The sequence below is a fragment of the Shewanella sp. HL-SH4 genome (assembly GCF_051164845.1).
GTDB classification, from domain to species: domain Bacteria; phylum Pseudomonadota; class Gammaproteobacteria; order Enterobacterales; family Shewanellaceae; genus Shewanella; species Shewanella glacialimarina.
On sequence record NZ_CP195037.1, the window covers coordinates 519,044 to 576,714 of the forward strand.

Below are 57,671 nucleotides of genomic sequence, written 5' to 3' on the forward strand. Positions count from 1 at the left end.
CAACCGCTTTAGCAAAATGGCTTCTTGCTTCACCAATTTCAATGATATTACGGCCATTCATGCGATTACCACCGGCAAAATCATCATAGCTAACATCACCTTCACAGATTAAAATGCGATCTTTTTCAAGTAAATGACCGAATTTTTCAAATGGTTCAGTGAATAACATCACCTCTAAGCGAGCACTTTTATCATCTAATGTCACCAAGCCCATCTTTGAGCCGCGCTTGGTGATCATCACGCGGGTGGCGACCACTAAACCCGCCACTTTGACCGTTTTACCACGCTCAGTCGGGTGAATGTCTTTTAAGCGAGCTGAAGTATATTGTTTCAACTCAGCTAAATACTGATTAATCGGATGGCCGGTCAAGTACAACCCAAGGGTATCGCGCTCCCCTTCTAACCATATCTTGTCTGGCCAGGGAGTACATTCAACAAAATTTTGCTTATTATCGTCTGGCTCGTCATTAAGCAAACCAAACATATCATGTTGACCGATTTCTTGCGCTTTCGCGTGTTGCGCTGCTGCGCGAATGGCTTCAGGTAATGTGGCCATCATTGAGGCACGATGCGGGCCAAGTTCATCTAATGCACCGGCACAAATCAGTTTTTCGATAACCCGTTTATTGAGTTTTTTTAGATCGATACGGGCACAAAAATCAAATAAATCGATAAAAGGTCCATCTTTGCGCGCTTCAAGAATGGAATCGACTGGGCCTTCACCCACGCCTTTAATCGCACCTATGCCATACACAATATTTAAGTCATCATCAACGGTGAACTTGAATTGACCTTTGTTCACATCGGGCGGAATAAGCGGTAATCCCATGCGCTCGCATTCATCGACCAAGGTAACAATTTTATCTGTGTTATCCATATCAGCCGACATTACCGCGGCCATAAATTGCGCTGGATAATGGGTTTTAAGCCACAATGTTTGGTAAGAAACTAATGCGTAAGCAGCAGAATGCGATTTGTTAAAACCATAACCGGCGAACTTTTCAACCAAGTCGAAAATCTTCATCGACAAGTCGCCGTCAACGCCGTTATTAATCGCACCTTCTTTGAACGTGCCACGCTGCTTAGCCATTTCTTCGGGCTTTTTCTTACCCATAGCACGGCGAAGCATATCCGCGCCGCCTAGGGTGTAACCCGACAACACCTGGGCAATCTGCATTACCTGCTCTTGATACAAGATAATGCCGTAGGTCGGTGACAGTAATTCTCTTAACGATTCATGCTGATATTCAGCATCGGGATAAGATACGGCTTCACGACCATGTTTACGCTCGATAAAGTTATCTACCATGCCTGATTGCAAAGGCCCTGGGCGGAAAAGGGCTACCAGTGCAATCATGTCTTCAAAACAATCGGGCTGTAGACGTTTAATCAGATCTTTCATGCCGCGGGATTCTAACTGGAATACTGCGGTGGTTTCATAACGTTGTAGTAATTTAAAGCAAGCGGGATCGGCCAGCGGAATCGCTTCGATGCGAACCGGTTCTTTACCTTGTTTGGCTAGGCGCGGATTGATCATCTGCAATGCCCAGTCAATAATGGTTAAAGTACGTAAGCCCAAGAAGTCGAACTTAACTAAACCGGCAGTTTCTACGTCATTTTTATCAAACTGAGTGACCGGGTTTAGACCTTCGGCATCACAATATAGTGGCGCAAAGTCCGTTATACGAGTCGGCGCAATAACCACACCACCGGCATGCTTACCCGCATTTCGAGTTACGCCCTCTAAGCGGCGACACATGTCGATAAGCTCTTTGACATCTTCATCAGCGGCGTAGGCTTCAGGCAGCGCGGGTTCCACCTCAAACGCTTTAGCCAGTGTCATGCCCGGTTCTGCGGGGATCATCTTAGTTAGACGTTCAACAAACCCATATGGATGACCTAATACACGGCCAACATCGCGTACAACCGCTTTAGCCGCCATGGTACCAAAGGTAATAATTTGCGATACCGCTTCACGGCCATACAGCTCGGCTACATGGTCGATAACCTCATCGCGGCGATCCATACAAAAATCGACGTCGAAATCGGGCATGGATACACGTTCAGGGTTTAAGAAACGCTCGAACAGTAAATCATATTCAAGGGGATCTAAATCAGTAATTTTAAGTGCATAAGCGACTAATGATCCCGCACCTGAACCACGACCAGGGCCTACGGGAATGCCTTGATCTTTACCCCACTGAATAAACTCCATCACAATTAAGAAGTAACCTGGGAATCCCATTTGGTTGATAACTTTCAGCTCGATTTCTAGGCGCTCATCGTACTCAGGCCTTCTTTGGGCTCTCACGGTTGGATCGGGGAATAAAAATTCAAGCCGCTCTTCTAACCCTTTAACTGACGCGGCAACCAAGAAGTCTTCTATTGATAGGTCGCCCGTTGGAAAGTTCGGCAGAAAGTATTCATATAATCTAATGGTAACGTTACAGCGTTTGGCTATTTCGACACTATTGCTAATCGCTGAAGGAATATCTTTAAAAAGCTCCCACATTTCATCTTCACTGCGAAGATACTGTGCGTTACTGTAGGTTTTAGGGCGTCGAGGGTCTACTAGGGTATAGCCATCGTGAATAGCGACGCGAATTTCATGCGCTTCAAAATCATCAGCTTTTAAAAACACCACCTGATTTGTAGCCACAACAGGTATGCCCGTTTTGGCGGCAAGCTCAACTGCCATATGTAAATAGCGTTCCTCATCCGGGCGGTCGGTTCGAATGAGTTCAAGAAAATAGCGATCACAAAAATGATTTTGATAAAAGTTTACAAGATCGTCAACTTGGCCTTGGTTGCCTTTTAATAAAGCTTTACCTATATCGCCCTCTTTAGCACCCGATAAAAGCAAAATCCCTTTGTTGTAGGTCACAAGCCAGTCTTGATCGATAACGACTCGACCATCAACTTGACCGCGAAGATAGGCTTCACTGATTAACTGGGTGAGGTTTTGGTAACCGTCGTTATCCATTGCAATAATGGTAAGTGCACATAATTCTTTTTCAAAACCAGGCACACGCATCCAAAAGTCAGCACCGACAATAGGTTTAATGCCCACTGCATGTGCGCCACCATAAAACTTCACTAAACCACAAAAGTTGTTTTGATCTGTCAATGCGATCGCGGCCATCCCCTGCGCTTCTGCTGCCGCTAAGATAGGTTTCACCTTAGCGACACCATCTGTCATGGAATAGTCACTGTGGACACGCAAATGCACAAAACGAGGATCGGACATAAATAAAATTCTTATTTTTCGAAGGAAAAAAGATACAAACAATGCAGTTGAAATTATTAATCACACTAGCAAACATTCACATTACAGCCAATGTTTATTCAAACGTGGAACTATCGAAATTAACACCTAGAAATAAAGACGGCTAAGATTTAAATGACTTCATACCAGTATGATTTAAAACATTAGCATCTAGGTGATTACTTTGCCTTGTTAGCTAAACATTCTGCAACCGGTTTAAAGCTTTTTCGATGTTCATCTATGGTACCAAACTGTGTAAGTGCTTCAAAATGTGCTTTTGTAGGATAGCCCTTATGCTTAGCAAACCCGTATTGAGGATACTTAGCATCAAGCTCATCCATCTCTTTATCTCGGGTCACTTTAGCAATAATGGATGCAGCACTGATTGCAGCAACTAAGCCATCGCCTTTAATAATCGCATGGGCAGCAATGCCAAAATCAGGTACGCGATTACCATCGACTAATACCCGTTCAGGTACAATAGCCAAGCCAGCAACAGCACGTTGCATGGCTAACATGGTCGCCTGCAAAATATTAATTTGATCAATTTCGGTAGGGGTTGCCCGGCCAATGCTGACCGCTAACGCATTAGCGATAATATCTTGATAAAGTGAATTACGACGTTTTTCAGTCAATTTTTTAGAATCGTTTAAACCAATTATGGGTTTAGTGGGGTCTAAAATAACCGCGGCGGTGACCACATCTCCTACTAAAGGACCACGGCCAACCTCATCAACACCAGCGACAATACCCTCTGAAATTATGGCCACTTGCTCTGGGGTGATCTGTTTTATCACTTGCGGGAATGTCGACATATTAGTTTGTCCTTGGCTTCAGCAAATTAATGCGCTGGCAATAATGCCACTACAGCATCGGCAACCCGTTCGCTAGCGTTACATTTAAGTAATTGATGTAACTGCTCAAATTTTGCATTGAGTGGCGCAAAATCTTGATTAAGTTGTTTAATCACCGCATCAGCAATTAACTGCGGCTGGCAATTGGCTTGCATCAGTTCAGGCACGATTGTTTCGTTAGCCAATAAGTTAGGCAGCGAATAGTTTTTGATTTTCATCATGCGAATAGCAATGGCATAAGTAATAGGGCTAACGCGGTAAGACACCACCATAGGGCGCTTGACCAACATAGCTTCTAATGTAGCGGTACCTGATGCTAATAAAATGCAATCAGCCGCAGCCATCACTTCCCTTGAATGCCCCTCAATAAGTTCAACCTCTAAATCTGGCGCATGTTCAGCCAATGCGGCTAAAAACTGTTGCCGACGCGCTTCATTAACTAATGGCGTGACAAACTTTATATCGGGAAAATGCTGCTTAACTAACATTGCCGCTTTAACGAATGGCTCAGCGAGTTGCTTTAACTCCCCTCCACGAGATCCGGGTAAAACCGCCAAATACTCTGCATCAGGATCTAAATTAAGTAACTTACGTGCTGACGCTTTATCACTTTTGAGCGGAATATCATCAGCTAAAGTATGGCCAACAAAGGTACAGGGTACGTTATGTTCATCATAAAAGGCTTTTTCAAATGGCAGTAAAGAGAGCACCATATTGGTGGCTTTGGCGATTTTAAAAATCCGCTTAGGACGCCATGCCCACACCGAAGGGCTAACATAGTGAACCGTTTTGATACCTTTATTCTTAAGCTTGAGCTCAAGGCCAATATTAAAATCAGGTGCATCAATACCAATAAAGCAATCAGGCTTAATGGAAGTGATTTTATCTATCAAAGTGGCACGTACTTTCAATAGCCGTGGCAAGCGCGATAGCACTTCAACAATGCCCATCACCGCTAATTCCTCTATCGAAAACCAAGACTGGAAGCCTAATTTTTCCATACGAGGCCCACCAATACCTACAAACTGTGCATCTGGGTAGCGTTGCTGTAGTGATTTTATTAAACCAGCACCTAAAATATCGCCGGAGATTTCTCCGGCGACCATGGCAAATATACGGGGTTTTGAATCGTTCATTAGATCACTTAACGAATAATGCCGCGGGAAGAGTTAGTAATAAAATCAACCATGGCTTGAACATGGGGGTCATTGTCAGCATCAGGTTTTATTTCAGCTAATGCTTCTTCAAGGGTTAAATTTTTACGATATAAGGCTTTATAAGTACGACGTATGGCATGTTGGGTTTCTTTGCTAAAGCCACGACGTTTTAAGCCTTCAACATTTAATCCACGTGGTATAGCTGGGCTACCTGCGGCCATTACAAAAGGCGGCACATCTTGGAAAATAGTTGATGAACCAGCAGTAAATGCATGGGCTCCAATATGCACAAATTGATGCACACCTGTCATTCCACCTAAAATAACATGATCATGTACATGGACATGGCCTGCTATAGAGGCGTTATTAGCCATAATGACATGGTTACCGACCACACAGTCATGTGCGACATGCACATAAGCCATTAACAAGTTATTTGACCCTATGCGAGTCTCGCTATTATCTTGTACTGTACCACGATGGATGGTGACAGATTCACGGATAATATTGTTATCACCCACGATTAGACGAGTCGGTTCGCCTGCATATTTTTTATCTTGGCATTCTTCACCTACAGAGGCGAATTGAAAGATACGGTTGCCTTTACCGATAACCGAGGGGCCTTTGATAACAACATGCGAACTAATCCAAGTATCGTCGCCGATTTCTACATCTGCGCCAATATAACTCCAAGGTCCAATGGTGACATTGTTACCAATTTTGGCGTCTGGATGAACGAAAGCTAATTTATCTATCACGTTTGAATCTCTCTTCGGGCACACATAATTTCAGCAGAACACACCACGACTCCATCAACGCGTGCTTCGCCTTCAAACACACCAATTCCGCGGCGCTCTTTAATCATTTTCACATGAAAATGGATTTGGTCACCTGGCTCAACAACACGTTTAAAACGCGCTTTGTCGATACCTGCAAAGTAATACAACACATTCGGTGATGGCTCTGTACTCATGGTTTTAAATGCTAATAGGCCTGTGGCCTGCGCCATAGCCTCTAAAATCAATACACCTGGCATAACAGGTGCTACAGGAAAATGACCTTGAAAAAATGGTTCATTTATTGTCACGTTTTTCATCGCGTGTAAATAGTCACCAACGGCGTAATCTAACACCCGGTCAATCAATAAAAATGGATATCTATGGGGAAGATATTTAAGGATTTCTTTAATATCCATTGTGTTTAATTCGTTCGACACTCTTGTTTCCTTAACAGGTTCAATGAGAGGTTTAGTATGACAGTTAATCTTATTTTTGCGTATTCTCAAGTTGTTTAACTCGAGCAAACAATTCATCTAGTTGGCGGAAGCGCACGGTATTGCGTCGCCATAACTTATTTTCCATTGCTATAGTAGCAGAAGAATATATGCCTTTTTCACGGATAACACTGGTCACATTAGTACCACCCGAGATATGCACTCCATCAGCGATACTGATATGGCCAGAAACACCACAACCACCACCAATAATACAATACTTACCAATTGTCGAACTACCGGCAACAATGGTTCCGCCAGCAATAGCCGTGTTTTGACCAATCACCACGTTATGGGCAATTTGAACTTGGTTGTCAATAATAACACCGTCATGAATCTCAGTGTGCGATAACGCACCTCTGTCAACACTGGTTGATGCACCTATCTCGACGCGATTACCAATTCTAACCCCCCTGTTTGAGGGATTTTAATCCAATTACCATTCTCGTTGGCATAACCAAAGCCATCAGAGCCAATAACCGATGCGGAATGAATAGTACAGTCGGTACCAATATGGACATTATGGTATAGAGTCACATTAGCCCATAGGCAGCTATTTTGACCAATAATGCTAGACTCGCCAACCACAGAGCCTGCGCCTATTTTTACATTATCACTTAAAATAACATTGGCACCAATCACTGCATTTGCACCAATTGACACATTTTCACCGAGTTTAGCACTCGCATCTATTTGAGCACTTGGATGAATACCAACAGCCGCTTTAGGCGACATATCAAGTAATTGCGCCACACGCGCAAAACCAACATAGGGGTCAGCAACAATAATTGCTGTCCCTTTGTAATCTGCTGCATCTTTTTCAGTAAGCAATACCGCACTCGCTTGAGTTGCCTCAAGTTGAGCACGGTACTTACTATTGGCTAAAAAAGATAATTGGCCTTCTATTGCATCTTCTAAAGTGGCTACACTCATCACAATTTGGGTATCATCACCGCGAACTGTGGCATTTAGCAGTTGGCCAATATCTTTTAAAGTCACTTGTTGCATAGTGTTTCTCGCCTTAAATTCGGGCTTATTTACCTTTACTTAACGCTTCAACCACTTTACCGCTAATATCAGCGTCTGGCTTAACAAAAATAACTGCACCGCGTTGTAAAACCATGTCATATTTTTCTTTCTCAGCAATGGTATTAATCGCTTTTTGAACTTGTACTAACAGTTTATTTTGCTCTTCACCCTGACGACGACGCATGTCTTCGTCAAGCGCTTTACCTTTTAATTGAAACTCAGACTTTAGCGATTCCATTTTACGAACCATGTCAGTTTTTTGAGTTTCACTCATTAACGCACCATCACGTTGCTGCTTTTCAACCAATGAACGCATTTCTTCCTGCATTTTTTGGACTTGAGCAACACGATCACCAAATTCAGCTTTTAATGATTTTGAGATTTGTTCACGTTGTGGCAATTGCTCAAATACTTCGCCCATATCCACTACAGCAATGTTTTCAGCATGCGCCATGATTGGTGCAGCTAAAAAAGCTAATGTCACTAATGCGCGATTTACCATCTTTTTCAAAGTAGACTCCTTGTTAATAAATACTTGTTCAGCAAAGCCTGCTGAGTTTATTTGTTTTAGAACGTTTTGCCAATATTGAACGAGAAAATCTCTGTTTCATCATCTTCGTATTCTTTCAGCGGCCAGGCCAAACTAAAGACCATTGGTCCCATAGGAGACAACCATTGCACACTCATACCCCAAGAGGCACGAATACGCGCTGGATCACTATAGTCTTCAAGTTTACTAAATTCTTCCGATGGAAGAGTTCGATAAGATTCATAGTCAAACTCGGTATCCCACACGTTACCGGCATCAACAAAGAAACTGGTACGAACAGAATTGGTATAAGCTTCGTCAAGGAATGGAGTAGGAACAATTAACTCCATACTGGCTGTTGCGATGGCATTACCACCGATAGAGCGGCCCTGACTAACCTGAATTTGATTAGGCTCTCCAGGTAAACTACAACCATCACCTGAAGCATCAGGAGCACATGACTCACTGCCTCGCACTAAATAGAAAGATCTAGGACCAACAGAGTTGGATTTAAAACCACGCAATGAACTACTGCCACCTGAGTAATAGTTTTCCCAAAACGGTAAAATTTGATCGTTATCATTAAACTGACCAAAGCCATTGGCGTAGCCTAAACGTGCGCGAGTCAAAAATACAAAACTGTGGGTACGCGTCAATGGAAAGTAGAAGTTAGTATCGAAGTCAGTTTTAAAATATTGTAGATCAGACCCAGGTACCGTCATTTTACCATTCAAACGCTGTGACGAACCATCCGTTGGGAAGGTGCCGCGGTTTAAGGTACTTCTAGACCAACCACCATTAAAGTCGAAGTTATCAAATGCTAAATCGGCATTTGGATCTTCTTTATCACGATACACATTATAAAAACGTAATGCCTGCTCGTAAGCAGAAATTTCAGAAATGGCATTATGGCGATACCCAACACCACCGTTTAAACGGTTATATTCATTAATCGGAAAACCAGAATTTAATGCCACACCATAAGAGTTATTCTTATAGCGTTCTAAGTTCGCTTCATTTGCATCAAACTCGCTCCAGTAAACACTGCCACCTAAACTCACAGCATCTTTAGTAAAATAAGGGTCAGTAAAAGAGAGGTTTGCACTCTTAGAATACTTGTTGGTGTTAATGCTAATACCAGCCTGGTTACCTGTGCCTAAGAAGTTGTTTTGCTCAACACCAAACTGCAAACTAACACCAGATTCAGTACCATAACCCACACCTGCATTAAACGAGCCTGATGGCTGCTCTTTCACCGACACAGCCACATCGACTAAATCATCACTGCCAGGGACTTGTATTGTCTCAGTATCAACTGTCTCGAAATAACCTAAACGGTTTAAACGAGCTTTGGACTGCTCAATTTGAGCAGAATTCAACCAAGCACCTTCCATTTGGCGTAATTCACGGCGCATAACTTCATCTTTAGTAACAGCATTACCAGTAAAATTAATACTGCGAACATATACACGTTTACCCGGATCAATATTAACGTTTAAGACGACTTCTTTATTTTCATCGTCAATTTCTGGGTATATTTTCACTTCAGGATAAGCATAACCAAAACGGCCAAGGTACTTGCTATACATTTCTTCGGTGAATGTGACATCCGCACCGTTATACATACTGCCAGCTTTAAGCGGCAATATTGCATTCATTAGCTCTTCTCGACCCATTAAATCGCCGGTGAGATTAACCTCTTTAATTTTATATTTTTCGCCTTCATCGACGTTGATCGTAATGTAGAGTCCTTTACGGTCAGGAGTCATAGCAACTTGCGTTGAAGTCACATCAAAACGAATATAACCTTGATTGTGGTAATAAGTTTTAATGGTTTCTAAGTCAGCTTGTAACTTTTGTTTTTGATAGCGACGTTCACCAAACACATCCCACCATGCAACAAAGTCTTTCAACTCAAGCATGCTAATCAATTCAGAGTCAGTGAAAACCGTGTTACCAACCACGTTAATTTGACGAATTTCAGCCGCTAAACCTTCGGTAAAGTTAAACTGCAACTCCACTCGATTCCGCGGTAAGTTAACAATTTGAGCTTCAACTTTCGCGCCGTACTTACCGACACCATAGTAGAAATCTTGTAAGCCCTTTTCGATGCCTGATAACATTGTGCGGTCTAAAGACTCACCAATTTTGACACCAGAACCATCAAGACTCTCTTGAAGCTGCTCATCTTTAATATCTTTGTTACCTTCAAACGTCACCGCACTAATCGTTGGGCGCTCTTTAACGGTAACGTACAACACGCCATTTTCATGACTGACATTAATGGTTTCGAAATTAGTCGAACCATATAAGCTTTTTATCGCCTGTTGTATTTTAACTTGATCAACTGTATCACCGACTTTAACCGGTAAGTTTAATAATGCGGCTCCTAATGCTACACGCTGTAGACCTTCAACTTGAATGTCTGTGACTTCAAATGGTTGGAATGTATTTGCCCAACCGCTTCCCGCATAAGACGCACCGACGAATAACATCGAGGCAAAAATTTTATTCAATCTCATAGAGCACTTCTAATTATTTGTCTGTCCTGCTCAGAGTCGGGCAAAATCGTTGAAAAGCGCTACACTCATCAACATTAGCAGCAAAGCTGCGCCGAACCTGAATCCAATTTCCTGTACCTTTTCAGGTACAGGCCTACCCGTAATCACTTCAATAAAGTAATACAGCAAGTGTCCACCATCTAGCACAGGTAAAGGCATTAAGTTAATAATGCCTAAGTTAACGCTAATTAGTGCAATAAACCCAAGAAAGTACACCAATCCGTAATTTGCACTGGCTCCTGCACCTTGCGCAATCGAAATGGGACCACTTAAGTTTTTCACCGACACATCGCCGGTAAATAATTTGCCGATCATTTTGAAACTAACCACCACTAGCTGCCACGTTTTATCAGCTGCGGCGGAGACGGAATCTATCATGCCATATTGTAACTCAAAGCGCATATTTTCAGGCCACTGCGCCGCGGTAGGACTAACGCCTATAATACCAATGACGTTACCGCTATCATTTTTTTGAGCTTGAGGAACAACTTCAACTAAACGCTGCTCACCTGCCCGCTCAATTAACATCGCTATTGGTTTATTGGCTGACGTTTGTATCACATCAACAAACGCATTCCAATCTTTGTAATCTTGTTGATTAATACTTAATATACGATCGCCAAGCATTAAACCAGAAATTTGTGCTGCGCTGCCATCACTTATGGCCGCTATAACGGGCTCAATACCAGGTCTAAATATACCTAATCCTATAGCGGTTATAGGTGACTCTTTCTCTGGATCAAATTGCCATTGACTAATATCTAATTCGTAAGTAGTTCCAGCGACCTCGCCCCCTTCCAATCGAGATAATGGTGCAAGCGTAATATCGACTTGCTTATTACCTATGTGGCCCACCAAAGCTAAGTTCACTTCTTCCCAATTGCGCACCTTTTGCCCAGAAACGGCAATTATTTGTTGCGGTTCTGACAGTTGAATAATCGCAGCAGGAGAATTTACTTTAGTGCTATCAATGACGGGTTTAACTGACGGCACACCGATTAAGTACATGCCATAAAGTGCAATTATTGCAAAAATAAAATTAGCCATAGGACCGGCTGCCACAATCGCAATGCGTTGCCATACATTTTTACGGTTAAATGTTTGGTCAAGCATTTCCTCTGGCACAGTATCAACCCGTTCATCGAGCATTTTGACATATCCACCTAATGGGATCATTGCCACCACATACTCGGTGCCATCTTTACCGACTTTACGCCAAATAGCTTTACCAAAACCAATAGAGAATTTTTCAACTTTCACGCCACACTTACGTGCAAGCCAAAAGTGGCCATATTCATGAACGGTAATTAAAATGCCTAAAGCGACAATAAACGAACCTAAATTCCAAAAAAAATCGAACATCTTGCTCCTGATTACGCCAAGGTTTTTATCGCTAACATCGCTTGTGTTCTTGCTTCGCCGTCGAGGCGAATAATATCTTCAATTGAATTCAATGCCGCGGGACTGACTGAAACAAGGCACTGTTCATTTATTATTGCGATATCTGTAAATTTAATTCTACCTTGTAAAAAAGCTTCAACCGCAATTTCATTAGCGGCGTTTAACACTGTTGTCGACTCTTGGCCTTGTTTACATGCATCAATCGCTAACTTTAAACAAGGGAAACGATTAAAATCAGCTTCAAAGAAACTTAACTGTCCGACTTTGAAAAAATCTAAAGGTTCAACTCCAGCCGAAATTCTTTGCGGATAGCTCATACAATGAGCAATCGGCGTTCGCATATCAGGATTACCCATCTGCGCGATAACGGAACCATCTTTATATTGCACCATTGAATGAATAACGCTTTGGGGATGAATAACTACTTTTAACTGTTCTGGACGAGTGTTAAACAGCCAGCGCGCTTCGATATACTCTAACCCTTTGTTCATCATTGAAGCTGAATCAACGGAGATTTTTCGTCCCATTGACCAATTAGGGTGGTTACAAGCTTGCTCTGGGCTCATGTGCGGGAATGATGCTAAATCTGCAGTTAAAAACGGACCGCCTGAGCCTGTTAATAAAATATGTGAAATCCCTTCTGCAGCAATATCGCAATAACCTAAATTAGCTTGCACAGCTTCAGGCATACACTGAAAAATAGCATTATGTTCGCTGTCTACGGGTAGTATTGTCGCCCCTGATGTCTTTGCGGTGTGCATAAAGAGTTCACCAGACATGACTAGCGCTTCTTTATTCGCTAGTAGCACCCGTTTGCCCGCTTTTACTGCTGCAAAGGTTGATACAAGCCCAGCTGCGCCGACAATCGCAGCCATCACAGTATGCACTTCTTGGCTGGTCACCAATCCAATCAAATCTTGCTCTGATGTGGTGACAATGGTTTTGCACCAAGCAGGTAAAGATGTTTTGAGTTTTAGAGCGGCCTGCTGATTAACCATGTGAGCATAAACAGGTTGATGAGTCACACATAAAGCATGCATTTTCTCAACACTAGAATTGGCAACTAAGGCGTAAACACAAAACTTGTCAGGATTTGTTGCTATTACACTTAAGGTACTTGCGCCAATAGAGCCCGTTGCGCCAAGGATAACCATATTTTGCATCAAAATTACATCCACATCGCAATGTAAATGAGCGTGAATACAGGCAATGCAGCAGTTAGGCTATCAATTCTATCCAAAATACCACCGTGACCAGGCAAGATACTGCCTGAATCTTTAATTTCTGCCACACGTTTAAACATACTTTCTGATAAATCACCAAATGCAGAGGCTAATGCGGTAATAAGGGTCACCACAACTAACAGTCCGACCTCTTGTTCAGGAGAAACATACATCACAGCAGCAACGATTAACATAGTGGTTAATAATCCACCGGCCAAACCCTCTAAGGTTTTTGCTGGACTGACACTTGGCATCAACTTATGTTTACCTAAAGTGCGCCCAGCGAAATAAGCGCCGGTATCGGTTGCCCACACAACTAGCATGACAATAAACACTAACCAACCACCAAAATAAGGCTCAGCATGACTGCTTAATGACTTGAGAGCGATTAAGGAAACGAAGCAAGGGATCAACGTCAATTGGCCAAACATGGATTTAAACATGTGGCTATCGCGCCAAAATTTAGCACTTTTAGGAAAACTAACCACCAAGATAGTGCTGAATACCCACCAGACAACACCAATACTGATAATCGCTAAAAACATTGGATTAATATGACCTTTAAACCAAAGACTGTCGGCAGGAAACATTACATTAATGACGACCAGTAAAATGGTAACAGTGACGGTAAATGACCACTGGGTAACATTACACTCCTTATCAATAAATCGGCCCCATTCTTTTGCAGCAATCGCAAAGATGGGAACTAAACACCACGCAAAATAAACCGTAGGTACCCAGAAAATACCGGCTAATACTAGTGGGATTAAACAAAGTGCTGTTATTATTCGTTGTTTTAGCAAAAAAATAATCCTTTTAAAAATTATAGCGTGCGTATCTCTTCGATTTGACTTCCGGTCAGACCAAAACGACGCTGGCGGCTGGCAAACATTGCCAGTGCATGATGAAAAGCTTTCTCATCAAAATCAGGCCACAGTGTTTCAGTGAACACGAGTTCAGCATAGGCGGCCTGCCATAAAATAAAATTACTGATGCGGTAATCACCGCCCGTTCTTATCATTAAATCAACTTCGCTTTGATTTTGCATGCACAAATGTTGATTTAATGCCTCTTCGGTCATCTGACTGCTGCTGATTTCGCCACTTTCGACTTTTTCGGCTAACTTTTGAGCTGCCTGCATGATATCCCAGCGCCCGCCATAGTTTGCAGCAACATTTAAAACAAGACCTTTGTTGTGTTTAGTTTTGTCTTGAGCTTGTCCAATTTGAGTTTGTAATCTAGCAGAGAATCGACTGATGTCGCCAATAATATTAAGTCGAACTTGGTTTTTATCCAGACGTTTAATTTCACGTTGTAATACGCTAAAAAAAAGTTCCATCAACAAACTGACTTCTTTATCGGGTCTACGCCAATTTTCACTCGAAAAGGCAAATAAAGTGAGTGATTCTATGCCTAATTGACTCGCAGCGCTTACAATACGTCTTACCGCTTTAACGCCGGCTTTATGACCCACCACTCTTGGCATGCCTTTGTTTTGTGCCCAGCGGCCATTACCATCCATGATAATAGCAACGTGCTTAGGCAAAGACTGCCTAACGATGTCAGATAATTGTCCAGGTAAACATTCTGATGAAGTTAAGTCAGAAGGCGAAGCAATACCGGATCCATAATCATTTGTAGATGACATTAACAACAACCCTATAAAAAACAAACGCCGTGTAGTATACACTTACACGGCGTATTAACTCTAGCGTTGAACGCTGAAGTTTAAACTTCCATTAGCTCTTTTTCTTTCGCGGCTAAAAGTTGGTCAACCTGCTTGATAGCAGTATCGGTGTACTTTTGCACACTGTCTTCACTGCGACGCACATCGTCTTCAGTGCAGTCTTTGGCTTTTTCAAGTTTTTTCACTTCTGTAATTGCATCACGACGAACGTTACGAATAGCAATACGACCATTTTCAGCTTCGTTGCGTACCACTTTGATAAAGTCTTTACGACGCTCTTCAGTTAGCGCAGGAAGCGGTATACGCATTGATGTACCTGCTGTCATAGGGTTTAAACCCAGATCAGAAGACATGATGGCTTTCTCTACTGCTTGAACTAATGTTTGGTCAAACACTGTCACGTTAAGCGTACGAGAGTCTTCAATACCAATGTTCGCCACTTGCTTAAGAGGGGTCATCGAACCGTAGTAAGAAACTTGAATAGAATCTAAAAGGCTAGGATGTGCACGACCAGTTCGCACTTTAGCCATTTGATTTTTACTTGCATCAACACATTTTCCCATGCGCTCTTGCGCATCTAACATAATTGTTTCAATCACAATAATTTCCTTTTTTCACAAATATTTTTTGAGCTGATAGATAAAGAATGACACAGACATTAGATCAGCTCAAATAAGGATTGCACTCTATTTAATGCAATAATGAAGTTATTTTGGGCTACTATTTTTTTGACTACTAATAATAGTGCCTTCACCTTCGCCCATAATCACGCGTCGAAGTGCGCCAGGCTTGTTCATGTTAAACACTAAAATAGGTATATCGTGATCACGTGCCATTGTAAATGCTGCAAGGTCCATTATCTTAAATTCGGACTCTAACACTTCAGCATAAGTGAGCGAATCATACTTAACCGCTTCAGGGTTTTTCATTGGGTCCGCAGAGTAAACACCGTCAACTTTGGTCCCTTTTAAGACCACTTCTGCTTCAATTTCAATACCGCGTAAGCAGGCAGCAGAATCGGTAGTACAAAATGGGTTACCTGTACCCGCGGCGAAAATCACTACTCGGCCAGACTTAAGTAAACTAATCGCCTCAGCCCAGTTGTAATCATCACAAACACCCTTTAACGGAATGGCTGACATGAGACGCGCATTGACATAAGCACGGTGAAGCGCATCACGCATCGCTAAACCATTCATGACTGTTGCTAACATTCCCATGTGATCACCCACTACACGGTTCATGCCTGCTTGCGCAAGACCTTCACCCCGGAATAGATTACCACCACCAATAACCACACCAACTTGAATACCTAACTCAACCAGCTCTTTTACTTCTTGAGCCATACGATCAAGTACTTTAGGGTCGATGCCGAAGCCTTCTTCGCCCATTAATGCTTCACCGCTTAATTTAAGCAGAATACGTCTAAATGCAGGTTTTGGATTGGTGCTCATAATTTTGATCCTGATCATAACAAGACCGCAGCGATTGCTGCGGTCTTAGGGTCTTTTAAAGAAAAAGCGATTACGCCTTTTTAGTGGCAGCGATTTGTGCAGCTACTTCAGCAGCAAAATCTTCTTGTTTCTTTTCAATACCTTCACCAACTTCTAAACGAATGAAGTTAGTTACTGTCGCTTTTTTCTCTTTAAGAACTTCGCCAACAGTTTTCTTTGGTTCCATGATGTAAGCTTGACCAGTAAGAGAGATCTCACCAGTAAACTTCTTCATACGACCAACAACCATCTTCTCAGCGATTTCTTGTGGCTTGCCTTCGTTCATGGCGATTTCTACTTGTAGAGCTTGCTCTCTTTCAACAAGTTCTGCAGGTACATCTTCAGGGTTAACGAATTCAGGCTTAGAAGCAGCAACGTGCATTGCGATATGCTTTAATGTTTCTTCATCAGCTTCACCAGTAACCACAACACCGATACGGTCGCCGTGACGGTAAGAAGCTAAGTTAGCACCATCGATGTACTCAACGCGACGAATGTTGATGTTTTCACCAATTTTAGTCACTAGTGCAACACGTGTTTCTTCAAACTGTGCTTTTAAGTCTTCGATGGTCACTTTTGATGCAGCAGCAACATCTAGTACTGCGTTAGCAAATCCTAGGAAGTTTGAGTCTTTTGCAACGAAGTCAGTTTGACAGTTAACTTCTAATAGCGCAGCGAAACCTTCGCCATTCTTAATTAGAATTGCACCGTCAGCAGCGATGTTACCCGCTTTTTTAGCAGCTTTAGCAGCGCCACTTTTACGCATGTTATCAATCGCTAGCTCGATGTCACCGTCAGTTTCAGTCAGTGCATTCTTACAGTCCATCATGCCAGCGCCAGTGCGGTCACGAAGTTCTTTAACTTGGGCAGCAGTAATCGCCATTGTTAAATCCTCTAATTTAGTTGGTCTAATTTTACATTATAAAACAGGGGCCATTAGGCCCCTGCTCACCAATTTTTTATTGGCAAATAAGGGGGATGGTTAACCATCTCGCCTTATTAAACAGCTTCTACGAAACCGTCTTGTTCAGCTTGAACAGCGATATCTTGACCACGGCCTGAGTTAGCGGCTGCAGCAACAGATGAAGTGTACAAACGAATTGCACGCATCGCATCATCGTTACCAGGAACGATATAGTTAACGCCATCTGGTGCAGAGTTAGTATCAACAACTGCAACAACTGGGATACCTAGGTTGTTTGCTTCTTTAATAGCGATATGCTCATGGTCAGCACCGATAACGAATAATACGTCAGGTAAGCCGCCCATGTTTTTGATTCCGCCTAAAGATTTTTCTAACTTGTCTAACTCGCGTGAGCGCATTAACGCTTCTTTCTTAGTTAGCTTGTCGAAAGTACCGTCTACAGACTGGCTTTCTAGCTCTTTAAGACGCTTGATTGACTGACGAACAGTTTTCCAGTTTGTTAACATACCGCCTAACCAGCGGTGATCAACATAATACTGGTCACAAGAAATTGCAGATTCTTTGATAGCTTCGCCAGCAGCGCGCTTAGTACCTACGAATAAAACTTTACCTTTTTTAGAAGCAACATTGCTAATGAAAGCTAAAGCTTCATTGAACATTGGCACAGTGTGCTCAAGGTTGATGATGTGTACACCGTTGCGAGCACCGAAGATGAAAGGCTTCATCTTTGGGTTCCAGTAACGTGTTTGGTGACCGAAGTGAACACCAGCCTGAAGCATTTCGCGCATTGTAACTGTAGTCATTTTATTTACCTTAATGTAATAAAGGGGTTAGACCTCCACGCATCCCATTTCTCGACCCTTAGCAACCTATTATGGCTTTAAGAGCACCCCGAAAAATGTGCCGATACGTGTGTGATTTAGTATTTAAGTTAATTGCCATGTATAATAGCCGCAAATTTTGACAGTTTGTTGAAAATAGAAAATTTCAGCTACTCAAAAGTAGAGACTTTTTCTATAAAGTTCCACAAACAGCAAACAAGAACTTACACATAACGGCGCGCTTTATACCATAAACAGCTATCAAATACAAATTTTTGCGTGTAATTGATTACTAAAAACGTGCCTTTTTTGAACGTTAAAAACCAAGAGAAGATTCATGAGTATTGTGATTAAGAATGCCGACGAAATTGAAAAAATGCGCGCAGCGGGTAAACTCGCAGCCCAAGTTCTGGAAATGATAGTGCCACACGTTGTTGTGGGCGCGACAACTGATCAGTTAAATGCAATTTGTGCTCAATATACTGAAGAACAAGGTGCTATTTCAGCGCCGCTTAATTATCATGGTTTTCCTAAGTCGATTTGCACTTCAGTCAATAATACTATTTGTCATGGCATCCCTTCTGATTACGTATTAAAAAACGGTGATATATTAAACATTGATATTACAGTGATAAAAGACGGTTATCATGGCGATACCTCAAAAATGTTTTTAATTGGCGAAGTGAGCCCTAAAGACAAACGCTTGTGCCGTATTGCACAAGAAAGTCTCTACCTTGCAATCCGTCAAGTGCGTCCAGGTGCAAAATTAGGTGAAATTGGTACAACCATCGAAAAATTCATCAAGGCAAGCAAATCAGGACTTGATAAGTATTCTATCGTGCAAGATTATTGTGGTCATGGTATTGGTTCAGGCTTCCACGAAGAGCCGCAAGTTGTCCATTATAAAAATAATGACAAAACCGTGATTAAACCCGGTATGTGTTTCACTATCGAACCTATGATTAACGCTGGTCGTCACACATCGATATTAGATAAAAATGACAACTGGACTGTGACTACCTCAGATGGTAAAAATTCGGCTCAATGGGAGCATACGCTACTCGTCACCGAAACCGGTGTTGAAGTGCTTACCTTACGCGACGAAGAAGATTTTCCGAGAATCATTAACTTTTAACTCTTAATCAGTCAAGGATATCAATGAATACCGCGCTGGCAGCTAAAAATACTTTACTTGAACTCAACCAGCGCTTAGTTGAGCAATATAAAGCGAAACATCCTATCGCAGACATTGTTAGCCAACGCAGCGCATTTATAGATAACTTGCTCCAAAATGCTTGGGTTGATTGTCAATTAGACCAATATTCGATGACGTTAATTGCAGTAGGTGGGTATGGACGGGGTGAGCTACTGCCCTATTCTGATGTCGATTTATTGTTTTTAGTTGAACAAGATGAAATATGCCAAAACACCCAGGCTAAACTCAGCGAACTGATCACCTACCTTTGGGATGCAGGGCTTGAAATTGGTCACAGTGTCAGAACCGTTGCGCACACCATTGAGCAAGGCAAAGCTGACATTACCATCGCCACCAACTTAATTGAAGCGCGCTTTTTGTGCGGTAACACGCAATTATTTGATGTGTTATATCAACGCATTCGCCAGGATGACTTTTGGCCTTCAGCTGATTTTTATAATGCCAAAAAAGAAGAGCAAACTCTTCGTCATTCAAGAGCGAGTGCCTTTGACCTCGAACCTAATATTAAGACTTGCCCAGGCGGGCTTCGAGATATTCAAACCATCGCCTGGGTGGCTATGCGACATTTTGATGCGGCCAACTTAACCGAGTTAGTTGAGCACGATTTTCTTGAGCCATCAGAGCTGGAAGAGCTTATAGAGTGCCAAAATTATTTATGGGAAATTCGCTTTGCTTTGCACATTAGTGCTAATCGTAATGAAAACCGCTTATTATTCGACTTGCAACGACAAGTCGCGAGCCTGTTGGGTTATCAAGATGCGACTCAGCTAGCTGTAGAACAAATGATGAAACGCTATTATCGCACAGTAAGGCGAATAATGGAGTTGAATCAAATGCTGTTGCAACTATTCAAACGAGCAACACTGGGGCATATTAAAGCGCTTGAAATTCAAAAAATTAATGATAATTACCAACGTCGCGGTCATTACATTGAAGTATTGAACGATGAATTGTTTAACCAATATCCAGAAGAAATTTTGCGTTTATTTTTGCATTCTATTAGAAATTCTAATATTGAAAATATTTATGCCCCTACATTACGCTTATTGAGAAAAGCTCGCCGCAGCTTAACGGGTCCACTGCAAGATAATGCAGCGTGTCGCAAAGTGTTTATGGAAATATTAAAACACCCTCGCGGTATTATTGCGTTTTCGATGATGCATAAACACGGTATTTTATCGTCATATCTGCCAGCCTGGAGAAGCATTGAAGGACAAATGCAGTTTGACCTATTCCATGCCTACACTGTAGATGAGCATACCCATAGATTATTACTGAACATTGAGCGCTTCTCACAAGCCGAGCAAAAAGATGAGTTTCCACTTGGCGCGGTACTGATTAACCAGTTGCCCAAAAAAGGCTTACTCGTATTAGGTGCTATTTTTCATGACATAGCGAAAGGCCGCGGCGGCGATCACAGTAAACTCGGAGCCCAAGATGCGCTCGATTTTTGTAAACTGCACGGCTTAAATGATCATGACGGCCGTTTAGTTGCCTGGCTTGTGGAAAATCATTTAGTGATGTCTATAACCGCTCAAAGACGGGATATTTCAGACCCCGATGTAGTGGCAGCCTTTGCCGATAAAGTGCACGATGCCGCGCACTTAAGTTATTTGTATTGTTTAACTGTCGCCGACATTTGCGCAACCAATGAAAAAACCTGGAATAATTGGAAAGGCTCTCTGCTACGGGATTTATACTTCTCGACCCAGCGAGTACTGGCAAGAGGTAAAGAAAAGCCAGTAGATGAACAAGCTAGAGTTGACGAAGTTCAGGCTAAAGCGCAAAAAGAACTGTTTCGTCGTGGCCTAAAAGATAAAGATATGCAGGCATTATGGAGCCGATTTAAGCCTGAGTATTTTTTACGTCACCAACCTAATCAAGTCGCATGGCATACCGAAGCTATTATTAAACATAACCAAGATGAACCCTTGGTATTAATGTCAAAACACACCACCCGTGGTGGCACTGAATTATTTGTTTACAGCAAAGATAGGCCCAAACTATTCGCCACCGTAATGACTGTTTTGGACAATAAAAACATCAACGTACATGATGCAAATATCATGACGTCAATTGATAATTTTGCACTAGACACTTTCGTTATTTTAGAACAAGATGGCGAGCCTATTGTACAGCTGTCACGCATACAGAGTATCAGAAAGGCGCTTGAAAAAGCCCTTGCAAATGAAAACCCTAAATTACCTAAATTTAGAAAACTTGCGCGAATAATGAAGCCCTTTAATGTGCCTACGCAGGTCAGTTTCTTACCGAGTATTCGTCAAGATACCAGTATGATGGAACTAATAGCGCTTGATTCGCCAGGGTTATTAGCAAAAGTGGGTGATATTCTTTACCGCTGTGAAGTGACTTTATTAGCAGCCAAGATCACCACCATTGGCGAACGGGCTGAAGATTTTTTCATCTTACAAACACAAGATGGCCAGGCGCTAAATGAAGCGCAACAACAACATTTATCTTATGCGCTACATGTAGCGTTGAATCAATCTAGTTAACTAATATGATATTGGGAGAGTTCCATGGAGGCATTACGCCAACGAATAGAGGCGGCATTTGAAGCACGTCAAACTATCACCCCTAGCACGGTAGAGCCAAGTGTACGTGCTGACGTAGAGACAGTGATAAACATGCTTGATAAAGGTCAAGCACGTGTGGCTGAAAAAATCGATGGCGAATGGCATGTTCATCAGTGGTTAAAAAAAGCAGTATTATTATCATTCCGTATTTTTGACAATGGTGTTATCGAAGGTGGTGACACTAAATATTTTGATAAAGTGCCACAAAAGTTTGCTGACTATGATGAAGCACGTTTTAAAGCTGAAGCTATCCGCGTTGTCCCGCCAGCAACGGTCCGTAAAGGCTCATTTATCGGTAAAAATACCGTATTAATGCCATCATACGTTAACTTGGGTGCCTATGTTGATGAAGGTACTATGGTTGACACCTGGGCAACAGTTGGCTCATGTGCACAAATTGGTAAGAATGTTCATTTATCAGGTGGTGTTGGCATTGGTGGTGTATTAGAGCCATTACAAGCAGGACCAACTATTATTGAAGATAACTGCTTTATCGGTGCCCGCAGTGAAATCGTTGAAGGTGTTATTGTTGAAGAAGGCAGTGTAATTTCAATGGGTGTTTATATTGGTCAAAGCACACGTATTTTTGATCGCGAGACCGGTGAAGTGCATTATGGTCGAGTCCCTGCTGGCTCTGTAGTCGTTTCTGGTACCCTACCGTCAAAATGCGGCACTTACAGCCTATACGCCGCAATTATTGTCAAAAAAGTAGATGCTAAAACCCGTGGAAAAGTCGGTATTAACGAGTTATTACGTATTGTTGATTAATTTAGAACATCAACTAGCATGTTCTATTCTGGTTAACAAAAAAGGCTCTTAGGAGCCTTTTTTAATTCTTTAAAATCAAATGCATCTGTTTCTTAACATTTAACTTTGCATCGAACGCTCTTCATCCAGCTCATTCATCAATGCATTGGCTAAAATTTTCCATGTCACAATGCCGATAACTTGATTATCAATATTTTGTACCACTAGATAATCAGTATTGTTTTTTTCCATTAAAATTTTGGCGTCTTTTAAAATCGTGTTAGCAGCAATAATATTAATTTTATGCTCCATTACCTGGTGAGCACGTTTATTGAGCAAACTACGGTCAACCAATCGTTCTGCTGCAGTATCTAAAAAGGGGCTATGCCAAAAAGCTAACGTCTTTTTATCGATAACACCTATGGGTGAACGACTTTTTCTGACAAAACCACAGCGACATTCATTTTCGCCTTATTTAACATGTTTTGTGTATGCTCAAGTGTATGATACTCCTCAATGATAACCGCTGGATCCAATGATAAACTGCCAACATAATCGGCTGTTTTAAGATCGTGAATAGCCAGAATATCTAAACAAGCATCAACCACATGGGCATCAAATATCTTGCCTCGGCCTTCCATTAATACATCATTTAACGCTGCCATTCCCATAGACGGTCGATAAGGTCGATGGCTTAAAATAGAGTCAGCAACATCCGCAACAGCGATAATTTTGGCTTCAAGAATAATATCTTTCTCTTTTAAGCCATAAGGATAACCTGAACCATCTAGGCGCTCATGGTGTTGTAAAATCATCTGTTTAATGGGCCAGGGGAATTCGACTTCATCAACAATTAACGCTCCTTGCACCGGATGCTGCTTAACTAACTCATACTCAATTGCCGTCAATCTGGAAGGTTTAGCTAGAATTTGACTTGGTATGGCAAGCTTTCCAATATCATGAATTAATGCCCCTAACTTTAATCCCTCTAGTTGATCAGCAGGTAAGCCCATTTTTTCACCCATTAAATAACTTAGCTGCGCGACTGATTTTTGATGGCCTGCGGTATAAGCATCTTTTAGCTCTAAGGCTTCTGAAATCGCACCAACAAGCTGCACTAGAATGTGAGTCATTTTCTCTTTTTGATCTTTGATAATGACTGACTGTTTAGACATTGCATTAATAGTGCGAGGCAACTCGACACAGTGCCAAAGAATAGTGGCGTAAATACTGAGCGACTTAGCATCTACATGAGTATAAGATTTGTCCCTATTACCCACACCAATAATACCAACCACTTTTTTACGATATCGAATAGGCACACAGAGGTGATTCTTGAATGCAAAATAGCCATCTTTTTGCATTCTCACTGAATTATCTTGGGGCTCATTATCAATTGTCGCTTGCTTGGTTTTAATCGTTTCAGCCCAAAGTCCTGAATCTGCGAGATATTGCTGATTATCTGGAATGGCAAAAAACTGCTTCACTTTATCGGTCCACGCTGTGCGAACAATTTTATTATGCTTTTCATCATAAATGTGTAAATAGCCCACTTGACTATGGGTAAGTGCAAGACCTTGTTGCAGTGCCGTTTTGAATACCACATCGGATTTGGCTGTAATAACAGCCTCAATTTGTTGTAACCAATCATCGCTCGACTGAATGGCTAAATTGTAATCAGGGTGGAGTTCCATTAGCCATTTTTCATCTAAATCTAATTGGGTTAACACCATGCACCAGTGGTCAGCACTGTCGTCAATTGGCAATATAATAGCCTGTTGTGCATGGCCTCGTTCATCAATAAAGTGCAACAGCTGTTTTGTGGTTCGATTAGTTAAATCAATCAAGGTTAACTCTAGGGTTGGAAACGCGGCTGACATGGGCTGTTTTAAGATAGAGGCGATGGGTTTCTTAACTTGTGAATATAAAGCTTCACTTAATTTTACTATCTCTAAGCGATGATTGAACATAGCCCATGACAATTCGAGCCCTTTGGGTAGCTCAGCGTGTTTCAAAAAAAAGTCGTTCTTTTGACGCATTCTGTACAATCCTTGTCTATTTATACCCTCTACTTATCTTAGCCTATAAATTATTTTTGGCTAATAATTTATAATAAAACAGTTATTTAGCCCTATAAAAAAGCCTACATTTTATTGTAGGCTTGATATTTGAGTAAAATATTAACTGTTAAAATACGACTGTTTTATTACCATAAACTACCACTTGTTCGTTCAGGACTAATTGCAGAGCTTTACTGAGTACACTTTTCTCCACATCTCTACCTTGATGAGCGAGCTCTTCTGCACTGTAGCTGTGATCAACAGAAATGACATCTTGCTTAATGATAGGCCCCTCATCTAAGCAGTTATTAACAAAATGGGCTGTCGCACCAATAATTTTAACACCACGATCCCAAGCTTGTTTGTAGGGTGAAGCACCTATAAATGCGGGTAAAAATGAATGGTGAATATTAATAATTCTGTCTGGAAATTGTGTCACAAATTCAGGTGTTAACACCCGCATATATTTAGCTAAGACAAGATAATCCGCTTCGTAGGGCTTAATTTTCTCCAGCATCGCCTGCTCATGTTCTTCGCGATTTAACCCTTCATGACTTACATAATGGAAAGGAATATCAAATTTTTCAGTTAAGTTTTGCAACACATCATAATTCCCTACCACGGCTGCAATTTCGACATCTAAACCACCGTAGTATGACTTCATTAATAAATCACCTAAACAATGTGCCTCTTTTGTTACCATTACCACGATTCGTTTTTTACCCGCATCGACTAGTTTTAAATGGTTTTTAGCGGGTAATACGGCTTTTAATGCACTGATAAATTCAGCATCATTAATCTTGCCATCTAATACTGTGCGCATAAAAAATCGCCCCTGAGCATGATCAACAAACTCAGTATTTTTAATCACATTCAGATGATGGGCAAAACACACGCCGGTTATTTTTGCAATTAGCCCTTGAGCGTCTGCACAGTCAATAATGAGGATTTTTCTGGTTACTGTCGATTGCGCAATGTGGTCGTTCGAAGTCGTTTCTGATAATGCCATAGCTAAATCTCTACTAAAAATGTCTTTACTCGAGTCTGCCATTAAACTGCCATGATTTGGTAACTTTTATACTGAAATTGAATAAATTTTCACTAAAAAAAGTCTAAACTAAACATTAAGCATAAAAAGTGATGGATTATTATCAAAAATGAAGCTTATCGACGGGAGTCTATGTATTTTTGTAAAAGTTTTCTGAGGGTTTCTGCTTTTGTGCCATAGACCACTTGCACGCCTTTACCAACCACCACGACCCCTTTTGCTCCTAAACGGACTAAACGTGCTTTATCAATTAAAGCTGAATCAATTACGCTAACTCTTAATCGCGTTAAACATGCTGACAGCTCAATAATATTATCTCGCCCGCCTAAACCTGCCACCATCCCCCTTAAACTTTCTTTTTGTTGGGGTAAAGCGCTAGAAGGAGTCAGCCTTCCTGGGGTTTTCAAGTTAAAGCCTATAATACTAATACGAAACAAACTGTAATAAACAACGGCCGTTAATGGACCTAGTATCATAAACCAGAAACTATTACTGGATTGGGGAAACAATAAACTAAAATCCACTAATCCATGGGAAAATACAATGCTGTGGTGAACATCGAGCAGTATACAAATACTGTAGGCCATACCCGTTAACACCGCATGTACCAAAAAAAGCAAAGGGGCGACAAACATAAAAGCAAACTCAATGGGCTCGGTAACACCGGTCAGCCAACTTGCCATACCTGCAGATAACATAATACCCGCCACTCGATTTCGTTCAGTTTTGTCCGCACAACGCCATATGGCGAATGCCGCAGCAGGTAAGCCCCACATTTTAATTAAATAGCCTCCAGCAAGATTACCCGCCATGGGATCACCAGCTAAATATCGACCGACCTCACCACGTACCAGTTGTCCATCATGCCAAAAATGACCAAACTCTAAGTAAAATGGCGCATTCCATATGTGGTGTAGTCCTAATGGGATCAGTAAACGCTCAACAAAACCATATAATCCAAATGCAACCGAAGGGTCTTGATAAACTGCCCAATTAGATAGCAGTTCTATATTTGACGATAAGGGAGGCCAAATAAAAGCAAGCACGCTTGCCAGTATCATAGCTAAAGGCAAAATAATTAAGGGTGCGCTTCGCCGACCTTCAAAAAATGAGAAGATAGCAGGTAGGGTTAACTTTTCACTCATCTTAACCGCGATATAGGTTATAGCACCTACTAACATGCCTCCCGCTATACCAGTATCTATGGTTTCGATACCCCACATTGGCCTTGATGGTAATTGATAAAGTGAACTCAGTGCGCCCATGGTTGAGATAAACACACCAAACCCGAAAACGGCAGAAAAAGCGGCAAGCCCCTGATCTTTACAAAATCCAATTGCTATCGCGACAGCAAAAAGCAGTGGCATCATAGTAAAAATTAGGTGACCGACGGAAGAAAAGATTAAATTAACGGCTTCAGGAATGAAGGGTAAGGGATTAGCCGTGATACCCAGCATAACCCCAGCGGCTGGTAATATAGCAATCGGGATCAATAAAGCCTGGCTTAATCGCTGTGCGAACTTAAACCATTGCTGGGTAATGACGTGTTTAGAAAATTTACCTATAACATGTCTGCATTAGCTGCGGCTTGCCAAGTTGTTAGCCATTCAACTGCATCTAACTCAGGTTCCATGGTTTCTGTGGCATCTATTTCCAATCTGGGGGTTAATGCCTGTGCGCCAAGCTCATTTAATAGCTCATCAAACTGTTTTGCTGCGCCGCAAAAGGTGTCATAACTTGAATCACCTAGACCAACAATGCTGTATTTCAATTTAGGTAAATAGGGCGCGGCAGATTTCATTTGTGTAAACCAAGGTTGAATATCTTCCGGTAAATCACCTTGGCCTGTGGTTGAGCAAACAATAATAAGATAATCAGATTCAGCAGGTATAAATCCTGCTAGCTCATCTGGTTGCTTTAAGGTGGTTGTAAAACCCATCTCAGTAATTTTTTTTGCTAATGTTTCAGCGGTAAATTGCGCACTGCCATAAACAGTACCAAAAACAAGATTAACATTTGCCACTACTTTATCCTTCCTGTGCCATGATTTAAAAATCAATTAGATTATAACTAACATACTGTATAAATTTGCTTTGTAGCAAGTGGGTTTTATTGGTGAATTTAAATAAGCATACTGGCTTCAGTATCTAAATCGTTCCACCCCAGTAAACAGAAAAGATCTAACCACTCTTGTTCTAGCTCAGTCTCTATGTGCATTGGCTCACCCGTTATTGGGTGGGTAAATTGCAAGCTTTTAGCAATAAGCCATAAACGGTTGACGCCAAAATGCTCACGCCCGAATTTATTTTGTTTACCATCGCCATGGGTGGTATCACCAATAATAGGATGACGTAAATGGGCCATATGGCGACGCAATTGATGCTTTCGGCCTGTTTTAGGTGTGAGCTTGACTAATCCGAAACGACTGGTTGGATAACGACCTGAACTAAATGGGATTTCACTATTAAGTAGCGGCTGATAAAAGGTCACAGCATCTTGAGCGGGTTTATCCGCAGCTGCAAATTTGTCAGCAACATCATCAAGTTCAACTCTTAAAGCATAGTCGAGCTCACCGCCATCATGCATATTACCGCGCACTAAAGCCAAATAGCGTTTAGTCACGGTATGATTTTCAAATTGCTCACATAAATTACGTGCACATTCACTGCTTTTGGCAAATAACAACACGCCAGATGTGGGTCGGTCTAAACGATGTACCGGAAAAACATGGCAGCCAACGAGATCCCGGGTAAGTTGCATAGCAAAAAAACGTTCTTTACGCGCCAAGTAGCTACGATGCACTAACAAGCCTGCGGGTTTGTGAATAGCGACAATGTGTTCATCTTCAAATAAAACTGCTAATTCTGGGGGGCTTTGTTGCTCTTCATCAGCATTTAACGTCTGATCACCCTCTTGTTCTGGCTCAATATCAGCCATTAAAAGGTCATATAAATTGGAGTCGCTCATAGTCATTAGGTCGCTTATTGTCACCAGCCTGCACTAATATTGATTAGTTAACAGTTGGTCAAATTGATCCAATAGTGCAATTATCTCTTGTCTGTCAGGTAGCGCTTGCCACACCTGTTGCGCCATTGGCGCAATCGCCATTTGGCTAGGTAACGAGCTTTGCGTGTTGATTAATTGCTGCATTTTAGGAATAAAAATAAATTGTAACCATTGCTCAAATGCTAAGGTATCGCATGCAAATGGAGCCGTACTTGCCAGCGCTATAGTGGAAGGAGGCGTTAATGACCATAGACCTAACAACTTGAGTTGCTGCTCTAATTTTACTAAAAAAGTCAGACTCGCTTCATAAAGCATATATAATGGCTCAAATACAATGGCAAAGGTTGAATATGATAACATTAGCCACCATTAATACCCACATATTGCCACGTTTTGTATAGCGAGTCCCCATGACAGAAATCACCACCCTTAGCCAATTTCTTGCCACAGCTAACACTCAATTCCAGGTTTATGATTTAGGCAGAAGAGTACAAAATATCGATATGATGGCATTTCATCAAATTGAGTCATTGGTTGCCCCCTACCCTTATCCCATTCAAGGCCATGCGCAGTTTGCGATAGTTTTTTGGCAGCAAAGCCAACAACCATACATTTGGTTTATCAAACTTGCCCTTGATGAACAGGGATTACTCTCCCCCGCGCCAAGACAACAATTTATAAAGATGATTTTAGAGGCGTTAGGCCGAGATCCGACGCAAGACCTAACGGATGAACAGCAGCAACAATTGGCAAACCACCCATTCAGCTTTAAGCCGAATCAACATAAATTGGCTATTTTTAATGCCTTAGTCAAAAAACAACTGGGTGAGCAAGCCTCAAATCAATATGAAATTGCAGCCCAGTATCTTGCGGGGCACATGCCGCCACAACAATGGCAGCAAATTGGTATGCAAGGCTTGGCAGATGTGTGCGTGAGAATGTCATCATTTGACCACCAACAGGATATTATTAACATTTTGCCGCAGGCCCCTGTAGAAGTACAAGCGGCATTATGTAGCTGCTTTGAACACCTGCCGATTGAACAGCCCTTAGCTGACGTATTGGTAACATTATTGGATCAGTCTCCAGTAGAATATAAGGGGCTATTTTTAAAAGCGTTGGCATCAAATACAAAACTCAGTCAACAGGCAATACATAGATTAAATGCTCAAGATCAACTTGATGAAACTATGCTAATCACAATAGCAGCGCGTAATTGGTTAGCATTGAAAGATGACACCACCCGCAAATTCTTTTTAGAAGCGCTGGCAAAACAGCCACAAAGCTTTTTTAATCAAGTTTTTGCTGATATTGTTGCCATACCAAGCTTGCGTAATGCTTTACTAACAGATTTGCGTAATCCAGATCGCAGCGAACAACTCTCCCTCGCCATTGGCGGTTTATTTAAGGCAACAAGCCTATGATGTCTGATTTTTTAATAATGGCGGCACTGATTGTCACCGCTGCTTTCTTCTGGCAGTTACGCAATATGGCTGAATTAAGCCGCGTTTTCGCTGAGCAGGCTTGTGGCAAACAAAAAGTGCAGCTACTTGCAATTGCTATGGAATCTGCACGCCCAAGTTTAGGCGGGCAAACTGGCTTATGCTGGCGAGCTAAGTTTATGTTTGAATTCAGCACTGATGGGATGAATCAATATCAGGCGCATATTAATATGCATGGAAAAAGAGTCACTAAAATAGACTGGCCAATTTTCCCTGAACCTGAATGGTTTGATGCACCAATGTCACAGGGAAAATTTGGCGGCTGCGGCACTAAAACAAGTTGTGATTCAGGTAAGTGTCATTAGCTATCAAACTGATGTTAACAGACTATGCTAACAGACTGAGTTAGACCCATCATGGTTCGCTCACAAAAATGCTATCTTAACGGGTAGCATTTTTGTATGTGATAATGGCTGGCTAATAGCTGTGAATTCATTCTAGTGTGGTAACGAATTGAAAACTCATTTAAAAAATGCAGACATAAAAAAGCCCCGACGCAGTGTCGAGGCTTTTTTATCCATCACTCAATCTCGATATAAATATCAAAGTGAGTCTAATAATGGTACCCGAGGCCAGACTTGAACTGGCACGCTTATTCAGCGAGGGATTTTAAATCCCTTGTGTCTACCGATTCCACCACTCGGGCAAACTGTGACGAATTTAATTTCAACTCGTAGAATCTATTGTCAACTTAACAACTTAGGTTGCGCCGCTGAACTTGCTGCACACTTTACTGTTTTTTTGAAATCACGCAACTATTAATTTTAATCAAACGATTCAAGTGACTTAAAAAACAACAAACTGAAGTGTTTTTACCCATTAACCGCTAGAAATTAAACAGCAAGTCTAATACCTATGCTTTATTAGGACATTGGTGTTATCGGTCACTCGAACTAAGCATGGCAACGCAGTGATGATAATAACACCTACCACTATAAAAAAAGGCCGCTAACGCGACCTTCTTTTAATACTAAACAAACTCACAGCTTAATTAGCTACGTTGACGAGTCGGCTTAGCTTTACCTGTGACCACTTTCGTTTTACGTACCGCACGACGAATTTTAGCACTTTTCACTTTCGAGCGTGAAACACTGTGTTTATCGTGTCCGATAAGTGAACGGGTTTCAACATCTAAACTCGCCAGTTGACGCAAATAGTTCACTTGGTCTAATGAAAGTTCTAACCACCCGCCACGCGGCAGTGATTTAGGTAATTCAATCATGCCATAGCGAATACGGATAAGGCGGCTTACTTGTATCTCTTGTGATTCCCATAAACGACGCACCTCACGGTTACGACCTTCACGTAATGTCACATGCCACCACTGGTTTATGCCTTCACCACCGGCAGGTTTAACGCTATCGAACATGGCTGGGCCATCTTCTAGTGTCACACCGGTACGTAAACGCTGCACAGCAGCCTCTGGTACTTCACCAAAGGTACGCACTGCATATTCACGCTCAACTTCGTTCGATGGATGCATTAAGCGGTTAGCTAACTCGCCATCTGAAGTAAATAACAATAAACCTGAGGTGTTAATATCTAAACGTCCAACGGCAACCCAGCGTGAGTCACGCATGTTAGGTAAACGTTCAAAAACCGTTGGGCGGCCTTCAGGGTCTTTGCGCGAACAAATTTCACCTTCAGGTTTGTGGTACGCCAACACACGACAAATAACTTCGTCTACTGACTTTAATGCAATCGCGCGTCCATCGATACGTATTTTGGCACTAGCCTCAACACGGTCACCAAGATTTGCAATTTCACCATCAATACTAACTCGGCCTGCAGCAATCCATGCCTCCATCTCACGACGGGAGCCATGGCCTGCACGGGCCAAGACTTTCTGCAACTTTTCGCTCATTAGTATTACTCTTTAGTTTGCTCTTACGAGACTTGCTCTTGCGAGGTTTGTTCCACATTTTGTGGTGCCTGTTGGGCTTTTTCAAACATCGCTTGAAGTGACTCAATATCATTTAGCTCAGGTAAATCAGCTAACTTTTTTAAGCCAAAATAAGATAAAAAATTGATGGTGGTTGCATACAGTGCAGGTCTACCCGGCACCTCTTTATGTCCGACCACTTTTATCCAATGTCTATCAGCTAAACTTTTAATGATGTGACTGCTGATCGCCACACCTCTTATTTGTTCAATATCGCCCCGGGTAACGGGTTGTCGATAGGCAATCACGGCTAAGGTTTCCATGGTTGCACGAGAATACTTTGGCGCTTTTTCTTGCCAGAGTGGCTGTAAAAAAGGACTGAGTATTTCTTGAGTTTGAAAACGATATCCGCCGGCCACTTGCACCAGTTGAACACCGCGCTCTTGGTATTCTTGCTGTAATTCATCTACAGCGACTTTAATTTTAACCCGTGACACGTTGAAATCAGCCAGTACGGTTTCTTTCAACGCTTTAATGGTCATCGGCTTGGCTAATACAAATAAACTGGCTTCGATTAATTGCTTTAATTGAGTCGGGTTTATTTGCATCATGGTTTACACTTATTTAACATCACTTGGCTTTAATATAAATGGTGGCAAAAGGCTCGTTCTGCACCACATCCACTAATAACTCTTTAATTAATTCCATCAGCGCTAAAAAACTTACCACCACACCGGCACGGCCTTCTTCAAAATCAAATAACTGCTCAAAATGCAGGTATTCGTTACTGGATAGCTTAGCTAAAATTTGGCTCATTCGCTCTCGTGTGGACAGTTGCTCGCGCTTTACATGGTGATCTTCGCTCGCGTCAATCCGTTTTAGTACCTCACCAAATGCACGTGCTAATTCTAACAAGGTCACATCTGGAGGTACAATAATAGGCTTGATGTTGGGTGCTTTGGCAGCACTGACTTGAAATACATCCCGCTCTAGTCGAGGTAATTCATCTAAATCGTATGCAGCCTGTTTAATCACTTCATAGGCTTTCAACTGACGAATAAGTACAACTCTAGGGTCTTCTTCCTCATCATTTTCTGTCACCATTTTAGGCAACAACAAACGTGATTTAATTTCAGCTAAGGTTGCTGCCATCACTAAATAATCGGCTGCTAGCTCAATTCTCGCCTCAGTTAACACTTCAATATAAAGTAAATATTGCTGAGAAATTTGCTGAATGGGTAAATCAACCACATCCAACTTTTGCTTGCGAATTAGGTATAAAAGCAAATCTAGCGGCCCTTCAAATGACTCTAGAAATACCTCTAACGCTTCAGGGGGAATAAACAAATCACTGGGCATAGCGTCTAACGCTTTGCCGCGAACTATGGCTAATGGAAGGCTTTGTTGATGACCCTGCATAGCGCTCCGTTTGTTATGATTATTAGTGCGTAATGACTGTTTCTTCACCCATTAAACAGGCCCTAAAAGCGAACGCGCGATTATACGCATTAATGCATAAGGATTAAACAATTATATCGCTGATTGCTATTCAAATGCCGCCGTATCGCCAGCACCATAACGTAAAATGTTAATTTCACCTTCTGACATATCAATTACGGTTGTTTGCTTTTCAGGCAAGTAACCACCCAATACGATGCCTTCAACTTGATGCTCAAGAATATCGCGGATATGTTCTGGATCAGACTCAGCATGCTCTTCATTAGGCATCACTAAACTGGTCGACATTAAAGGCTCACCCAAGGCTTCTAATAATGCTTGTAAAATCAAGTTATCCGGCACACGAATACCAATAGTGCGTTTTTTCTCACACTGTAAACGGCGAGGCACTTCTTTACTGGCTTTAAAAATGAAGGTGTATGGCCCTGGAGTGCAGCTTTTTAGCAAGCGATAAGCCTGGTTATCAACTTTTGCAAAATTGGCTAACTCAGACAGATCACGACACATTAATGAAAAATTTTGGTCATTATCAATCTGGCGAATACGAGCCATACGGGTCATTGCATTTTTATCGCCAATCATACAACCCAGTGCATAACCTGAGTCGGTTGGGTAAACGATAACCCCACCCTGCTTTAAAATTTCCACAACTTGATTGATTAATCTAGCTTGTGGGTTTTCTTCATGTATATAAAAAAATTGGCTCATTACCGTTCCATCCAAGATGCTGATTGCCAAACCCAAGTCACTCCTTGGGGTTGATATAAATTTTTACCTAATTCTATCCAGTTGCTTATAAAATGAAAATCACTGCCCAACGAGCCCATTAACTGGTGTTGGTGGCATAAGGCAAGCAAGTTATTTCTGTCATCAATCGTTTGCTGGCCAAGCACGACTTCCATGGCGTCGCCGCCTGCTTCAGCAAAGTCTTTAACAAGTTTTTTAAGCCACTTTGCCGAGAGTTTATAACCGCTCGGATGCGCTAATACAGCAACACCACCCGCTTGATTAATCACGTTGATCGCATTTGCCATATCACCCCAGTTATTAGGAACATAACCTGTTTTACCACGGGCTAAGTAGCGTTTAAAAACACTGGGCATATCGCTAGCATAGCCGTTTTCAGCCAACCATCTGGCATAATGGCCTCGACTTAACGCCGCATCACCGGCAATGGCTTTGGCGCCTTCGTAGGCACCTTCTATGCCTGCTTTGGCTAAGCGTAAACCAATCTCTTGGGCGCGAACTTCACGCAGTTCACGTTGTGATGATAAGAATTCAAGTAACGCAGGCTGGGTTTTATCAATATTTAAACCCACAATGTGGATGTCAAAATTATTCCAACGGGTGGATATTTCGGTACCATCAATCAAATTTAATGGCTGTGCCTGTTGACTGTTAAATGAATGTGCTTCCGCTAGACCATCAATAGTGTCATGATCAGTAATTGACAACATTTGCACGCCTTTTTCAAGCGCGCGGGCAACAAGTTCTGAGGGTGATAACATGCCGTCAGATGCAGTTGTGTGGCTGTGTAAATCGGCCAAGATAGATTCTGTATTCATGCCGATATTGTACTTGATACTCCAAATAAAAGCTTTGTGTATGTGTAAATAAATCGCTAAATAAGAGCAAGATACCGCAATAAAACCATCTATAAGCGAATTTATTAGTCATTTATTAAAATAATGAATAATATTCAATTGACATTAAGCGCCAGCTAAGGTTTCCTATAGGCACTAAAACACACTTACTCAGATGACTTGCATGACACACTTTATCGCTTCTCAAAACATTACATGGTGGTGGCACTTCCCAAATTATCGGGTTGTGTGAAGCGTTGCGCTCATTTTAAGAGACAAAATTTTACAAGAAAGCCCGCAGAGATGTGGGCTTTCTTGTTATTTGGCCCACGCTCAGAGGCTGAATAATAATTTAGCGATGTATTTATTTAAGCGGTCATTCATTCCCCCTTAGATAACTCAATCGACTCAGAATCAAACGAAGGCAGTACTATGAAACATGATCAAATAGCCCAGGTTAACACGGTAAAGCAGCCATTGACCTATCATGCAGACCCTTTAAGTCTTTATGAGCATGTCACCCAAAATGCGCCACATACTATGTTGTTGGAATCAGCTGAAATTGAAAGTAAAGACCATCTTAAAAGTATCGTATTAACCCACGCAGCATTAATGATCCGGTGCGATAGTTATCAGCTAACGTTTACAGCCTTGAGTACAAACGGCCAAAGTTTACTCAGCCCTATAGATGAATACTTTACAGCGCAATTTAGTAGTCACAATAAGTTAGCCGATAATAGTTTAGTTATTCAATTAACCAAGGCCACCAGTCTGCAAGATGAAGATGCCCGGTTAAAATCAACGTCTCCGCTTGATGGTTTACGGGCACTGGTTAATCATATCCACACCGACACATCGCCTCAATTTGAAGACCTATTCTTAGGCGGCGTGCTTGCATATGACTTAATTGATACCGTTGAGCCATTACCTGCGGTGCCTAATGCCAGTAATGAATGTCCTGATTATTTATTTTATCTCGCTGAAACCCTTATATTGATTGATCACAAGCTACAAAAAGCCGATATCATCAGTCAGCAATTTAACCTGAATGCTGTAATCACATCACAGCTTACCGCCCAGCGTCAGCAGGTGATAACCCAATGCAAAACCATTGCCGCAGCAAAGCCGTTAGTGACTATCAACACCACTGAAACGGTTAATATTAGCGATGATGAGTATAAAAAGACCGTAATCGACTTGAAAGAGCACATCGTTGCCGGTGATATTTTCCAAGTGGTGCCATCACGTAGCTTTAGTTTGCCTTGCCCCAATACACTGGGCGCTTATCGTGCATTACGTAAAACCAATCCTAGCCCTTATATGTTTTATTTTCGCGGCGCAGATTTTACCTTATTTGGTGCTTCACCTGAGTCAGCATTGAAGTATGAGGCGGCCAATAATCAAGTCGAAGTGTACCCTATTGCTGGCACGCGAAAACGCGGCAAAACGCCTGAAGGTGAAATTGATTTTGATCTAGACAGTCGTATTGAATTGGAACTGCGTTTAGATAAAAAAGAGTTATCAGAACATCTAATGTTAGTTGACTTAGCCCGCAACGATATTGCCCGCATCAGCCTAAGTGGTAGCCGCAAAGTCCCTGAGCTTTTGAAAGTTGACCGTTACTCCCATGTGATGCACTTGGTCAGCCGCGTAACTGGTCAACTGAGGGGAGATTTAGACGCGCTACACGCCTATCAAGCTTGCATGAACATGGGCACCTTAGTCGGCGCGCCAAAAGTACGCGCATCGCAATTGGTACGCCAAGCCGAGCAAGCACGCAGAGGCAGTTATGGTGGTGCTGTGGGTTACTTAAATGGCCTAGGCGATATGGACACTTGTATTGTGATCCGTTCCGCTTTTGTCAAAAATGATGTTGCCCATATTCAAGCCGGCGCCGGGGTAGTATTTGATTCAGACCCACAAGCCGAAGCCGATGAAACCCGCCAAAAAGCACAAGCCGTGATCACAGCCATTAAATTAGGAGGCGGACTATGAAAACCTCAAGCGGCTCAGAAAATAACAATACCAAAAACACGACTCAGAAAATGAAATTGTACTTACTCGATAATTTTGATTCATTTACCTATAACCTGGTTGATCAATTTAGAAGCCTAGGTTTCGAAGTGGTTATTTACCGTAACGACGTTAGCGCCGAATATTTGGCAGAAAAGCTATTGAATGAAACCCAGCAAGCCGCATTGGTGTTATCACCCGGCCCTGGTGCGCCGCACGAAGCAGGCTGTATGATGGCATTGATTGGTAAAGTAGCGGGCAAAGTGCCTATGCTAGGCATTTGTTTAGGGCACCAAGCCATGGTGGAATACTATGGCGGGAAAGTGGAGCGCGCACCTTTTGTGGTTCACGGTAAAGCCAGCCCGACAGTGCATAACGGTCAAGGTGTATTTGCCAACCTTCCCTCGCCTTTACCCGTTGCGCGTTATCACAGTTTAGTGGCCACAAGAGTGCCTGATTGCCTTGATATTATTGCTACCACAGATGATATGCCAATGGCGATTTTACATGATGCCCACAAGGCTGTCGGATTCCAATTTCATCCAGAATCAATTTTAACCACTCTTGGCAGTCAATTACTGACCCAAACACTGACGTATTTAACCACGACCTCGATGTCTCAAGGAGGCCAATAATGTCTATGCCAACTGAATCAATGCAAACGCTGCTTGATAGCTTGTATCAAGGAAATGCGTTAACCCGTCAGCAAAGTGCCAGCTTATTTGCCAGCATAGTGGCTGGTGAAATGGACCCAGTCGCTATGGCGGGAATGTTAATCGCATTAAAAATGCGCGGCGAAACCATAGATGAAATCACCGGCGCTGCAGATGCATTACGCCAAGCAGCTAAAGCTTTTCCTCGCAGCAATCAATCTATTATTTCTGGAGTGGTTGATATTGTCGGCACCGGTGGTGATGGATTTAACACCATCAATATATCAACCACAGCGGCTTTTGTTGCAGCTGCAGCTGGCGCTAAAGTGGCCAAACACGGTAATCGCGGCGTATCAAGTAAGTCGGGCTCATCGGATCTACTTGCCCATTGCGGTATTGGCTTGACCATGACACCTGAGGCCTCAAGTCACTGTATTGACACGCTCGGATTATGTTTCTTATTCGCGCCGCATTACCATGCGGGAGTACGTCATGCAGTACCTGTTCGCCAGGCACTAAAAACTCGCACCATATTTAACATTCTTGGGCCATTAATTAATCCGGCAAAGCCTGAATTTATGCTGCTTGGGGTGTATTCTCCTAAATTGTTAGCGCCTATCGTTAATGTGCTCAATGCATTGGGCGTAAAACGCGCCATGGTTGTTCATGGTAGCGGCCTAGATGAAGTGGCTTTACACGGCGATACTCAGGTGGCAGAGCTAAACAATGGTAATATTCGCTTTTACACCCTAACGCCGGAAGAATTAGGCGTAACCAGGGCGGATATCAATTTATTAACCGGCGGTGAACCAAGTGAAAACGCCCAAATAACCCAAGCTATTTTACAGGGTAAAGGCGAGGCTGCACAACGTGATGCTGTGGCGATTAATGCCGGTTGTGCCCTTTACATCAGTGGTGTTGTTGACTCAGTTAAAGCGGGAACTCAGCTGGCGCTAACTACCTTAGCTAGCGGTAAAGCGCACCAGGTACTAACACAATTAGCCACTATAAGCCAAGCGACAGAGCCAACTCAAGTGCACGCGCAAACTCAAGGGTAACGCCAAATGAATCAAGCTAATCAACACCCAAAAGAAAGTAATGTATTAACTAAAATAGTGGATACCAAAGTCGCCCATATTGCCGCCCTAAAGCTGCGTTTTCCAGAAGCGACATTGCAACCCAAAATATCTGACCGCAGTTTATTTGAGGCGCTAAAACAGCCTAATGCGCAATATATATTTGAGTGTAAAAAAGCCAGTCCATCAAAAGGGGTTATTCGTCCAGTATTTGATGTTGATGCCATTGCTGATACCTATACCAAGTATGCAGCGGGTATTTCAGTCCTCACCGACGAAGAGTTCTTTCAAGGTGATATGGATTATATTCCTCAAGTACGCGCCCGTGTTACTCAGCCTATTTTATGTAAAGACTTTTTTGTTGATGTATACCAGGTCAAATTAGCTGCCCATCAGGGTGCTGACGCAATACTGTTAATGCTTTCGGTGCTCGATGATGAACAATACCGACTTCTAGCAGAAGAAGCTGCAAAGTATCAACTAGATACATTGACCGAAGTCAGTAATGAAGACGAATTACACCGAGCGATTGATCTTAATGCGCCTATTATTGGTATCAACAACCGTAACTTACGTGATTTATCGACAGATTTGGCTACTACAGAACAATTAGCGCCGCATATTCCAGCGGATCGGGTAGTGATAAGTGAATCAGGTATTTACTCGCATGACCAGATAAAACGTCTCAACCCTTTAGTTGACGGTTACCTAGTTGGCAGCTCTATTATGGCGCAAGAAGATATTGATTTAGCGTGTCGTCAGTTATTATTTGGCAACAACAAAGTCTGTGGCTTAACCCGTATTGAAGATATTAAAGCCGTCGCCGATTTAGGCGGTGTTTATGGCGGCTTGATTTTTTATCCTAAATCACCACGCGCAGTCGATTTACCCCAAGCCAAAGCCTTAGTGGATCAAATGCGTGTTCAGGGCATTAGTCTTAATATGGTAGGTGTATTTGTTAATGGCGACGCAAAAGAAATAGTCGAAGCCGCTAACATGCTCTCTTTACATGCGGTGCAATTGCACGGCAGCGAAACAGAACTCGAAATAGCCGCATTAGCTGAGCAGTTTAGCGGTTTAAATATTAATTGTGCTATTTGGAAAGCCATTGCCGTTGACAGTAACAGTGGCGACATTGGTGTTACGCCAAAGGGCGTAAACCGTTACTTGTATGATAGTAAAAATGATAATCAATTTGGCGGCACGGGGCAGGCTTTTAACTGGCAATTATCTATCGAAAATAAAGATCAAGCTATGTTAGCGGGTGGCTTAAATGCCAGTAATGCCTACGAAGCCAGCCAGCAAGGGTTCTACGGGTTAGACTTTAACTCAGGTGTAGAATCAAACCCTGGTCAAAAGGAATATTCATTGTTGGCACAGGTATTTAGCGCCCTTAGACGCAACTAACATTGCTAGCAGTAACTAGTTGTATGGAGTCATCAATGACTCACAGTAAAAATTAATTGAACCCATTTAGGATATCGCGGTTTGACTAGCGATATTCACGAATATCCGATTTTAACTTCGAATCGACAACTGACTCAAAAACAGAATCGATTTAGCAACAGGACAAGATTATGGACGAGCTCAAGCTTAACCCTTATTTCGGCGAATATGGCGGTATGTATGTACCTCAAATTCTAGTACCAGCTTTAAAGCAATTAGAAACTGCCTTTGTAGAAGCTCAACAAGACCCTGAATTTCAAGCAGAGTTTACTGACCTGCTAAAAAACTATGCGGGTCGACCAACCGCGCTGACACTTACCCGTAATTTAAGCCCTAACCCATTAGTAAAAATCTATCTTAAAAGAGAAGATTTACTCCACGGCGGTGCCCATAAAACCAACCAGGTATTGGGGCAAGCATTATTGGCTAAGCGTATGGGTAAGAAAGAAATTATTGCTGAAACCGGTGCCGGCCAACACGGCGTAGCAACCGCCCTAGCCTGTGCATTATTGGACCTTAAATGTAAAGTTTACATGGGTGCAAAAGACATTGAACGTCAATCACCAAACGTATTTAGAATGAAATTAATGGGGGCTGAGGTGGTACCTGTGACGTCTGGTTCATCAACCCTCAAAGATGCTTGTAACGAAGCAATGCGTGATTGGTCTGGCAGCTACGACAAAGCACATTACCTGTTAGGTACTGCAGCAGGCCCTCATCCATTCCCGACCATAGTGCGTGAATTCCAACGTATTATTGGTGAAGAAACCAAAAGGCAAATTCTTGAAAAAGAAGGTCGCCTACCGGATGCCGTTATTGCCTGTGTTGGCGGTGGATCAAACGCTATTGGTATGTTTGCTGACTTTATCGATGAACCGTCAGTTGAACTTATTGGTGTCGAGCCAGCAGGTAAAGGCATTGATACGCCTATGCACGGCGCCCCGCTTAAACACGGTAAAACCGGCATTTTCTTTGGTATGAAAGCCCCACTAATGCAAGACAGTCATGGTCAAATAGAAGAGTCTTACTCAGTTTCAGCCGGACTTGATTTTCCCTCTGTTGGTCCACAACATGCTCACCTTAATGCTATTGGCCGTGCTAGATATGAATCAGCCACCGACGATGAAGCATTAGAAATGTTCCAATTATTGGCCCGTAAAGAAGGTATTATTCCTGCGCTTGAGTCCGCTCACGCACTTGCCTATGCCGTGCGTCTAGCAAAAGAAGCCACCAAAGAAACCATTTTAGTGGTTAACTTATCCGGTCGTGGTGATAAGGATATTTTCACCGTAGCAGACATTTTAGCAGCCAAAGCACAGGAGAGCGGCAATGAGTAATCGATATCAGGCAGCCTTTGCTGCGTTAAAAGCAAAAAAACAAGGTGCCTTTGTCCCGTTTGTGACCATTGGTGACCCTGGTTTAGATATTTCTCTTAATATCATTAAAACCTTAGTTGAAAGTGGTGCTGATGCACTGGAGTTAGGTTTTCCTTTTTCAGACCCACTTGCTGATGGCCCGGTCATTCAAGGCGCTAATTTGCGCTCGCTAGCAGCAGGCACCACACCTGACGACTGCTTTGAATTAATCGCTAAGGTTCGTGTGCTTTATCCAGAGTTACCCATTGGCTTATTACTTTATGCTAACTTAGTATTTTCAAATGGTATTGATGAATTTTATACCAAAGCACAGGCGGCGGGTGTCGACTCAGTACTCATTGCCGATGTACCGATAGAAGAATCTGCTCCCTTTATTGCCGCCGCTAAACAGCATAATATTGCACCAATATTTATAGCACCGCCAAATGCAAACAGCGACACATTAAAACAGGTAAGTGAATTAGGTGAAGGTTACACCTACTTATTATCCCGTGCTGGCGTAACAGGCACAGAGTCTAAAGCAGGCGCACCGGTTGAACTTATTCTGGCAAAATTAGTTGAATTTAATGCACCGCCACCGCTATTGGGTTTTGGTATTGCAGAGCCAGCACAGGTCAAAGAAGCGATCAAAGCCGGTGCAGCTGGCGCAATATCAGGTTCAGCTGTGGTTAAAATCATTGAAACTCATCAACATGATGAAGTTAAATTACTGACAACACTTGCAGAGTTTACCAAAAAAATGAAAGCTGCCACGGCTTATTAAGTAAACCTAATTAGCTAATTATAATTGGAATAGATAGAATAATGGAGCCGCTAAAGGCTCCATTCTTTTTACACTGCTATACTGATTTAAAAGACTAAAATTGAAAAGGACACCATGGCTAAAACTGTATTGCATTTAATGATATCGATAGGCTTACTGCTCTTTGTTTACGGAGACGCTGAGGCCATCGACATTGAAGAAATCACTGAAGTGAAATATAACTTATCGGTGCAGTTTGTCGACCCTAAACAAGCCTATTATATTGCTTTACTTGAACTGGCTTTACAAAGAAGTGAATCAAAGTACGGCGCTTACAAAATGACACCTGTGGTTATCGAAATGCCACAAGCCCGTACCATCAAATTAGTTGAATCAAACCAGCATATAGACATTGTATGGACCATGACCTCTATTGAACGAGAAAACCAGCTGCAAGCAGTTTATATTCCGTTACTTAAAGGCTTAATGGGTTATCGTATTGGTATCATACGCAAAGGCGAACAAAGTCGTTTTAGTGGGATAAATTCCCTAACGGAATTTAAACGTATTCTTATTGGCCAAGGCTCAGACTGGCCTGATACAGATATTTTACAGCAAAATGGTTTTAGCGTAATTTCAGGTTCTGCCAGTAAATTATTAGCCATGTTAGCCAAAAATCGCTTTGACTATTTCCCCCGCGCAATACATGAACCTTGGGATGAATTGTCACGCAGGGATGACATCGAATTAGAGCAACATTTGTTATTGCACTACGCTGCCCCCATTTACTTCTTTGTTAATAAGCAAAATAAACCATTGGCTGAACGATTAGAGTTTGGGTTACGCCAAACAATTGATGATGGCAGCTTTGATGAACTACTTTTAAATCATCCTATTACAGCAGGTATAATAGAGAAGGCTCAGTTACACAAGCGCAGACAATTTGAAATAGCCAATCCCCTTTTATCGCCCAAAAGCGCGGCATTATTAAATGATGCCAAATTATGGTTAACAACACTAGAAAGCGCTCAATAACATTAAATATCAATGCGATTAATTTCGACAACCTTGCAATCAACTTAATGACCACAGCTAAATTTATTGATTAGATTATCTGTCTACTGCAGTTATTTTATCCATCATAATTGATGAAAAAATGTTAATTATCAAACACCATTTTAGCCGTGGTAAAGGTTCTCGATTAACCTTATTGCATGGTACACTCTCAGCTTATTTTTTCATGCAATCGACTTTGCAGCCAACAGTGAATTTTATCTAACATGAAACAATTGCTCGATTTCTTACCCTTAGTTATTTTTTTCGCCGTGTATAAATTTGCCGATATTTATACCGCGACAGGCGTACTTATCGCCGCCACAGCAGTACAACTTATGGTAACGTACCTACTGTACAAACAAGTAGAAAAAATGCATCTCATTACCTTCGCTATGGTGACGGTATTTGGCTCATTAACTTTGTTTTTTCATGACGATGCCTTCATAAAATGGAAAGTCACTATCGTCTATGGACTGTTTGCCGTAGGGCTAGGTGTTAGCCAATTAATGGGCAAGTCAGCACTAAAAAGTATGCTAGGCAAAGAGATGATTGTCCAAGATAAGATCTGGGCTCAGGTAACCTGGTATTGGGTTAGTTTTTTCATTATTTGCGGTATCGTTAATATTTATGTCGCCTTTAGTTTACCGCTAGAAACCTGGGTTAATTTTAAGGTGTTTGGCTTAACCGCATTAACCCTAATTAATACTGTAGTCACTGTGGTTTACTTGTTTAAACACATGGAAAATCCACCGGAAGATCAAAAAAATTAGTATCACTGTAATCGTTATTAAGGACGATTACAGTACGTTTTATTCAACAAAGTTACACAGCAAATTTACGAACAAATGGAGCCTTGACTATGTGGTATATGATCTCTTCTCAAGATGTTGAAAACAGTTTAGAAAAACGCTTATCAGTCCGTGCCGACCACCTTGCACGTTTACAAGCTTTAGCTGACGAAGGTCGCTTGTTAACCGCAGGGCCACATCCAGCCATTGATAATGAAAACCCAGGCGATGCAGGCTTTATCGGTTCATTAGTGATTGCTGATTTTGCCTCACTAGAAGAAGCGCAAGCCTGGGCTGATGTTGACCCATATATTGCTGCAGGTGTTTATAAAAGCGTGATTATTAAGCCGTTTAAACGAGTCCTTCCATAATGAAAATTGTCTCATTTAACATCAATGGTATTCGGGCGCGATTACATCAATTACAAGCATTGATTGACAGCCACCAGCCAGACATTATTGGCTTACAGGAAACCAAAGTGCATGATGAAGCATTTCCACTGGCCGATGTTGAAGCCATGGGTTACAAGGTGCATTATCATGGTGGCAAAGCCCACTATGGCGTAGCTATGTTGTCTAAAGTAGAGCCTATCAAGGTTATTAAAGGCTTTGAAAGCGACAGCGACGATGCACAGCGCCGCTTAATCATTGGTCAATTTAGTCAACCAAATGGCCGAGTATTAACGGTTATCAACGGTTACTTTCCCCAGGGGAAAGTATTCACCATGAAACTAAGTACCCTGCTAAGCGCAAATTTTACCGAGATTTAATGACCTACTTAACCACTCACCACACCCCAGATGAAGACATTGCTGTGATTGGTGATATCAATATTTCACCACTTGATTTAGATATCGGTATTGGTGAACCTAACGCCAAGCGTTGGTTAAAATCAGGTAAGTGTAGTTTTCAACCTGAAGAGCGTGAATGGTTAAAGACCTTATTAGACTGGGGCTTTGTTGACAGTTTCCGTCAATTACATCCAACACGTACTGAGCGTTATTCATGGTTTGATTATCGCAGCAAAGGCTTTGATGACAACCGTGGGCTGCGTATTGACGTTGTGTTAGCAACACAATCGTTAGTGGCTAATGTGGTAGAGTCTGATGTCGATTATGAGTTACGCGGCATCGACAAACCCTCTGATCACGCACCGATCTGGAGCACGTTTAAAGCATAAAAAACGGCTCTAATGTTTGTGTTTTACCCCATTAAAAAAGGCCTAATCGATGAGATTAGGCCTTTTTTGCTAATGCTATCTACAGAAATAACACTCAGCTTTCCATATGAAAACAGAGACTATAACAACAAAGACTATGACAACTGCGCGATATCAAGGTGTTTTGCGGCTAATTCAGCATTTGCTTGTGGAAGGTGAGGCACGTAACCTAAATAAGGTACTGTCATCATTTGTTGTAAGCTTGCCAAATTAGCGGCTATCTCACTCATGTTTGCATCTACCTGATTAGCCACCCAACCAACAACCTTTAAGCCATCGGCTTCAATCGCTTGTAAGGTCAATAAAGCATGATTCAAACACCCTAGCTTCATACCGACCACTAAAATAACCCCGACTCGTTCGGCATTATGGGTTTGTACATAAGCATCCAGTTGCTTAACACTGTCCGACAAATACTGGTTATTGCCTAAAGGTAATCGCCAGCCACCCGCCCCTTCAATTAATGCGAAATCTGCCGCTAAAATTGGTGTTGCCAGTAAAGCTTCTACTACCTTAGACGCCGATAATGTTACATCTATTTGAGCAGCGGCAATATGCGGCGCAATGGCTGGTTCAAATGCAATAGGATTAACCTGTTGGTAGCTTAAGCCCATGTTCGACTGTGCCATTAACGCTTGCGCATCTGGGTTTCTTAATCCATCAGGTGTTAACACACAGCCCGATGCGATGGGTTTAAAACCACACTTGTTACCTTGGGCCAAAGAAAGCAACGCTGAAGAAATTAAGGTTTTACCGCTATCGGTATCGGTACCCGTCACAAAATAAATCATGTTCCGCCTACTTTATGTAAATGCAAAATTAACGCTTTTTCGCGTGGATATAAGCTATGTGGTAGGTCAAAGGAATGCCCTTTTCGGTGGCGAGACCTTGTGCTAACACCACCCGCTCTTGCCAAGCGGATTTTGATAACATCGCCCGCGATTGACTGCCAGCTTGCCCAGCTGATGCGCCAACGCCTTTAATTGAATACAATAAACTGCGTAAACTATCAAAATACACGGTTACTTTTTCGACCTTGGCCTGTAAAACCGTCCAATTGCTGTTGCAAGATTGCATCGATGCATCTTTAACACCAAACGCGCTTAACAGGCTGAGCATACTGGCAAATTGATTGGTTCTAAAACCTAATGTTTGTAATTCAGGTAAACTGCCATCGGTCACTATGGCGAGACTACAAACACCGTTATCCACTAGCACGCGCTCAATTTCATTAACTGCTTTGGGGAAATCATCACACCATTGCAAGGCAAGATTTGAGTAAACGCTGTCAACACTATTAGCGCTAAGCGTCAAAGATTGCGCATCACAGTTAAGGGTTGAGTATTTAGGGTAATTCAATCTGACCTGCTCTAACATGCCAGCGGCAATATCTATTGCAGTCACGTTCGATACCGATGAAAAATCACTAAAACAGGTACCAGGGCCACAGCCAATATCTGCCAGATGACCTGTTAATATGGCATTAGCCTGTAATGTTTTTGCGGTGATCCGCTGTAACACATCATGTTGTTTATAAAGACTGGCTGCATGGGAAAAGGTATCGGCAACCGATTTATCTAACATCTATTGATTCTCAATTGGCAGGTCGATTAACAACAAAGCAAGCTGGGCTACCAGTTGATGGATCTGCGCTGACGTATGCTTAGCATTTAGGGTAATGCGTAATCTGGCTGAACCTTGAGGTACAGTAGGCGAACGTATTGCCCCCACCTTAAAACCTTTTTGAGCCAGCGATTCTGCCACCGCCATGGTCGATGTATTATCGCCAATAATTATTGGTTGAATTGCTGTGTTGGATTCAGTTAATCCTATTCCAGCTTGCGTTGCTAAGGTTCTAAATAAGGCAATATTGTCATTAAGTTGGATAAGGCGTTCGGGTTGCTGTTCAATCAATTTAAGCGCAGAAAAAGCCAAATATGCATTAGCCGGTGACAAGGCTGTTGAATAAATATAATGGCGGGCATTGGCCACTAAAAATTCAATCACTTGCTGACTCGCTAAAATGGCTGCGCCTTGACAACCTAATGCCTTACCAAAGGTAACCACTTGAATATCAGCATGGAGTGCCGTTAATCTGTTGGCGCTAAATACCCCAAAACCGTGGGCATCATCGACTATCAGCCAACTATTATGTTGCTGACACAGCGCGCTTAAATCACTAATCGGCGCGCAATCGCCGTCCATGCTAAAGACACTTTCGGTGATTAATACACTATTAGGATTTTTAGTGAGTAGGCGGGCCGCGCTGTCTATATCGTTATGCAGATAACGCAGTAATTTTGCGCCGCTGTCCACAATGCCGTCAATAATAGAAGCGTGTACCAGCTTATCGGCTATCACTGTATCGGTACTTGAAAACAAGGTTTTCATTAATGCGTTATTAGCACTAAAACCAGAACAAAAAAGCATGCCAGCTTGATGACCTGTCATCTCACACAGTTTTTGCTCAAGCATTGCATGTGCCTGACCATAACCGCTGACTAATGGCGATGCTTTGCTGCCAACACCATAGGTTAATGCACCTTGATAAAGCACATCGGCAAGTTCGCTGGCGTTAGCTAAACCTAGGTAATCATTGTGACTAAAATCGATGAACGATTCAGCTTGATGCGCGGTGGCATTTAGCTCATGACGTTGTCGCAGCAAGCCATTTTCTTGCTGCTGCGCCATTAGCTGAGTCATTTTATCCGTGAGAGGATGCGCCATCAATTTGCCGTATTGTTGTCAATAATAAGCTTACAATGCCGCAGCATCATAAAACTGTTGAGTTGCTTTAGCAGTTTGCGCGCTGGCCTTGGCCACCATTTGACTGTCTTGGTCGATATTAGCCACTGGTCCTTGTTCAGGGTGTAACCCTAAACGTTTGAACAAGTTCATATCATCATTTTCTTCAGGGTTTGCAGTCGTTAATAGCTTACATCCGTAGAAAATTGAGTTTGCCCCAGCAAAAAAGCACATTGATTGCAATTCATCGCTCATGCTTTCACGCCCAGCCGATAAACGCACTCGAGACTTAGGCATAATGATGCGGGCAACGGCAATGGTGCGCACAAATTCAAGTGGATCTAAATCATCTATTTTTTCAAATGGCGTTCCCGCCACTTTCACTAGCATGTTAATTGGCACTGAATCTGGGTGTTGGGCTAAGTTGGCTAATTGTTGTAACAAACCTGCGCGGTCAGTGGCTTTTTCGCCCATGCCGACGATCCCGCCTGAGCAAACCTTCATGCCAGAAGAACGCACGTTCGTCAGTGTATCTAAGCGGCTTTGATAAGTACGAGTGGTGATCACATCGCCATAATATTCAGGCGAGGTATCTAGGTTATGGTTGTAGTAATCAAGCCCTGCGCCAGCCAATTGTTCAGACTGCTCTTTTGATAACATGCCAAGTGTCATGCAAGTTTCCATGCCTAAAGCACGAACATCTTTTACCATTTGAGTTAAATATGGCATGTCTTTGTCGCGCGGGTTGCGCCATGCTGCGCCCATACAAAAACGTGAAGCCCCAGCGGCTTTAGCACTTTTGGCTTCAGTTAATACTTTTTCAATTTCGAGTAAACGCTCTTTTTCAAGGCCTGTGTCGTAACGTGCACTTTGTGGGCAATATTTACAGTCTTCAGGGCAAGCACCTGTTTTTATCGATAATAAACGGCTGATCTGTACTTCGTTAGGATCAAAACTTTCACGATGAATACTGTGGGCTTTAAACAGCAAATCATTCATTGGCAATGCAAATAACGCTTCAATTTCAGTTTTTTGCCAATCATTGCGAACTTCAGCTAACGACATGGATCATTCCTTTATTTTGATTTTATGTTGGCTAGGATACCTGTAGCCCGTAAACTGTCAACGCAGCGCCTACCACCAACTTTACTAATGGTTACTTTATGAGCAACTCGAGCGTGTCACAACAACCAAAAACCGAATCAAGCATTGATTACGCATTTGACCGCCAGCATATTTGGCATCCTTACACGTCAATGACTCAAGCTATGCCTGTTCATGGTGTGGTGTCTGCGCAAGATTGCGAACTCGTGCTGGATAATGGCCGTAAGTTAATTGATGGCACAAGCTCGTGGTGGGCATGTGTCCACGGTTATGGTCACCCGCATATTTTGGCTGCGATGCAACAGCAGCTTCATCAATTAAGTCATGTGATGTTTGGCGGTATAACCCATCAACCCGCTATTGACACCAGTAAGTTGTTAGTCGAAATGACTTGCTCGAGATTAACCAAGGTATTTCTGGCTGATTCAGGCTCTATTGCAGTTGAAGTGGCATTAAAAATGGCACTGCAATACTGGCAAGGACGTAATCAGCCTAACAAGCAAAAAATAATGACCGTAAAACGTGGCTATCATGGCGATACCTTTGCCGCCATGAGCGTATGTGACCCTGAAGGCGGTATGCATACTATGTTTGGTGACAATGTCACACAACAAATCTTTATTGCTGCCCCGCAAACCCCGTTTGGCTTCAGTGCAGCATTAGACCCTCAATTACCTTTAAATGATCAAGACTTAGCCATTGAAGATGAAACCGCATTAATAACGGCTTTTGAAACCCACCATCAAGATGTGGCCGCGATTATTATCGAACCCATTATGCAGGGCGCTGGCGGAATGCGCTTTTATTCTCCGGCATATTTAACCCGATTACGTCAGCTATGTGATCAGTTTAATGTCTTACTGATATTAGATGAAATCGCCACAGGCTTTGGTCGCACAGGTAAATTATTTGCCTATGAGCATAGCAATATTGAGCCCGATTTACTGTGCTTGGGAAAAGCGCTAACCGGTGGTTACATCAGCCTTGCTGCGACTATGTGCAGTGATGAAGTCGCCAAAGGGATTAGTGACTCGCCCGCGGGGGTATTTATGCATGGGCCGACGTTTATGGCCAACCCCCTCGCCTGCGCCGCAGCAACAGCTAGCTTACAATTAATTAATCAACAGCAATGGCCAGCGCAAATCAATATGATTGAACAACAAATGATCACTGAGCTTGCAGAGGCAATTGAATTTGAGCAGGTAAAAGATGTACGCATATTAGGCGGCGTGGGGGTGATTGAAATGCGCCACACAGTCAATACCGCACAATTACAGCAGGCTTTTATCGCGCAAGGGGTTTGGGTTAGACCTTTCAGCAATTTAATTTATATTATGCCGCCCTACACCATTAGCTCTGCGCAATTAAGCCAATTGACCCAAGCAATGAAAGTGGTCGCCGCGAGTATCACAGAACCGCAAAGGGTCGCACCGAAAAAAGTGACTAAAAAGGAATTTATTAGCCATGGGTAAACTAATAATAGACAGTTTTATATCGGTGCTATCAGCATCTTAATGAGCGATGCTATAAAAATGATAACTCACTTAATACTAATTATATTATTAGCGATAATCAGTATAAATACATAAGTAGGATGGATTGCTGCAAGAATAACTAGATTAATGAGCACATTAACAAACCGTTAAAGCTTACTATAAATATCATTTAATATTAGTTAACATAAAAAAGGTTCACCCTAATTATAGGTGAACCTTTTTCTTACTTAGCTTACTTAGCTTACTTAGCTTACTTAGCTTACTTAGCTTACTTAGCTTACTTAGCTTACTTAGCTTACTTAGCTTACTTAGCGATAGTGCCTGGTAGCAACTCAAATGCCATAGAGAAGTTAACTACTGAAGACATTAACTCATCTATCGCCTTGCGGTCACCGTCAATTTTAACTTTACCAGCCTTAATTTTGTCATCAAAACTTTTCGCGCCCATCATCACATCGTTTAATTCAGCACGATCAATGGTAAGGGTCAAGTCAGCTTTGTCAGAATGAATACCCTGGATATTGGTTAGTGCAGAGTTACTTAACTCGACAAGGTATTTTTCATCATTATCTGGGGTAACCAAATTAATAATATAGTGTTTACCTGCTGATTTTTCGGTATCAAGACGCACACCAAGAAAATCAAGCCATAATCCGGTAGACATACCTTTGATCATATCTGGACCTGTCGACTTTGGAGAGCTACCTGTAGGCATGCCATTACGAAGCTCATAGGCTGCGGCAAGAAAGCTGTTTCGAACACTCGGGCTTTCTTTTTGATAACCAATTTGTTCAAACACATCGGCTAGTAAATCTTTTGCCTGTTGGTTCTTAGGCTCTGCATAGACTAACTTGTTAAGAATTTCAGTTGCATGAAAATATTTACCTTGGTCAAACAACTGCTTTCCTTTAGTGATAATCTTAGCGCTGCCGCCCATCATCTCAACATATAAAGGTGCAGAATCTTCAGGTGACAAAGGCATTAAGGTTGCAGGGTTTGCATCCCAATAACCTAAATAACGATTCAATACTGCGCGGCTATTGTGCTCTTCAGAACCATGATAGCTGTGTGCAGACCATTGTTGACGTAAGCTTTCTGGAAGCTTATAAACATTATGAATTTGATTAATTGTCACACCCTGGTTGGCCAAATGTAGCACTTGGTTATTTAGGTGGGCATAGGTATCACGTTGAGTTCGCATTATTTCTTGAATACGCTCGTTACCCCAACGAGGCCAAGAGTGTGAAGCAAACATAACTTCGGCATCTTGTCCAAATTTATACAAAGAGACGTTAATTTGCTTAGACCATTCCAATGCATCACGTACTAATGCGCCACGTAAGGTATAAATATTGTGGATAGTACCAGTAATATTTTCTGCAGCCCAAAACGCTTTCATATCTGGGAACCAAGTGTTCATTTCTGCAGGGGCTTCTGTACCTGGCGTGCTTTGGAACACCATCTTAACGCCATCAATTGTCATATCAGTGAAATCTTGCTTAATAGTCACGTTAGGCTCAATCAAGCCTAAATTACCCGCAGCAGTATTTTTACCGATAGACTGATCGACGTGTCCATACGGACTGCGCGGTAACAATACACCATATTGGAAGAACATACGGCGAGTCATCGCATTTCCCGCCATCACGTTTTCAGCAATCGCATGATGCATGAAACCCTCAGGGGCTATGATTTTAACCTTACCACTCTTTACATCTTCTTCATTCACAACACCACGCACACCACCAAAATGATCTCCATGAGAATGCGAATATACAACGGCGACAACTGGGCGCTCACCCAATTGCTCATTAATAAATTTCAGCGCTGCAGCAGCGGTTTCTTTAGCTGTTAACGGATCAAACACAATCCAGCCGGTATCACCTTTAATAAAACTAATATTGGCTAAGTCATAACCACGGACTTGGTATATTTTGCCCGGAAGCACTTCATACAAACCATAAGCCATATTTAATACAGCTTGACGTTGTAACGATGGATTGATTGTATCGAAGGTTGTACCTTCATCAAGTAGCCAGTCGTAGCTGCCCATATCCCAAGCAACGTTGCCCGCTTCAGCCATAATTTGCTTATAATCAGGTGCAGCAATAAAACCTTTTTGAGCTTCCTCAAAATCACGTTTATCTTCAAATGGAAGTGTTTTACGTAATCCATTTTGCAAGTCTATGGTGAATTTAGAAGGCGCTTTACCTTTTTCATCAAAATGCTTAGTAGGGTCACTTTTTATAACGTCTCCGCCACCAGCAGCCATAACAGACGATACGGATAAACCCATTACCGCTGATGCAACTATTACATTAATTAGCTTTCTAATCATAAAAACACTTCCTTAAAAATTAAAGTTAAATTTCCATTTTGATTGATTTGATTGATTTGATTGATTTGATTGATTGATTTGATTGATTTGATTGATTTGATTGATTTGATTGATTTGATTGATTTGATTGATTTGTTACGAAAGTAAGTCAAAAAGATCGATTGATTTTCGCAAGTTAAACAGTATCAATGCTTTACTTCAGCGAAAAGACGCATCCAAGCAACTTATTTATAACATATCAGTGCGGTTTTTAGCGGGGTAAAATAGACTTGTTGAAATAAAAAACAATACTTGAAAACAGAAGTAGTGACAAAAAGTCTTAAGCCGTCAAAGGTTAAGGCTGTTTAATGACGTAAAGTGCTCAATTTAATGTTGGGTGGAAATGATTAATAAGTCGAGTTTGCTAGGTCTAACCATCTTCAATTACCATTCAGAGCAGGTGAATAAAGCGTGGTTTACTGTTTAATATTTAGCCGCAATCGTGGGTCACCAAATTGATGGTAGCTAGCTGATTAGTCGATTTCACCCTTTGACAAAACTTTAACCTTTGCTACCGTTTCGTTTCCATTGAAAAAGGGGGATGGACTACTGCTTTTCCTAAATAGACCCTTTAGCATAAAACCTATTATTTTAGGCATGAATGACATAGGGAACTTAGAGTAAGCATCCTTAGGCATTTCTCCTATTGAGTGTTTACCAAATGCCTTCATGGTAACAGGCCCTAATATTTCTAACTTTTCTTGCTCACTTGCTAATTTCATTAGTTTTACTGACACACCTATAAATGGGATCTTTGCTGAACTCATTGTGTTAGCTAATGGCATATTGCAACATCTTGTATGCCAACGATATATACCTTTATCTTTTAATTGTACGCCACCGATCTTGTCTTGCCCTTCAGTAATTTTCATAAATTCTGGATAAGTCTGGAAAAGTTCAGACCCGCCATGCTCATCCAAAATATTGTCACTATTCTTTAAATAAGAGGCGAACTGTTGGCAATCGCAACACAGGCAATGTACGTGAAAAAATGATCCAGGAACCACCCTAATATTACCTTTCACTGTTCCACATAAACATTCTAGCTCAACTATTTTTGACATGTCATTTCCTCGTGATAAACGCCAGTATAAGTAGGAGTAACACTAGCACCTAACGAAACTGTACAATAACTTCAACAGCAAAAACTAACTAAAAAACGAACACATGAAATAGTATGTTGTCTAAAAAGAGAAATTCTATAGCCTCAACGCCTAATTAGACATACTGACGAGTTAAAACTAAGCATACCGCTATGATTGATATGTTTATTAATGCTCGAACAAGCCAATGATGCTCACTGTATGAAACACCAAATTTCTTTGTCACTAAAACCATAAAACTCATTAAGATAAACCAGGGTGTAAAATAGAACGTAAACTCCAACTTTACCAAAGATACCGCCAAATCGTGTAATGCACCACTAACAGCGAAAGTCAAAATAATTGCTAACCACATAGGAAGTAAATCGCTCAATGGCTTCATTATTTTGCGAGAAAGATAGTAACCCCATATTGGATTCCAATACTGCCAAAATAAATAGAATGAACTTGCACCTAACGAACGCTTGAGCATATTAGTCATTGACCCAGGCGCACCAAGTGCTACGCCATTACGCTTTTTTACGTACTCTGATAATGTAATAGATCTATGCATGCTGACCCTGTATGCCTAACAAGCCTGTGGAATTGCTCGTTTTACATTTATTTTATTAATTAATAAACGATATCTGAGTTTCTATTTTCATTCAATTATTTAGTCTGGCGGTTTTTTATATTTTAAATAGCGGTCTTGTGAAGGATTGTTCGCGGTATAGGTGAAGCTTTAGAGGTCTTTTTAAGGTTAAAAGGGCTCTAGCCTACCCAGAGAAAGCGTAGAAATGCAAAAGAGTAGAAATGCCACCCATGATGTTGAAGTCATAACATAACGTCTTTCGTTTTAGTGACTAACACTGACTCTCAATTCCGCAAAATGGCTCAGAAACTAAATTCAACACAGCAAAAAAGCGTGATATCAATCAAATATGAAAAGGATGGTTATTGGGGATAAGATTAAAAAGAATGCATAAGCACAAATATCGATGGCAAAGATGGTAGCCAATTAAAGAATACGGGCATAGACCCACTCTCGTCGAGGCTCAAAGTTTTCACCTGTTGAGTTATCAAACCGCACCCGAACAATAGTGACAACTTTCTATCATCGATATTTTTTGTTGCTTACTGCCACTGGGATAGATAATCTCTTTGATTCAAGCTGTTAAGTTTAAACTCTTTTATACCGACTCATACTTAAAATAAACGCAAAGGATGCAAAATGTTAAATAATGAAGTGAAGCTTTCCTCAGTACTTACCGCCGCTAAAGTGATCCCCCTTGTTGTGCTAATTACTGTGTTAACAGCCTTATTTGGTAGTTGGTATACGGTCGACCAAGGTGAGCGTGGTGTGATATTACGGAACGGTAAAATTATTGGCACCGCAGAGCCTGGCTTAGGTTTTAAGATGCCGATGATTGACAGTGTGGTAAAAATATCAACTCAAACTCACACCACAAGTTATCAATCTTTGCAGGCTTATAGTCGTGATCAGCAGCCAGCAACTCTGCGCGCTTCAGTGACTTTTAGTATTCCGCCAGATCAGGTTGAAGCTGTTTACGCTAACTTTAAAGGCATCGATTCTTTAGTCGCCCGTTTGTTAGATCGCCAAGTACCGACGCAAGTTGAAAACATTTTTGGTAAATACACTGCAATTTCAGTGGTACAAGAGCGTATTAAATTCGGTATTGATGTCACTGAAGCTATTAAAAAATCGATTAAAGGGCCGGTAGAAATAACTTCTGTTCAAATTGAAAATATCGACTTCTCTAATGCTTATGAAAAATCTGTTGAAGACAGAATGCGCGCTGAAGTTGAAGTACAAACTCAGCTACAAAATTTAGAAAAAGAGCGTGTAAGTGCTCAAATCGCAGTAACACAGGCGCAAGCGGAGGCTGACTCACAATTGGCTCGCGCAAAAGCAGAAGCGGAAAGTATTCGAATTAAAGGTATCGCAGAAGCAACAGCAATTAAGAGCCGCGCTGAAGCATTAGCTCAAAACCAAAACTTGGTTGAACTGACCAAAGCGGAACGTTGGGATGGCAAGCTACCAACAACCATGTTGCCAATGGGCACATTACCGTTTATTGACGCTGTAAAAACCAAATAATAAAGTGGAGTAGCAGGAGCACAATGCCTAATTTTTTGCCACTCCAGCGCGTTAACAAAACCCTTCAATAATTTAATCAATGTGGTCAATCATGGTTGGCCACAAAAACCTAGTCATATATGGACATGTTGTTTGTTCATGTTATTATTTGGTTTTATAAAACTGATGATTCTCATCCAAAAATACAACATAGAAAGTATTATAATCAAAATTATCTTTTATCGTTTCATCTAAGTTATCAGGAACTAAAAAACCGATTAATCGAGTATCATTATCTATTCTAAATCTAGCCCACCAAACATCTTCAGGTACATAAGGCGGGTGAATAAAGTCAGAATTTTTTGGAAATGTTTTATATACTTCCAAACAGCTCTGCCGTGTTCCTTTTCCACCACGTTTCCCTTTACCTACTTTTTCTTTTTCCCAATGTTTCAAAGACTGGCGTGAAAATTCTTTTATTTTATTCATTAGCTTAACTAATTTACTATTACCTTCCGCCTTATTCCAATCAATAAAGTCTTGTCCTGGAGGGTTAATATCTAGATACGAAAAATTGAATTTTGATCTGCTTAATATATCGCAATCACTTAAACTATCCTGTGGAATAGTAGCAATAAATAGTTCTTTTTTGGGTGATCTTGAAAAGTTTTTACTCATTTATTAAATCACTCCAGCCATCTGCAATCCTTGATGCTAAACCATGTATGTTATTAGGTACGCCGCCGATTTTCCCTTTATTGTAAAGAGGAGATATTGGACGATCATTCCTTAATAAGGAAATATCATCTAATCTGAAACAATAGCTTTCATTGTTTTCTTTGTTTACAAGCACTGTTCGGTAACGTCCTAGGGAATCGATAATTTCAGTATTGTGAGCAGTAATTATTAACTGTGCATTGTTTGTATTTATTTTCGGGTTTGTAAATAGCTCCAATATTTCTGGAAGTATCATTGCATGAAGGTGAGTATCAAATTCATCTAGAACTAATAAACTCCCATCTTTTATTGCTAGCCAATATTTATGTAATACCACAAATAATGCTTTTGTTCCCATAGATTCATG

General features: G+C 41.7%; 52 protein-coding genes, 1 tRNA gene and 2 pseudogenes (2 of these 55 running past the window's edge). 17 read left to right on the top strand and 38 right to left on the bottom strand.

Annotated elements, in window-relative coordinates; all coding sequences use genetic code 11:
• From dnaE to rpsB, 16 genes and pseudogenes are all read right to left on the bottom strand, one after another.
• Positions 1-3,247, bottom strand: the 5' portion of a protein-coding gene (dnaE, locus tag ACRWQL_RS03190) for a DNA polymerase III subunit alpha (protein WP_434952328.1). The gene continues 230 nt to the left of window position 1, outside the view; 3,247 of the gene's 3,477 nt are visible here — the first part of the coding sequence; it begins with the start codon at positions 3,245-3,247; the stop codon falls past the left edge of the window.
• 197 nt (positions 3,248-3,444) lie between these two features.
• The gene (gene rnhB / locus ACRWQL_RS03195; protein ID WP_434952330.1) at positions 3,445-4,080 is read right to left on the bottom strand and encodes a ribonuclease HII; all 636 of its coding nucleotides are present in this window, start codon (positions 4,078-4,080) and stop codon (positions 3,445-3,447) included.
• A gap of 26 nt (positions 4,081-4,106) precedes the next feature.
• Entirely contained in the window at positions 4,107-5,255 is a 1,149-nt protein-coding gene (gene lpxB, locus ACRWQL_RS03200; protein WP_434952332.1) for a lipid-A-disaccharide synthase, read from the bottom strand.
• Positions 5,256-5,263: 8 nt separating this feature from the next.
• A complete protein-coding gene (lpxA, locus tag ACRWQL_RS03205) occupies positions 5,264-6,034 on the bottom strand; it encodes an acyl-ACP--UDP-N-acetylglucosamine O-acyltransferase (RefSeq protein WP_434952334.1) in 771 nt (256 codons plus the stop codon).
• Positions 6,031-6,492, bottom strand: a complete 462-nt coding sequence (gene fabZ, locus ACRWQL_RS03210) for a 3-hydroxyacyl-ACP dehydratase FabZ (RefSeq protein WP_226410296.1) — start codon at positions 6,490-6,492, stop codon at positions 6,031-6,033. Before fabZ ends, lpxA begins: the two co-directional genes overlap by 4 nt.
• A 49-nt stretch (positions 6,493-6,541) precedes the next feature.
• Positions 6,542-7,557, bottom strand: a pseudogene (gene lpxD / locus ACRWQL_RS03215) (UDP-3-O-(3-hydroxymyristoyl)glucosamine N-acyltransferase).
• Positions 7,558-7,582: 25 nt separating this feature from the next.
• Positions 7,583-8,080: an OmpH family outer membrane protein gene (locus tag ACRWQL_RS03220; protein ID WP_226415964.1), complete on the bottom strand. Its 498-nt coding sequence runs from the start codon at positions 8,078-8,080 to the stop codon at positions 7,583-7,585.
• Positions 8,081-8,145: 65 nt separating this feature from the next.
• The gene (gene bamA / locus ACRWQL_RS03225) at positions 8,146-10,629 is read right to left on the bottom strand and encodes an outer membrane protein assembly factor BamA (protein ID WP_434952336.1); all 2,484 of its coding nucleotides are present in this window, start codon (positions 10,627-10,629) and stop codon (positions 8,146-8,148) included.
• A 30-nt stretch (positions 10,630-10,659) separates the two neighbouring features.
• Complete coding sequence (gene rseP / locus ACRWQL_RS03230) at positions 10,660-12,030, bottom strand: sigma E protease regulator RseP (RefSeq protein ID WP_434952338.1); 1,371 nt, start codon at positions 12,028-12,030, stop codon at positions 10,660-10,662.
• Between the two features lie 11 nt (positions 12,031-12,041).
• Positions 12,042-13,232 (bottom strand): 1-deoxy-D-xylulose-5-phosphate reductoisomerase, encoded by a 1,191-nt coding sequence (ispC, locus tag ACRWQL_RS03235; RefSeq protein WP_434952340.1) that lies wholly within the window; start codon positions 13,230-13,232, stop codon positions 12,042-12,044.
• Positions 13,233-13,237: 5 nt separating this feature from the next.
• Positions 13,238-14,095 (bottom strand): phosphatidate cytidylyltransferase, encoded by an 858-nt coding sequence (locus ACRWQL_RS03240; protein WP_226410301.1) that lies wholly within the window; start codon positions 14,093-14,095, stop codon positions 13,238-13,240.
• A gap of 20 nt (positions 14,096-14,115) precedes the next feature.
• Complete coding sequence (locus ACRWQL_RS03245; RefSeq protein WP_434952342.1) at positions 14,116-14,940, bottom strand: isoprenyl transferase; 825 nt, start codon at positions 14,938-14,940, stop codon at positions 14,116-14,118.
• 80 nt (positions 14,941-15,020) lie between these two features.
• The gene (gene frr / locus ACRWQL_RS03250; RefSeq protein WP_434953457.1) at positions 15,021-15,563 is read right to left on the bottom strand and encodes a ribosome recycling factor; all 543 of its coding nucleotides are present in this window, start codon (positions 15,561-15,563) and stop codon (positions 15,021-15,023) included.
• A gap of 123 nt (positions 15,564-15,686) precedes the next feature.
• A complete protein-coding gene (gene pyrH / locus ACRWQL_RS03255) occupies positions 15,687-16,433 on the bottom strand; it encodes a UMP kinase (protein ID WP_434925824.1) in 747 nt (248 codons plus the stop codon).
• Positions 16,434-16,503: 70 nt separating this feature from the next.
• Complete coding sequence (gene tsf, locus ACRWQL_RS03260) at positions 16,504-17,355, bottom strand: translation elongation factor Ts (protein ID WP_434925823.1); 852 nt, start codon at positions 17,353-17,355, stop codon at positions 16,504-16,506.
• 116 nt (positions 17,356-17,471) lie between these two features.
• Positions 17,472-18,200, bottom strand: coding sequence for a 30S ribosomal protein S2 (gene rpsB / locus ACRWQL_RS03265; protein ID WP_226410305.1), 729 nt, complete (start codon positions 18,198-18,200; stop codon positions 17,472-17,474).
• Positions 18,201-18,555: 355 nt separating this feature from the next.
• On the opposite strand from rpsB, the gene map reads away from it, so the two are divergent.
• Genes map through dapD form a run of 3 tightly spaced genes read left to right on the top strand, consistent with a single transcriptional unit; the run spans position 18,556 to position 22,799 of the window.
• On the top strand, positions 18,556-19,353 hold the full coding sequence (map, locus tag ACRWQL_RS03270) for a type I methionyl aminopeptidase (protein ID WP_434925822.1): 798 nt from the start codon (positions 18,556-18,558) through the stop codon (positions 19,351-19,353).
• Between the two features lie 23 nt (positions 19,354-19,376).
• On the top strand, positions 19,377-21,950 hold the full coding sequence (glnD, locus tag ACRWQL_RS03275; protein WP_434952344.1) for a bifunctional uridylyltransferase/uridylyl-removing protein GlnD: 2,574 nt from the start codon (positions 19,377-19,379) through the stop codon (positions 21,948-21,950).
• Between the two features lie 24 nt (positions 21,951-21,974).
• Positions 21,975-22,799 (top strand): 2,3,4,5-tetrahydropyridine-2,6-dicarboxylate N-succinyltransferase, encoded by an 825-nt coding sequence (gene dapD / locus ACRWQL_RS03280; RefSeq protein WP_235085501.1) that lies wholly within the window; start codon positions 21,975-21,977, stop codon positions 22,797-22,799.
• A 99-nt stretch (positions 22,800-22,898) separates the two neighbouring features.
• On the opposite strand, the gene ACRWQL_RS03285 is transcribed toward dapD, so the two are convergent.
• From ACRWQL_RS03285 to ACRWQL_RS03315, 7 genes are all read right to left on the bottom strand, one after another.
• Positions 22,899-23,132 carry a CBS domain-containing protein gene (locus ACRWQL_RS03285; protein ID WP_434952346.1) on the bottom strand — a complete coding sequence of 78 codons (234 nt, stop codon included), beginning with the start codon at positions 23,130-23,132 and terminating at the stop codon, positions 22,899-22,901.
• Between the two features lie 65 nt (positions 23,133-23,197).
• On the bottom strand, positions 23,198-24,817 hold the full coding sequence (locus tag ACRWQL_RS03290) for an HD domain-containing phosphohydrolase (RefSeq protein WP_434952348.1): 1,620 nt from the start codon (positions 24,815-24,817) through the stop codon (positions 23,198-23,200).
• A gap of 148 nt (positions 24,818-24,965) precedes the next feature.
• Positions 24,966-25,847 carry a formyltetrahydrofolate deformylase gene (gene purU / locus ACRWQL_RS03295; RefSeq protein WP_434929002.1) on the bottom strand — a complete coding sequence of 294 codons (882 nt, stop codon included), beginning with the start codon at positions 25,845-25,847 and terminating at the stop codon, positions 24,966-24,968.
• A gap of 155 nt (positions 25,848-26,002) precedes the next feature.
• Positions 26,003-27,451 carry a PTS transporter subunit EIIC gene (locus ACRWQL_RS03300; RefSeq protein WP_434953458.1) on the bottom strand — a complete coding sequence of 483 codons (1,449 nt, stop codon included), beginning with the start codon at positions 27,449-27,451 and terminating at the stop codon, positions 26,003-26,005.
• A complete protein-coding gene (locus tag ACRWQL_RS03305) occupies positions 27,448-27,909 on the bottom strand; it encodes a flavodoxin (protein ID WP_434952350.1) in 462 nt (153 codons plus the stop codon). Before ACRWQL_RS03305 ends, ACRWQL_RS03300 begins: the two co-directional genes overlap by 4 nt.
• Before the next feature lie 98 nt (positions 27,910-28,007).
• Entirely contained in the window at positions 28,008-28,823 is an 816-nt protein-coding gene (gene truC / locus ACRWQL_RS03310) for a tRNA pseudouridine(65) synthase TruC (protein WP_434928877.1), read from the bottom strand.
• Between the two features lie 63 nt (positions 28,824-28,886).
• Entirely contained in the window at positions 28,887-29,207 is a 321-nt protein-coding gene (locus ACRWQL_RS03315; RefSeq protein ID WP_434953460.1) for a YqcC family protein, read from the bottom strand.
• Between the two features lie 95 nt (positions 29,208-29,302).
• On the opposite strand from ACRWQL_RS03315, the gene ACRWQL_RS03320 reads away from it, so the two are divergent.
• Together ACRWQL_RS03320 and ACRWQL_RS03325 are read left to right on the top strand one after the other, a co-directional pair.
• Positions 29,303-30,316: a DUF3549 family protein gene (locus ACRWQL_RS03320; protein WP_434952352.1), complete on the top strand. Its 1,014-nt coding sequence runs from the start codon at positions 29,303-29,305 to the stop codon at positions 30,314-30,316.
• A complete protein-coding gene (locus tag ACRWQL_RS03325; protein ID WP_226410313.1) occupies positions 30,313-30,699 on the top strand; it encodes a DUF3301 domain-containing protein in 387 nt (128 codons plus the stop codon). Before ACRWQL_RS03320 ends, ACRWQL_RS03325 begins: the two co-directional genes overlap by 4 nt.
• A 255-nt stretch (positions 30,700-30,954) precedes the next feature.
• Here the strand turns inward: ACRWQL_RS03325 and ACRWQL_RS03330 are convergent.
• The 6 genes from ACRWQL_RS03330 to rnm all read right to left on the bottom strand — a co-directional run bounded on the left by ACRWQL_RS03330 (position 30,955) and on the right by rnm (position 35,299).
• Positions 30,955-31,040: transfer RNA gene (locus ACRWQL_RS03330), tRNA-Leu, on the bottom strand.
• 345 nt (positions 31,041-31,385) lie between these two features.
• Positions 31,386-32,258 carry a 23S rRNA pseudouridine(2605) synthase RluB gene (gene rluB, locus ACRWQL_RS03335; RefSeq protein WP_226410314.1) on the bottom strand — a complete coding sequence of 291 codons (873 nt, stop codon included), beginning with the start codon at positions 32,256-32,258 and terminating at the stop codon, positions 31,386-31,388.
• 23 nt (positions 32,259-32,281) lie between these two features.
• Positions 32,282-32,884 carry an SMC-Scp complex subunit ScpB gene (gene scpB, locus ACRWQL_RS03340; protein ID WP_434953462.1) on the bottom strand — a complete coding sequence of 201 codons (603 nt, stop codon included), beginning with the start codon at positions 32,882-32,884 and terminating at the stop codon, positions 32,282-32,284.
• Positions 32,885-32,906: 22 nt separating this feature from the next.
• Positions 32,907-33,695, bottom strand: a complete 789-nt coding sequence (locus ACRWQL_RS03345) for a segregation and condensation protein A (RefSeq protein WP_434930023.1) — start codon at positions 33,693-33,695, stop codon at positions 32,907-32,909.
• A 126-nt stretch (positions 33,696-33,821) separates the two neighbouring features.
• Complete coding sequence (locus ACRWQL_RS03350; RefSeq protein ID WP_226410316.1) at positions 33,822-34,442, bottom strand: L-threonylcarbamoyladenylate synthase; 621 nt, start codon at positions 34,440-34,442, stop codon at positions 33,822-33,824.
• Entirely contained in the window at positions 34,442-35,299 is an 858-nt protein-coding gene (gene rnm, locus ACRWQL_RS03355) for an RNase RNM (protein ID WP_434930025.1), read from the bottom strand. The genes ACRWQL_RS03350 and rnm overlap by 1 nt, the downstream gene beginning before the upstream one ends.
• Before the next feature lie 450 nt (positions 35,300-35,749).
• On the opposite strand from rnm, the gene ACRWQL_RS03360 reads away from it, so the two are divergent.
• The 10 genes and pseudogenes from ACRWQL_RS03360 (at position 35,750) to xthA (ending at position 45,646) form a co-directional block, all read left to right on the top strand.
• The gene (locus tag ACRWQL_RS03360) at positions 35,750-37,312 is read left to right on the top strand and encodes an anthranilate synthase component 1 (RefSeq protein ID WP_434952354.1); all 1,563 of its coding nucleotides are present in this window, start codon (positions 35,750-35,752) and stop codon (positions 37,310-37,312) included.
• Positions 37,313-37,362: 50 nt separating this feature from the next.
• The gene (locus ACRWQL_RS03365; RefSeq protein ID WP_226415974.1) at positions 37,363-37,965 is read left to right on the top strand and encodes an aminodeoxychorismate/anthranilate synthase component II; all 603 of its coding nucleotides are present in this window, start codon (positions 37,363-37,365) and stop codon (positions 37,963-37,965) included.
• A 5-nt stretch (positions 37,966-37,970) separates the two neighbouring features.
• Positions 37,971-39,041 carry an anthranilate phosphoribosyltransferase gene (trpD, locus tag ACRWQL_RS03370; RefSeq protein WP_434953463.1) on the top strand — a complete coding sequence of 357 codons (1,071 nt, stop codon included), beginning with the start codon at positions 37,971-37,973 and terminating at the stop codon, positions 39,039-39,041.
• Positions 39,042-39,047: 6 nt separating this feature from the next.
• Positions 39,048-40,466: a bifunctional indole-3-glycerol-phosphate synthase TrpC/phosphoribosylanthranilate isomerase TrpF gene (gene trpCF, locus ACRWQL_RS03375; RefSeq protein WP_434952356.1), complete on the top strand. Its 1,419-nt coding sequence runs from the start codon at positions 39,048-39,050 to the stop codon at positions 40,464-40,466.
• A 170-nt stretch (positions 40,467-40,636) separates the two neighbouring features.
• Complete coding sequence (gene trpB, locus ACRWQL_RS03380; RefSeq protein WP_434930029.1) at positions 40,637-41,842, top strand: tryptophan synthase subunit beta; 1,206 nt, start codon at positions 40,637-40,639, stop codon at positions 41,840-41,842.
• The gene (gene trpA / locus ACRWQL_RS03385) at positions 41,835-42,644 is read left to right on the top strand and encodes a tryptophan synthase subunit alpha (RefSeq protein WP_434952357.1); all 810 of its coding nucleotides are present in this window, start codon (positions 41,835-41,837) and stop codon (positions 42,642-42,644) included. The genes trpB and trpA overlap by 8 nt, the downstream gene beginning before the upstream one ends.
• A 114-nt stretch (positions 42,645-42,758) precedes the next feature.
• Positions 42,759-43,658 (top strand): substrate-binding periplasmic protein, encoded by a 900-nt coding sequence (locus ACRWQL_RS03390; RefSeq protein WP_434928869.1) that lies wholly within the window; start codon positions 42,759-42,761, stop codon positions 43,656-43,658.
• A gap of 245 nt (positions 43,659-43,903) precedes the next feature.
• The gene (locus ACRWQL_RS03395; RefSeq protein WP_434928868.1) at positions 43,904-44,449 is read left to right on the top strand and encodes a septation protein A; all 546 of its coding nucleotides are present in this window, start codon (positions 43,904-43,906) and stop codon (positions 44,447-44,449) included.
• 89 nt (positions 44,450-44,538) lie between these two features.
• Positions 44,539-44,838, top strand: coding sequence for a YciI family protein (locus tag ACRWQL_RS03400; protein WP_434952359.1), 300 nt, complete (start codon positions 44,539-44,541; stop codon positions 44,836-44,838).
• Positions 44,838-45,646 (top strand): annotated as a pseudogene (gene xthA / locus ACRWQL_RS03405) (exodeoxyribonuclease III). The gene ACRWQL_RS03400 and the pseudogene xthA overlap by 1 nt, the downstream one beginning before the upstream one ends.
• Before the next feature lie 134 nt (positions 45,647-45,780).
• On the opposite strand, the gene bioD reads toward xthA, so the two are convergent.
• The 4 genes from bioD to bioB are packed head-to-tail and all read right to left on the bottom strand — an operon-like array spanning position 45,781 to position 49,495.
• Entirely contained in the window at positions 45,781-46,473 is a 693-nt protein-coding gene (gene bioD / locus ACRWQL_RS03410; RefSeq protein WP_434953464.1) for a dethiobiotin synthase, read from the bottom strand.
• Between the two features lie 31 nt (positions 46,474-46,504).
• Complete coding sequence (locus tag ACRWQL_RS03415) at positions 46,505-47,269, bottom strand: methyltransferase domain-containing protein (RefSeq protein WP_434952361.1); 765 nt, start codon at positions 47,267-47,269, stop codon at positions 46,505-46,507.
• Positions 47,270-48,412: an 8-amino-7-oxononanoate synthase gene (locus tag ACRWQL_RS03420; protein ID WP_434952363.1), complete on the bottom strand. Its 1,143-nt coding sequence runs from the start codon at positions 48,410-48,412 to the stop codon at positions 47,270-47,272.
• Positions 48,413-48,442: 30 nt separating this feature from the next.
• Entirely contained in the window at positions 48,443-49,495 is a 1,053-nt protein-coding gene (gene bioB, locus ACRWQL_RS03425; protein WP_434928862.1) for a biotin synthase BioB, read from the bottom strand.
• Between the two features lie 98 nt (positions 49,496-49,593).
• On the opposite strand from bioB, the gene bioA reads away from it, so the two are divergent.
• Positions 49,594-51,006: an adenosylmethionine--8-amino-7-oxononanoate transaminase gene (bioA, locus tag ACRWQL_RS03430; RefSeq protein WP_434952364.1), complete on the top strand. Its 1,413-nt coding sequence runs from the start codon at positions 49,594-49,596 to the stop codon at positions 51,004-51,006.
• A 328-nt stretch (positions 51,007-51,334) separates the two neighbouring features.
• Here the strand turns inward: bioA and ACRWQL_RS03435 are convergent, their stop codons facing one another.
• The 3 genes from ACRWQL_RS03435 to ACRWQL_RS03445 form a co-directional block, all read right to left on the bottom strand.
• Positions 51,335-53,368, bottom strand: coding sequence for an alkyl/aryl-sulfatase (locus ACRWQL_RS03435; protein WP_434952366.1), 2,034 nt, complete (start codon positions 53,366-53,368; stop codon positions 51,335-51,337).
• Positions 53,369-53,880: 512 nt separating this feature from the next.
• Positions 53,881-54,471 carry a DUF6151 family protein gene (locus ACRWQL_RS03440; protein ID WP_434952368.1) on the bottom strand — a complete coding sequence of 197 codons (591 nt, stop codon included), beginning with the start codon at positions 54,469-54,471 and terminating at the stop codon, positions 53,881-53,883.
• 154 nt (positions 54,472-54,625) lie between these two features.
• On the bottom strand, positions 54,626-55,063 hold the full coding sequence (locus tag ACRWQL_RS03445) for an acyltransferase (RefSeq protein WP_434952370.1): 438 nt from the start codon (positions 55,061-55,063) through the stop codon (positions 54,626-54,628).
• Between the two features lie 657 nt (positions 55,064-55,720).
• On the opposite strand from ACRWQL_RS03445, the gene ACRWQL_RS03450 reads away from it, so the two are divergent.
• Positions 55,721-56,608 (top strand): SPFH domain-containing protein, encoded by an 888-nt coding sequence (locus ACRWQL_RS03450; RefSeq protein WP_434952372.1) that lies wholly within the window; start codon positions 55,721-55,723, stop codon positions 56,606-56,608.
• A 144-nt stretch (positions 56,609-56,752) separates the two neighbouring features.
• Here the strand turns inward: ACRWQL_RS03450 and ACRWQL_RS03455 are convergent, their stop codons facing one another.
• On the bottom strand, positions 56,753-57,265 hold the full coding sequence (locus ACRWQL_RS03455) for a hypothetical protein (RefSeq protein WP_434952374.1): 513 nt from the start codon (positions 57,263-57,265) through the stop codon (positions 56,753-56,755).
• A protein-coding gene (locus ACRWQL_RS03460) for an AAA family ATPase (RefSeq protein ID WP_434952376.1) crosses the window boundary here: on the bottom strand, positions 57,258-57,671 show its end. Its footprint extends 969 nt past the window's final position; only the last 414 of its 1,383 coding nucleotides appear in the window; the start codon falls outside the window, past its right edge — the gene reads right to left on this strand; its stop codon occupies positions 57,258-57,260. Before ACRWQL_RS03460 ends, ACRWQL_RS03455 begins: the two co-directional genes overlap by 8 nt.

Bases quoted from the DNA above. Each gene is read 5' to 3' on its own strand.
- rnhB (WP_434952330.1), bottom strand. From the start codon at position 4,080: ATGTCGACATTCCCGCAAGTGATAAAACAGATCACCCCAGAGCAAGTG.
- lpxB (WP_434952332.1), bottom strand. From the start codon at position 5,255: ATGAACGATTCAAAACCCCGTATATTTGCCATGGTCGCCGGAGAAATC.
- ACRWQL_RS03220 (WP_226415964.1), bottom strand. From the start codon at position 8,080: ATGGTAAATCGCGCATTAGTGACATTAGCTTTTTTAGCTGCACCAATC.
- bamA (WP_434952336.1), bottom strand. From the start codon at position 10,629: ATGAGATTGAATAAAATTTTTGCCTCGATGTTATTCGTCGGTGCGTCT.
- rseP (WP_434952338.1), bottom strand. From the start codon at position 12,030: ATGTTCGATTTTTTTTGGAATTTAGGTTCGTTTATTGTCGCTTTAGGC.
- ispC (WP_434952340.1), bottom strand. From the start codon at position 13,232: ATGCAAAATATGGTTATCCTTGGCGCAACGGGCTCTATTGGCGCAAGT.
- ACRWQL_RS03245 (WP_434952342.1), bottom strand. From the start codon at position 14,940: ATGTCATCTACAAATGATTATGGATCCGGTATTGCTTCGCCTTCTGAC.
- frr (WP_434953457.1), bottom strand. From the start codon at position 15,563: ATGTTAGATGCGCAAGAGCGCATGGGAAAATGTGTTGATGCAAGTAAA.
- pyrH (WP_434925824.1), bottom strand. From the start codon at position 16,433: ATGAGCACCAATCCAAAACCTGCATTTAGACGTATTCTGCTTAAATTA.
- tsf (WP_434925823.1), bottom strand. From the start codon at position 17,355: ATGGCGATTACTGCTGCCCAAGTTAAAGAACTTCGTGACCGCACTGGC.
- rpsB (WP_226410305.1), bottom strand. From the start codon at position 18,200: ATGACTACAGTTACAATGCGCGAAATGCTTCAGGCTGGTGTTCACTTC.
- map (WP_434925822.1), top strand. From the start codon at position 18,556: ATGAGTATTGTGATTAAGAATGCCGACGAAATTGAAAAAATGCGCGCA.
- glnD (WP_434952344.1), top strand. From the start codon at position 19,377: ATGAATACCGCGCTGGCAGCTAAAAATACTTTACTTGAACTCAACCAG.
- dapD (WP_235085501.1), top strand. From the start codon at position 21,975: ATGGAGGCATTACGCCAACGAATAGAGGCGGCATTTGAAGCACGTCAA.
- ACRWQL_RS03290 (WP_434952348.1), bottom strand. From the start codon at position 24,817: ATGCGTCAAAAGAACGACTTTTTTTTGAAACACGCTGAGCTACCCAAA.
- purU (WP_434929002.1), bottom strand. From the start codon at position 25,847: ATGGCATTATCAGAAACGACTTCGAACGACCACATTGCGCAATCGACA.
- truC (WP_434928877.1), bottom strand. From the start codon at position 28,823: ATGGCTGATATTGAGCCAGAACAAGAGGGTGATCAGACGTTAAATGCT.
- ACRWQL_RS03315 (WP_434953460.1), bottom strand. From the start codon at position 29,207: ATGCTTTATGAAGCGAGTCTGACTTTTTTAGTAAAATTAGAGCAGCAA.
- ACRWQL_RS03320 (WP_434952352.1), top strand. From the start codon at position 29,303: ATGACAGAAATCACCACCCTTAGCCAATTTCTTGCCACAGCTAACACT.
- ACRWQL_RS03325 (WP_226410313.1), top strand. From the start codon at position 30,313: ATGATGTCTGATTTTTTAATAATGGCGGCACTGATTGTCACCGCTGCT.
- rluB (WP_226410314.1), bottom strand. From the start codon at position 32,258: ATGAGCGAAAAGTTGCAGAAAGTCTTGGCCCGTGCAGGCCATGGCTCC.
- scpB (WP_434953462.1), bottom strand. From the start codon at position 32,884: ATGCAAATAAACCCGACTCAATTAAAGCAATTAATCGAAGCCAGTTTA.
- ACRWQL_RS03345 (WP_434930023.1), bottom strand. From the start codon at position 33,695: ATGCAGGGTCATCAACAAAGCCTTCCATTAGCCATAGTTCGCGGCAAA.
- ACRWQL_RS03350 (WP_226410316.1), bottom strand. From the start codon at position 34,442: ATGAGCCAATTTTTTTATATACATGAAGAAAACCCACAAGCTAGATTA.
- rnm (WP_434930025.1), bottom strand. From the start codon at position 35,299: ATGAATACAGAATCTATCTTGGCCGATTTACACAGCCACACAACTGCA.
- ACRWQL_RS03360 (WP_434952354.1), top strand. From the start codon at position 35,750: ATGAAACATGATCAAATAGCCCAGGTTAACACGGTAAAGCAGCCATTG.
- ACRWQL_RS03365 (WP_226415974.1), top strand. From the start codon at position 37,363: ATGAAATTGTACTTACTCGATAATTTTGATTCATTTACCTATAACCTG.
- trpD (WP_434953463.1), top strand. From the start codon at position 37,971: ATGCCAACTGAATCAATGCAAACGCTGCTTGATAGCTTGTATCAAGGA.
- trpCF (WP_434952356.1), top strand. From the start codon at position 39,048: ATGAATCAAGCTAATCAACACCCAAAAGAAAGTAATGTATTAACTAAA.
- trpB (WP_434930029.1), top strand. From the start codon at position 40,637: ATGGACGAGCTCAAGCTTAACCCTTATTTCGGCGAATATGGCGGTATG.
- trpA (WP_434952357.1), top strand. From the start codon at position 41,835: ATGAGTAATCGATATCAGGCAGCCTTTGCTGCGTTAAAAGCAAAAAAA.
- ACRWQL_RS03390 (WP_434928869.1), top strand. From the start codon at position 42,759: ATGGCTAAAACTGTATTGCATTTAATGATATCGATAGGCTTACTGCTC.
- ACRWQL_RS03395 (WP_434928868.1), top strand. From the start codon at position 43,904: ATGAAACAATTGCTCGATTTCTTACCCTTAGTTATTTTTTTCGCCGTG.
- ACRWQL_RS03400 (WP_434952359.1), top strand. From the start codon at position 44,539: ATGTGGTATATGATCTCTTCTCAAGATGTTGAAAACAGTTTAGAAAAA.
- ACRWQL_RS03415 (WP_434952361.1), bottom strand. From the start codon at position 47,269: ATGTTAGATAAATCGGTTGCCGATACCTTTTCCCATGCAGCCAGTCTT.
- ACRWQL_RS03420 (WP_434952363.1), bottom strand. From the start codon at position 48,412: ATGGCGCATCCTCTCACGGATAAAATGACTCAGCTAATGGCGCAGCAG.
- bioB (WP_434928862.1), bottom strand. From the start codon at position 49,495: ATGTCGTTAGCTGAAGTTCGCAATGATTGGCAAAAAACTGAAATTGAA.
- bioA (WP_434952364.1), top strand. From the start codon at position 49,594: ATGAGCAACTCGAGCGTGTCACAACAACCAAAAACCGAATCAAGCATT.
- ACRWQL_RS03435 (WP_434952366.1), bottom strand. From the start codon at position 53,368: ATGATTAGAAAGCTAATTAATGTAATAGTTGCATCAGCGGTAATGGGT.
- ACRWQL_RS03440 (WP_434952368.1), bottom strand. From the start codon at position 54,471: ATGTCAAAAATAGTTGAGCTAGAATGTTTATGTGGAACAGTGAAAGGT.
- ACRWQL_RS03445 (WP_434952370.1), bottom strand. From the start codon at position 55,063: ATGCATAGATCTATTACATTATCAGAGTACGTAAAAAAGCGTAATGGC.
- ACRWQL_RS03450 (WP_434952372.1), top strand. From the start codon at position 55,721: ATGTTAAATAATGAAGTGAAGCTTTCCTCAGTACTTACCGCCGCTAAA.
- ACRWQL_RS03455 (WP_434952374.1), bottom strand. From the start codon at position 57,265: ATGAGTAAAAACTTTTCAAGATCACCCAAAAAAGAACTATTTATTGCT.